52 protein-coding genes and 1 pseudogene (1 of these 53 cut by a window edge) are annotated in these 56,671 nt (G+C 62.3%); 36 read left to right on the plus strand and 17 right to left on the minus strand.

Translation table 11 applies throughout. The features are described from left to right. The coding region (locus tag M5G18_RS27410; protein ID WP_273926223.1) for a hypothetical protein at positions 1–268 on the plus strand (268 nt) is incomplete at its 5' end. Between the two features lie 202 nt (positions 269–470). Here M5G18_RS27410 and M5G18_RS27415 read toward each other — a convergent pair. Both M5G18_RS27415 and aptA read right to left on the minus strand, forming a co-directional pair. Then, positions 471–1,964: a CoA-acylating methylmalonate-semialdehyde dehydrogenase gene (locus M5G18_RS27415; RefSeq protein WP_207984944.1), complete on the minus strand. Its 1,494-nt coding sequence runs from the start codon at positions 1,962–1,964 to the stop codon at positions 471–473. A gap of 75 nt (positions 1,965–2,039) precedes the next feature. Further along, positions 2,040–3,389, minus strand: a complete 1,350-nt coding sequence (gene aptA / locus M5G18_RS27420; RefSeq protein ID WP_007958518.1) for an omega-aminotransferase AptA — start codon at positions 3,387–3,389, stop codon at positions 2,040–2,042. A gap of 139 nt (positions 3,390–3,528) precedes the next feature. Between aptA and M5G18_RS27425 the strand changes: the two genes are divergently transcribed. The 6 genes from M5G18_RS27425 (at position 3,529) to M5G18_RS27450 (ending at position 9,919) form a co-directional block, all read left to right on the plus strand. Further along, positions 3,529–4,449, plus strand: coding sequence for a LysR family transcriptional regulator (locus M5G18_RS27425; protein ID WP_007958517.1), 921 nt, complete (start codon positions 3,529–3,531; stop codon positions 4,447–4,449). 95 nt (positions 4,450–4,544) lie between these two features. Further along, positions 4,545–5,195 (plus strand): TetR/AcrR family transcriptional regulator, encoded by a 651-nt coding sequence (locus M5G18_RS27430; RefSeq protein WP_273899083.1) that lies wholly within the window; start codon positions 4,545–4,547, stop codon positions 5,193–5,195. Between the two features lie 8 nt (positions 5,196–5,203). After that, the gene (locus M5G18_RS27435) at positions 5,204–5,785 is read left to right on the plus strand and encodes an IMPACT family protein (RefSeq protein ID WP_273899085.1); all 582 of its coding nucleotides are present in this window, start codon (positions 5,204–5,206) and stop codon (positions 5,783–5,785) included. A 537-nt stretch (positions 5,786–6,322) separates the two neighbouring features. Continuing rightward, the gene (locus M5G18_RS27440) at positions 6,323–7,873 is read left to right on the plus strand and encodes an ABC transporter ATP-binding protein (protein WP_273899086.1); all 1,551 of its coding nucleotides are present in this window, start codon (positions 6,323–6,325) and stop codon (positions 7,871–7,873) included. Between the two features lie 13 nt (positions 7,874–7,886). After that, on the plus strand, positions 7,887–8,993 hold the full coding sequence (locus M5G18_RS27445) for an ABC transporter permease (RefSeq protein WP_273899087.1): 1,107 nt from the start codon (positions 7,887–7,889) through the stop codon (positions 8,991–8,993). Beyond that, the gene (locus tag M5G18_RS27450) at positions 8,993–9,919 is read left to right on the plus strand and encodes an ABC transporter permease (protein ID WP_273899088.1); all 927 of its coding nucleotides are present in this window, start codon (positions 8,993–8,995) and stop codon (positions 9,917–9,919) included. The genes M5G18_RS27445 and M5G18_RS27450 overlap by 1 nt, the downstream gene beginning before the upstream one ends. Here M5G18_RS27450 and M5G18_RS27455 read toward each other — a convergent pair. Then, entirely contained in the window at positions 9,916–10,332 is a 417-nt protein-coding gene (locus tag M5G18_RS27455) for a hypothetical protein (protein WP_273899089.1), read from the minus strand. The two genes, M5G18_RS27450 and M5G18_RS27455, sit on opposite strands and share 4 nt — an antisense overlap. A gap of 83 nt (positions 10,333–10,415) precedes the next feature. On the opposite strand from M5G18_RS27455, the gene M5G18_RS27460 reads away from it, so the two are divergent. The 3 genes from M5G18_RS27460 to M5G18_RS27470 all read left to right on the plus strand — a co-directional run bounded on the left by M5G18_RS27460 (position 10,416) and on the right by M5G18_RS27470 (position 13,031). Continuing rightward, positions 10,416–10,766, plus strand: coding sequence for a MerR family DNA-binding transcriptional regulator (locus M5G18_RS27460; RefSeq protein WP_007958509.1), 351 nt, complete (start codon positions 10,416–10,418; stop codon positions 10,764–10,766). A gap of 36 nt (positions 10,767–10,802) precedes the next feature. Further along, positions 10,803–11,489 (plus strand): SDR family oxidoreductase, encoded by a 687-nt coding sequence (locus M5G18_RS27465; protein ID WP_273899121.1) that lies wholly within the window; start codon positions 10,803–10,805, stop codon positions 11,487–11,489. A gap of 183 nt (positions 11,490–11,672) precedes the next feature. Continuing rightward, on the plus strand, positions 11,673–13,031 hold the full coding sequence (locus tag M5G18_RS27470) for an 8-oxoguanine deaminase (protein ID WP_236191576.1): 1,359 nt from the start codon (positions 11,673–11,675) through the stop codon (positions 13,029–13,031). A gap of 60 nt (positions 13,032–13,091) precedes the next feature. Here the strand turns inward: M5G18_RS27470 and M5G18_RS27475 are convergent, their stop codons facing one another. Beyond that, positions 13,092–14,183: a calcium:cation antiporter gene (locus tag M5G18_RS27475; protein WP_127796829.1), complete on the minus strand. Its 1,092-nt coding sequence runs from the start codon at positions 14,181–14,183 to the stop codon at positions 13,092–13,094. A 287-nt stretch (positions 14,184–14,470) separates the two neighbouring features. Between M5G18_RS27475 and M5G18_RS27480 the strand changes: the two genes are divergently transcribed. The 3 genes from M5G18_RS27480 to M5G18_RS27490 all read left to right on the plus strand — a co-directional run bounded on the left by M5G18_RS27480 (position 14,471) and on the right by M5G18_RS27490 (position 17,702). After that, positions 14,471–15,544, plus strand: a complete 1,074-nt coding sequence (locus M5G18_RS27480) for a BMP family ABC transporter substrate-binding protein (protein ID WP_007958504.1) — start codon at positions 14,471–14,473, stop codon at positions 15,542–15,544. 158 nt (positions 15,545–15,702) lie between these two features. Further along, entirely contained in the window at positions 15,703–16,668 is a 966-nt protein-coding gene (locus M5G18_RS27485) for an isopenicillin N synthase family dioxygenase (RefSeq protein WP_273899092.1), read from the plus strand. Between the two features lie 80 nt (positions 16,669–16,748). Continuing rightward, positions 16,749–17,702, plus strand: coding sequence for an adenosine deaminase (locus M5G18_RS27490; RefSeq protein WP_007958502.1), 954 nt, complete (start codon positions 16,749–16,751; stop codon positions 17,700–17,702). A gap of 48 nt (positions 17,703–17,750) precedes the next feature. Here the strand turns inward: M5G18_RS27490 and M5G18_RS27495 are convergent, their stop codons facing one another. The 3 genes from M5G18_RS27495 to M5G18_RS27505 all read right to left on the minus strand — a co-directional run bounded on the left by M5G18_RS27495 (position 17,751) and on the right by M5G18_RS27505 (position 21,226). After that, the gene (locus M5G18_RS27495) at positions 17,751–19,130 is read right to left on the minus strand and encodes an MFS transporter (RefSeq protein WP_273899093.1); all 1,380 of its coding nucleotides are present in this window, start codon (positions 19,128–19,130) and stop codon (positions 17,751–17,753) included. A 126-nt stretch (positions 19,131–19,256) separates the two neighbouring features. Next, positions 19,257–19,991: an ArsR/SmtB family transcription factor gene (locus tag M5G18_RS27500; RefSeq protein ID WP_007958496.1), complete on the minus strand. Its 735-nt coding sequence runs from the start codon at positions 19,989–19,991 to the stop codon at positions 19,257–19,259. A 305-nt stretch (positions 19,992–20,296) separates the two neighbouring features. Next, complete coding sequence (locus tag M5G18_RS27505) at positions 20,297–21,226, minus strand: LysR family transcriptional regulator (protein WP_273899095.1); 930 nt, start codon at positions 21,224–21,226, stop codon at positions 20,297–20,299. Positions 21,227–21,342: 116 nt separating this feature from the next. Here M5G18_RS27505 and M5G18_RS27510 point away from each other — a divergent pair, with 116 nt between their 5' ends. The 3 genes from M5G18_RS27510 to M5G18_RS27520 all read left to right on the plus strand — a co-directional run bounded on the left by M5G18_RS27510 (position 21,343) and on the right by M5G18_RS27520 (position 23,021). After that, the gene (locus M5G18_RS27510) at positions 21,343–21,636 is read left to right on the plus strand and encodes a putative quinol monooxygenase (protein WP_273899096.1); all 294 of its coding nucleotides are present in this window, start codon (positions 21,343–21,345) and stop codon (positions 21,634–21,636) included. Between the two features lie 31 nt (positions 21,637–21,667). Next, positions 21,668–22,681, plus strand: a complete 1,014-nt coding sequence (locus tag M5G18_RS27515; RefSeq protein ID WP_273899098.1) for a zinc-binding alcohol dehydrogenase family protein — start codon at positions 21,668–21,670, stop codon at positions 22,679–22,681. A 166-nt stretch (positions 22,682–22,847) separates the two neighbouring features. Next, a complete protein-coding gene (locus tag M5G18_RS27520; RefSeq protein WP_170929593.1) occupies positions 22,848–23,021 on the plus strand; it encodes a hypothetical protein in 174 nt (57 codons plus the stop codon). 10 nt (positions 23,022–23,031) lie between these two features. Here the strand turns inward: M5G18_RS27520 and M5G18_RS27525 are convergent, their stop codons facing one another. Then, the gene (locus M5G18_RS27525) at positions 23,032–24,234 is read right to left on the minus strand and encodes a multidrug effflux MFS transporter (RefSeq protein WP_273899123.1); all 1,203 of its coding nucleotides are present in this window, start codon (positions 24,232–24,234) and stop codon (positions 23,032–23,034) included. A gap of 116 nt (positions 24,235–24,350) precedes the next feature. Further along, a complete protein-coding gene (locus M5G18_RS27530; RefSeq protein ID WP_273899100.1) occupies positions 24,351–24,548 on the minus strand; it encodes a heavy-metal-associated domain-containing protein in 198 nt (65 codons plus the stop codon). A gap of 148 nt (positions 24,549–24,696) precedes the next feature. On the opposite strand from M5G18_RS27530, the gene M5G18_RS27535 reads away from it, so the two are divergent. The 3 genes from M5G18_RS27535 (at position 24,697) to cueR (ending at position 27,958) form a co-directional block, all read left to right on the plus strand. Beyond that, positions 24,697–25,080: a hypothetical protein gene (locus tag M5G18_RS27535; RefSeq protein ID WP_273899101.1), complete on the plus strand. Its 384-nt coding sequence runs from the start codon at positions 24,697–24,699 to the stop codon at positions 25,078–25,080. 77 nt (positions 25,081–25,157) lie between these two features. After that, positions 25,158–27,548, plus strand: coding sequence for a heavy metal translocating P-type ATPase (locus M5G18_RS27540; protein ID WP_273899102.1), 2,391 nt, complete (start codon positions 25,158–25,160; stop codon positions 27,546–27,548). Beyond that, the gene (gene cueR, locus M5G18_RS27545; protein WP_273899103.1) at positions 27,545–27,958 is read left to right on the plus strand and encodes a Cu(I)-responsive transcriptional regulator; all 414 of its coding nucleotides are present in this window, start codon (positions 27,545–27,547) and stop codon (positions 27,956–27,958) included. The genes M5G18_RS27540 and cueR overlap by 4 nt, the downstream gene beginning before the upstream one ends. Here the strand turns inward: cueR and M5G18_RS27550 are convergent. Then, positions 27,912–29,129 (minus strand): MFS transporter, encoded by a 1,218-nt coding sequence (locus tag M5G18_RS27550; protein ID WP_273899104.1) that lies wholly within the window; start codon positions 29,127–29,129, stop codon positions 27,912–27,914. The two genes, cueR and M5G18_RS27550, sit on opposite strands and share 47 nt — an antisense overlap. 56 nt (positions 29,130–29,185) lie before the next feature. Next, positions 29,186–30,082, minus strand: a complete 897-nt coding sequence (locus tag M5G18_RS27555) for a PA4780 family RIO1-like protein kinase (RefSeq protein WP_011332300.1) — start codon at positions 30,080–30,082, stop codon at positions 29,186–29,188. 443 nt (positions 30,083–30,525) lie between these two features. Between M5G18_RS27555 and M5G18_RS29075 the strand changes: the two are divergent. Both M5G18_RS29075 and M5G18_RS29080 read left to right on the plus strand, forming a co-directional pair. Next, positions 30,526–31,614: pseudogene (locus tag M5G18_RS29075) on the plus strand (cache domain-containing protein); the annotation flags it as partial. A 129-nt stretch (positions 31,615–31,743) separates the two neighbouring features. Next, complete coding sequence (locus tag M5G18_RS29080) at positions 31,744–32,472, plus strand: methyl-accepting chemotaxis protein (protein WP_371320909.1); 729 nt, start codon at positions 31,744–31,746, stop codon at positions 32,470–32,472. A gap of 217 nt (positions 32,473–32,689) precedes the next feature. Here M5G18_RS29080 and M5G18_RS27565 read toward each other — a convergent pair whose 3' ends face one another. Then, the gene (locus tag M5G18_RS27565) at positions 32,690–33,967 is read right to left on the minus strand and encodes an acetyl-CoA C-acetyltransferase (protein ID WP_134333955.1); all 1,278 of its coding nucleotides are present in this window, start codon (positions 33,965–33,967) and stop codon (positions 32,690–32,692) included. A gap of 177 nt (positions 33,968–34,144) precedes the next feature. Here M5G18_RS27565 and M5G18_RS27570 point away from each other — a divergent pair, with 177 nt between their 5' ends. From M5G18_RS27570 to M5G18_RS27585, 4 genes are all read left to right on the plus strand, one after another. Beyond that, entirely contained in the window at positions 34,145–35,497 is a 1,353-nt protein-coding gene (locus M5G18_RS27570; protein WP_273899107.1) for a 3-oxoacyl-ACP reductase, read from the plus strand. A gap of 2 nt (positions 35,498–35,499) precedes the next feature. Further along, the gene (locus M5G18_RS27575) at positions 35,500–36,354 is read left to right on the plus strand and encodes a MaoC family dehydratase (protein ID WP_262159184.1); all 855 of its coding nucleotides are present in this window, start codon (positions 35,500–35,502) and stop codon (positions 36,352–36,354) included. A 318-nt stretch (positions 36,355–36,672) separates the two neighbouring features. Then, complete coding sequence (locus M5G18_RS27580) at positions 36,673–38,187, plus strand: collagen-like triple helix repeat-containing protein (protein WP_273899124.1); 1,515 nt, start codon at positions 36,673–36,675, stop codon at positions 38,185–38,187. A gap of 135 nt (positions 38,188–38,322) precedes the next feature. Continuing rightward, complete coding sequence (locus M5G18_RS27585) at positions 38,323–39,993, plus strand: ShlB/FhaC/HecB family hemolysin secretion/activation protein (protein ID WP_273899108.1); 1,671 nt, start codon at positions 38,323–38,325, stop codon at positions 39,991–39,993. A 17-nt stretch (positions 39,994–40,010) separates the two neighbouring features. Here M5G18_RS27585 and M5G18_RS27590 read toward each other — a convergent pair whose 3' ends face one another. The 3 genes from M5G18_RS27590 to M5G18_RS27600 all read right to left on the minus strand — a co-directional run bounded on the left by M5G18_RS27590 (position 40,011) and on the right by M5G18_RS27600 (position 43,650). Further along, a complete protein-coding gene (locus M5G18_RS27590) occupies positions 40,011–42,293 on the minus strand; it encodes an autotransporter family protein (protein ID WP_273899109.1) in 2,283 nt (760 codons plus the stop codon). Between the two features lie 662 nt (positions 42,294–42,955). Further along, positions 42,956–43,363 (minus strand): response regulator, encoded by a 408-nt coding sequence (locus M5G18_RS27595; RefSeq protein ID WP_273899110.1) that lies wholly within the window; start codon positions 43,361–43,363, stop codon positions 42,956–42,958. Between the two features lie 86 nt (positions 43,364–43,449). Then, positions 43,450–43,650, minus strand: a complete 201-nt coding sequence (locus M5G18_RS27600) for a Flp family type IVb pilin (RefSeq protein WP_273899111.1) — start codon at positions 43,648–43,650, stop codon at positions 43,450–43,452. A 338-nt stretch (positions 43,651–43,988) separates the two neighbouring features. On the opposite strand from M5G18_RS27600, the gene cpaB reads away from it, so the two are divergent. The 9 genes from cpaB (at position 43,989) to M5G18_RS27645 (ending at position 52,158) form a co-directional block, all read left to right on the plus strand. Then, positions 43,989–44,927 carry a Flp pilus assembly protein CpaB gene (gene cpaB, locus M5G18_RS27605; protein WP_273899112.1) on the plus strand — a complete coding sequence of 313 codons (939 nt, stop codon included), beginning with the start codon at positions 43,989–43,991 and terminating at the stop codon, positions 44,925–44,927. Between the two features lie 21 nt (positions 44,928–44,948). Then, positions 44,949–46,217, plus strand: a complete 1,269-nt coding sequence (locus tag M5G18_RS27610; RefSeq protein WP_273899113.1) for a type II and III secretion system protein family protein — start codon at positions 44,949–44,951, stop codon at positions 46,215–46,217. After that, complete coding sequence (locus M5G18_RS27615) at positions 46,214–47,404, plus strand: CpaE/TadZ family protein (RefSeq protein WP_273899114.1); 1,191 nt, start codon at positions 46,214–46,216, stop codon at positions 47,402–47,404. The genes M5G18_RS27610 and M5G18_RS27615 overlap by 4 nt, the downstream gene beginning before the upstream one ends. Next, on the plus strand, positions 47,401–48,672 hold the full coding sequence (locus tag M5G18_RS27620; protein WP_273899115.1) for a TadA family conjugal transfer-associated ATPase: 1,272 nt from the start codon (positions 47,401–47,403) through the stop codon (positions 48,670–48,672). The genes M5G18_RS27615 and M5G18_RS27620 overlap by 4 nt, the downstream gene beginning before the upstream one ends. A gap of 10 nt (positions 48,673–48,682) precedes the next feature. Continuing rightward, positions 48,683–49,564, plus strand: coding sequence for a type II secretion system F family protein (locus M5G18_RS27625; RefSeq protein ID WP_273899116.1), 882 nt, complete (start codon positions 48,683–48,685; stop codon positions 49,562–49,564). Next, positions 49,561–50,451, plus strand: a complete 891-nt coding sequence (locus M5G18_RS27630; protein ID WP_273899117.1) for a type II secretion system F family protein — start codon at positions 49,561–49,563, stop codon at positions 50,449–50,451. Before M5G18_RS27625 ends, M5G18_RS27630 begins: the two co-directional genes overlap by 4 nt. 10 nt (positions 50,452–50,461) lie before the next feature. Beyond that, positions 50,462–51,151, plus strand: coding sequence for a tetratricopeptide repeat protein (locus M5G18_RS27635; RefSeq protein ID WP_273899118.1), 690 nt, complete (start codon positions 50,462–50,464; stop codon positions 51,149–51,151). An 11-nt stretch (positions 51,152–51,162) separates the two neighbouring features. Next, complete coding sequence (locus tag M5G18_RS27640) at positions 51,163–51,435, plus strand: DUF3613 domain-containing protein (RefSeq protein WP_273899119.1); 273 nt, start codon at positions 51,163–51,165, stop codon at positions 51,433–51,435. A gap of 354 nt (positions 51,436–51,789) precedes the next feature. After that, positions 51,790–52,158 carry a DUF6124 family protein gene (locus tag M5G18_RS27645; RefSeq protein WP_011332283.1) on the plus strand — a complete coding sequence of 123 codons (369 nt, stop codon included), beginning with the start codon at positions 51,790–51,792 and terminating at the stop codon, positions 52,156–52,158. A 618-nt stretch (positions 52,159–52,776) separates the two neighbouring features. Here M5G18_RS27645 and M5G18_RS27650 read toward each other — a convergent pair. Both M5G18_RS27650 and M5G18_RS27655 read right to left on the minus strand, forming a co-directional pair. Next, positions 52,777–53,553, minus strand: a complete 777-nt coding sequence (locus tag M5G18_RS27650) for a response regulator transcription factor (protein WP_273897129.1) — start codon at positions 53,551–53,553, stop codon at positions 52,777–52,779. 124 nt (positions 53,554–53,677) lie between these two features. Next, positions 53,678–54,148, minus strand: coding sequence for an A24 family peptidase (locus tag M5G18_RS27655; protein ID WP_273897128.1), 471 nt, complete (start codon positions 54,146–54,148; stop codon positions 53,678–53,680). Positions 54,149–54,223: 75 nt separating this feature from the next. Here M5G18_RS27655 and M5G18_RS27660 point away from each other — a divergent pair, with 75 nt between their 5' ends. Both M5G18_RS27660 and M5G18_RS27665 read left to right on the plus strand, forming a co-directional pair. Then, positions 54,224–54,664, plus strand: coding sequence for a TadE/TadG family type IV pilus assembly protein (locus tag M5G18_RS27660; RefSeq protein ID WP_064379247.1), 441 nt, complete (start codon positions 54,224–54,226; stop codon positions 54,662–54,664). Continuing rightward, a protein-coding gene (locus M5G18_RS27665) for a PAS domain-containing sensor histidine kinase (protein ID WP_273897127.1) crosses the window boundary here: on the plus strand, positions 54,661–56,671 show its 5' portion. The gene runs 755 nt beyond the window's last position; the window shows 2,011 of its 2,766 coding nt (coding positions 1–2,011); it begins with the start codon at positions 54,661–54,663; the stop codon falls past the right edge of the window. Before M5G18_RS27660 ends, M5G18_RS27665 begins: the two co-directional genes overlap by 4 nt.

Below are 56,671 nucleotides of genomic sequence, written 5' to 3' on the forward strand. Positions count from 1 at the left end.
TTGGTTAAGATCTTTCGTCTCAACCGAGGCGCGCATTCTACAGCAGCCTCATTTGCTGTCAAGTGATTATTTTCAGAAGCTTTCGAAGATTTCTTCAACAACTTCAACCACTTGCGCTTCCGATCTCTCGTTAGCGGGAGGCGAATTCTACAGCGTTACACGCTGCTGTCAACACCTCTTTTTCTCCGCTTTCGACCGAGAAGATCGAATCGTTGAAAGCGCCATACAAACCGGCATTTCCAACTCCTTCCAGGCTTCGATGAGCTGAAGCGACCCGCTTTCGAAACCTACTTAACTCATTGAATCTCAAGGAGTTTTCCGTTTCGACTGCGCCGGAAGTGGGGCGAATTATAGAGACTCAGAATCTGCCGTCAACCCTTATTTTCATAAATCTGTCACATCGGTCAAAAAAGCCCTGAAACGCGAAGGCCGACCTTAAAAGGTCGGCCTTCTTTGCACTGCCCTTCTACTTACAAGCTAGGGAATGCGAATTGCGAAGCTTCATGGCTCGCACGCTGCGGCCAGCGCTGGGTGATCGCCTTGCGGCGGGTGTAGAAGCGCACACCATCCGGACCATAGGCATGCAGGTCGCCGAACAGCGAACGCTTCCAGCCACCGAAGCTGTGGTAAGCCACCGGCACCGGCAATGGAACGTTGACGCCGACCATGCCGACTTCAATCTCGTCGCAGAACAGACGCGCCGCTTCACCGTCACGAGTGAAGATGCAGGTGCCGTTGCCGTATTCGTGATCGTTGATCAGCTGCATCGCCTCTTCAAGGCTGTTCACCCGCACGACGCACAGCACCGGCCCGAAGATCTCTTCTTTATAGATGCGCATCTCAGGAGTGACGTTGTCGAACAGACAGCCCCCCAGGAAGAAGCCTTCTTCATGACCGGCAACGCTCAGACCACGACCATCGACCACCAGGGTCGCGCCCGCCGCCACACCGTCTTCCACATAACCGCTCACTTTGTCGCGCGCCTGACCGGTGACCAGCGGTCCCATGTCCAGACCACACGAAGTACCGGCACCGATTTTCAGCGCCTTGATCTGTGGAACCAGTTTCGCCACCAGTGCGTCCGCCACCTGGTCGCCCACACACACGGCTACCGAAATCGCCATGCAGCGTTCGCCGCAGGAACCGTAAGCCGCGCCCATCAGTGCGCTGACCGCGTTGTCCAGATCCGCATCCGGCATCAGCACCGCATGGTTTTTCGCGCCGCCCAGTGCCTGCACGCGTTTGCCGCGCTTGGTACCTTCGGCATAGATGTATTCGGCAATCGGCGTCGAACCCACGAAGCTCAGCGCTTTGACTTCCGGCGCTTCGATCAGCGCGTCCACCGCAGTCTTGTCACCGTGCACCACGCTCAGCACGCCTTTCGGCAGGCCGGCTTCCAGCAGCAGTTGCGCGATCAGCAGGGTCGAGCTCGGATCACGCTCGGACGGCTTGAGGATGAAGCAGTTGCCGCAGACGATCGCCAGCGGATACATCCACAACGGCACCATCGCCGGGAAGTTGAACGGCGTGATGCCGGCCACCACGCCCAGCGGCTGGAAGTCCGACCACGCATCAATATTCGGGCCGACGTTGCGGCTGTATTCACCCTTGAGGATTTCCGGCGCTGCGCAGGCGAACTCGACGTTCTCGATACCGCGCTTCAGCTCGCCGGCAGCATCTTCCAGAGTCTTGCCATGTTCTTCACTGATCAATTGCGAGATGCGCGCTTCATTCTGCTCCAGCAGTTGCTTGAAACGGAACATCACCTGAGCACGTTTGGCCGGTGGCGTGTTGCGCCAGGCCGGGAATGCAGCCTTGGCGGCATCGATGGCGTGCTGGATGGTTTCGCGGCTGGCCAACGGCAGCTTGTGGATAGCCTGACCGGTGGACGGGTTGAACACATCGACCGCGCGACCGTTCTCGGTCACCAGTTCGCCATTGATCAAATGCGGGATAACGCTCATCGGGGAACTCCTGAATTCTTGTGCGCAGACGCCCGCAAGGGCGCCTGCTATTAGCGTATCTATATAGAAGGAAAATCAGTCGAGCTTGTTCAGCACTTCGCCGACCGCGTCGAACAGACGATCAAGGTCCTGCGGCTTGCTGTTGAAGGTTGGGCCGAACTGCAGGGTGTCGCCGCCGAAGCGCACGTAGAACCCGGCTTTCCACAACGCCATACCGGCTTCGAATGGACGCACGATGGCGTCGCCGTCACGGCCCGCAATCTGGATCGCACCGGCCAGGCCGTAGTTACGAATGTCGATGACGTTCTTCGCGCCTTTCAGGCCATGCAGGGCATTTTCGAAATGCGGCGCGACTTCGGCCACGCTCTGTACCAGGTTTTCCTTTTGCAGCAGATCGAGTGCCGCAAGGCCTGCGGCGCAAGCCACCGGGTGCGCGGAATAGGTGTAGCCGTGCGGGAATTCCACGGCGTATTCCGGGGTCGGCTGGTTCATGAAGGTCTGGTAGATCTCGGAGCTGGCAATCACCGCGCCCATCGGGATCGCGCCGTTGGTGACTTGCTTGGCGATGCACATCAGGTCCGGGGTCACGCCGAAGGTGGTGGCGCCGAACATGGTGCCGGTCCGGCCGAAACCGGTGATCACTTCGTCGAACACCAGCAGGATATTGTGCTGATCGCAGATTTCACGCAGGCGCTTCAGGTAACCCTGTGGCGGAACCAGCACGCCAGCGGAACCGGCCAGAGGCTCAACGAACACCGCAGCGATGTTCGAAGCATCGTGCAGTTCGATCAGCTTCAGCAGCTCATCGGCCAGTGCGATACCGCCCTGCTCCGGCATGCCACGGGAGAAGGCATTGCTCGCCAGCAAAGTGTGCGGCAGGTGATCGACGTCCATCATCGCCTGACCGAACAGCTTGCGGTTGCCGTTGACGCCACCGAGGCTGGTGCCGGCGATGTTCACGCCGTGGTAGCCACGGGCGCGGCCGATCATTTTGGTCTTGGTCGACTGGCCTTTCAGGCGCCAGTAAGCGCGGACCATTTTCACCGCGGTATCGGCGCACTCGGAACCGGAGTCAGTGAAGAACACGTGATTCAGGTTGCCCGGCGTCAGATCGGTGATTTTCTCCGCCAGCTGGAACGACAGCGGGTGGCCGTACTGGAAGCCCGGCGAGTAATCGAGAGTGCCCAACTGCTTGGCCACCGCTTCCTGGATTTCCTTGCGGGTATGCCCGGCGCCGCAGGTCCACAGACCGGACAGCGAGTCGTACACCTTGCGGCCCTTGTCGTCGATCAGCCAGCTGCCTTCGGCACCGACGATCAGGCGCGGGTCGCGCTGGAAGTTGCGGTTGGCGGTGTACGGCATCCAGTGCGCGTCCAGCTTCAGTTGGCTGGCCAGTGGCGACGACGCGTTTTCAGGCATGTTCATCGGGCAAAACCTCGCAGGGCAATAAGCTTCAGAGAGATAGAAAGCGTTGTTGCAGCTAAATTGCCACGCGGATAAAGTCGGTGAAATTCAACTCTTCTAACCTTCAGTTAGAACTCTGCTAAACAATGAGAACAACAGCATGAGCAGCCGTCGCCCCGATCCATTGGCCCAGGTCAGTGACTTTGATATTCGCCTGCTGCGGATTTTTCGCAGCGTGGTGGAGTGCGGTGGCTTCTCGGCGGCGGAAACCGTGCTCGGCATCGGTCGCTCGGCGATCAGCCAACAGATGAGCGACCTGGAACAACGCCTCGGTCTGCGTCTGTGCCAACGCGGGCGCGCCGGTTTCTCCCTGACCGAAGAAGGTCGCGAGGTCTATCAATCGGCGCTGCAGCTATTGAGTGCACTGGAAAGTTTCCGTACCGAGGTCAATGGCCTGCACCAGCACTTGCGCGGCGAGCTGATCATCGGCCTGACCGATAACCTCGTCACCCTGCCCCACATGCGCATCACCCACGCGCTCGCGCAATTGAAAGAACGCGGGCCGGACGTGCAGATCCAGATCCGCATGATCGCCCCCAACGAAGTCGAACAGGGCGTGCTCGACGGGCGCCTGCACGTCGGCGTGGTACCGCAGGCCAGCGCGTTGTCGGGGCTGGAATATCAGCCGCTGTACAGCGAACGTTCACTTCTCTACTGCGCAGTTGGTCATCCGCTATTTTACGTCGACGATAAACAGCTGGATGACGAACGCCTGAACAGTCAGGACGCTATCGCCCCGACCTTCCGTTTGCCGGCGGAGATCCAGGCGCACTATCAGGCCCTCAATTGCACCGCCAGCGCTTCCGACCGTGAAGGCATGGCGTTCCTGATTCTGACCGGACGTTACATCGGCTATTTGCCCGATCACTACGCCAGTCTCTGGGTACAACAAGGTCGCTTGCGCGCACTCAAGGCCAGCACCCGTTTCTATGATTTGAGCCTGGCCTCGGTCACCCGCAAGGGCCGCCGCCCTCATCTGGTACTGGAAAGCTTTCTCGAAAGCCTGGCCGCCACCCGCTGACGGCCGGGGTTTTATTCGCCCGGGGCTTGTCCCGCGCCGGTGGTTGCGCTATCAACGCAACTGGTTGCACCCCACAGACAAACCCGGAAGTGCCTATGACCTTTGAAGTCCCCGCTCACGGCGGCAAACCTGCCAGCCGCATTCGTCAGAAGAACGAAGAGACCATCATCAAAGCCGCCGAAGACGAGTTCGCCCGTCACGGGTACAAAGGCACAAGCATGAACACCATCGCCACCAAGGCCGGGCTGCCCAAGGCGAACCTGCATTACTACTTCACCAACAAGCTCGGGTTGTACGTAGCGGTGCTGAGCAACATCCTTCAATTGTGGGACAGCACCTTCAACACCCTGACGGCCGACGACGATCCGGCCGAAGCGCTGACCCGCTACATCCGCGCGAAAATGGAATTCTCTCGTCGCCAGCCGCAAGCGTCGCGAATTTTCGCGATGGAAGTGATCAGCGGCGGCGAATGCCTGACCGAATATTTCAACCAGGATTACCGCGCCTGGTTCCAGGGCCGCGCCGGCGTGTTCCAGGCCTGGATCGACGCGGGCAAAATGGACCCGGTCGACCCGGTGCACCTGATCTTCCTGTTGTGGGGCAGCACCCAGCATTACGCCGACTTCGCCACCCAGATCTGCCGCGTGACCGGTCGCAGCAAGTTGACCAAACAGGATATGGAAGACGCCGGCAACAATCTGATCCGCATCATCCTCAAAGGCTGCGGCCTCTCTTCTTCTATATAAGTCGTTTTATGCCATTCACCCTCAGCGGCTTTTGCGAATTCCGCGAAGAGATTCGCAAAAGCCGTTTCATCACCTTCGCCGCGCCGATCGGCAGCCCCGCCGAGGCGCAAGCCTTCATCGAGCAGCACAGCGACTTGAACGCCTCGCACAATTGCTGGGCGTGGAAACTCGGCGATCAGTACCGCAGCAACGACGACGGCGAACCCGGCGGCACTGCCGGTCGGCCGATTCTCGCGGCCATCGAAGCGCAGGACTGCGATCAGGTCGCGGTGCTGGTGATCCGCTGGTACGGCGGCATTCAACTGGGCACTGGCGGTCTGGCTCGGGCCTATGGCGGCGGCGCCAACAAATGCCTGCAGGCCGCGCCGAAGATCGAGTTGATCAGTCGCGTGCCCGTGCATTGCGCCTGCGCCTTTGGCGAACTGGCGCTGGTGAAAGTGCGGGTCGCGGATCTGGGCGGATTGGTGGTCGAGGAAAACTTCACCGCCAATGGTGTCGAGCTGCAACTGGCCGTGGGCGAAGCGCACATCGAGCTGTTGCAGAATCAGTTGGCCGACCTGAGCCGTGGGCGAATCCTGCTGCAGCGTTGAAGCCCCGCCATGTTTTGGGGCACCAGCCCGTTTGCTTATGCCCGAGACTTGCCCACATCCGCTGTGCACCCGGCTGTGGATAACCTGAGCACAGGATGCTGTAACCCTTCTGTCACGTGGCTTTGCGGGATTTGTTCACTTTTCGTCCAATCGCCCATCACAACAAACAATTTCACGTAAAAACAATCGCTTAGCGTTGTTTATCGCCTTTAGAAGAAAGCCCGGCAGTGCTTATGCCCGGGATTTGGTCTTGCGCACAAATACTGTGGAGCAACCTGTGGATAAGCCGTTCATGGCTGGCGCAGTCGCAGGTTCTGCATGGCTTCGACGGGGTTGCTCGTTTTTTGATCAACCAGGTACGGGCAAAACTGGAGCCTGATCAAAGGCTTTGCCCTCAAGTGGTGCCGTGCAGGCAACCGAATTCGATTCACAGGCTCTGCGCCACAGGCTGGCAAACAGCGGTCGCCTACGTTCCTGACTCAATGGCCAGGAAATTGCTTTATCCACAGGCACAACTCCAAGCGACCCGAGCCTGTCATGCCAAACCCCACGTCCACACCGCGCTTGCAACTGCGCCACATCAGCAAACGTTATCCCGGTTGCCTCGCCAATGACGCCATCGACCTGAGCATCGCCCCCGGTGAAATCCACGCACTGCTCGGTGAAAACGGTGCAGGTAAAAGCACCTTGATGAAGATCATCTACGGCGTCACCCAGGCCGATTCGGGCGAGATGCTGTGGCAGGGTCAACCGGTGAGCATGCGCAACCCGGCCCAGGCGCGGCAGTTGGGCATCGGCATGGTGTTCCAGCATTTCTCGCTGTTCGAGACCCTGAGCGTGGCGCAGAACATTGCATTGGCGATGGGTGCAGCGTCCGGTTCGCCGAAACAGCTTGAGGCGAAAATACGTGAAGTGTCGCGCCGATATGGCATGGCGCTGGAACCCCAGCGACTTGTCCATAGCCTGTCGATCGGCGAGCGGCAACGGGTCGAGATCGTTCGTTGCCTGATGCAGGACATTCGCCTGCTGATTCTCGATGAGCCGACCTCGGTGCTCACGCCGCAGGAAGCCGACGAGTTGTTCATCACCCTGCGCAGGCTCGCGGCCGAGGGCTGCAGCATTCTGTTCATCAGCCACAAACTCGGCGAGGTGCGCGCCTTATGCCACAGCGCCACCGTGTTGCGTGGAGGTCGGGTGGCCGGGCATTGCGTGCCGGCCGACTGCACTGATCGGCAACTGGCGCAATTGATGGTGGGCGACGCCGCGACATTGATCGGCGAGTTCACGAAGGTCACCGGTGGCGCGACGTTTTTGCACGTCAGTGGATTGAACTGGTACAACCCGGATCCCTTCGGCTGCTCCCTGAGCAACATCGACCTGCAGGTGCGCAGCGGTGAAATCGTCGGCATCGCTGGCGTGGCAGGCAACGGACAGGACGAGTTACTGGCCTTGCTCAGCGGCGAACAAACGTTGCCCCGCGAATCAGCGGCAACCATCCGTTTCCGAGAACGCGCCGTCGCCGATCAGCGCCCGGATGCTCGACGTAAACTCGGCCTGGCGTTCGTCCCCGCCGAACGCCTCGGGCATGGCGCGGTGCCGGACATGAGCCTGGCGGACAACACCCTGCTCACCGCTTTTCAACAAGGCCTGGTCAGTCACGGCTTGATCGAACGCGGCAAGGTCGAAGCCCTGGCACAAACGATCATCCAGCGCTTTGGCGTGAAAACCCCGGACACCCAGACCGCCGCCCGCAGCCTGTCGGGCGGCAACCTGCAGAAATTCATCCTCGGCCGGGAAATCCTCCAGCAACCGAAACTGCTGATCGCCGCGCACCCGACCTGGGGCGTGGATGTCGGCGCGGCGGCCACCATCCACCGTGCGCTGATTGCCCTGCGCGATGCCGGGGCGGCGATTCTGGTGATCTCCGAAGACCTCGACGAACTGTTCCAGATCAGCGACCGCCTCGGCGCGCTGTGCGGCGGGCGCCTGTCGGCATTGCAGGACACGGCGCAAACCCGACTCAGCGACGTCGGCGGCTGGATGGCCGGCCAGTTCGACACCCCTCAACCACAACCGGCCACGGTTTAACGGAGTTTTCCCCATGTTGCTTTCCCTCGAACCCCGTGGCCGGCAGTCGCGCCTGATGCTGTGGTGCTCGCCGGTGCTGGCGGCGGCGCTGACGCTGGTGTGCGGATCGTTGCTGTTCGTCGCCCTTGGCCATGATCCGCTGAAGACTTTGCACACGTTGTTGATCGCCCCGATCAGCGACCTGTACGGCGTTTCCGAACTACTGGTCAAAACCCTGCCGATCCTGTTGTGTGCACTGGGCCTTGCAGTGGCTTATCAGGCGCGGATCTGGAACATCGGCGCCGAAGGCCAGTTGCTGCTCGGTGCGTTGGCCGGCAGTGCGCTGGCGGTGAACATAATCGATATGCAAAGTCGCTGGGCGCTGGTGCTGATCCTGCTCACCGGCACCCTCGCCGGCGCCGCGTGGGCCGGGCTCACCGCCTGGTTGCGCACGCGGTTCAACGCCAACGAAATCCTCACCAGCATCATGCTCAATTACATCGCCCTGAACCTTTTGCTGTTCTGCGTACACGGGCCGCTGAAAGATCCGGCCGGGTTCAACTTTCCCGAGTCGGCGATGTTCAGCGATGCCAGCCGCCTGCCGCTGTTGATGGAGGACGGGCGGGCGCATATCGGCGTGTATTTCGCCTTGCTCGCGCTGGTCGCGGTGTGGGTGTTGCTGCAGAAAAGCTTCGTCGGTTTCCAGATCAAGGTACTGGGGCTGGACAAGCGTGCGGCAGGATTCGTCGGGTTTCGCGAGAAGCGTCTGATCTGGCTCGCACTGCTGATCAGCGGTGGATTGGCCGGGCTCGCCGGCGTCTGCGAAGTCACCGGGCCGATCGGCCAACTGGTGCCGCAAGTCTCGCCGGGCTACGGCTATGCGGCGATCACCGTGGCGTTTCTCGGGCGGCTCAATCCCATCGGGATTCTGTTTTCCAGCCTGTTGATGGCGCTGCTGTACATCGGCGGCGAGAGCGCGCAGATGACGCTGAATCTGCCGCAGGCGATCACCCAGTTGTTCCAGGGAATGATGCTGTTTTTCCTGCTGGCCTGTGACGTGCTGATCCTCTATCGGCCACGCCTGAACCTGCGCGGGGTGCGGCGCACGTCTACCACCGCCGTAACCGCCGGAGCGCTGTGATGGATATCGATCTGCTGAGCAATGTTTTCTACGCCATGGTGCGCTGCGGTACGCCATTGCTGTTGGTGGCACTGGGTGAACTGATCTGCGAGAAGAGCGGCGTACTCAACCTCGGTCAGGAAGGCATGATGCTGTTTGGCGCGGTGATCGGTTTCATCGTCGCGTTCAACAGCGGCAACCTTTGGTTGGGCGTTGTGTTGGCGATGCTCGCCGGAATGCTGTTGTCGTCGCTGTTTGCCCTGGTGGCGCTGGTGTTCAACGCCAATCAAGTGGCGACCGGGCTGGCGCTGACGATTTTTGGCGTGGGCCTGTCGACCTTTGTCGGCGCGGCGTGGGTCGGCAAACCGCTGGCGGGATTCGAGCCGATGGCGATTCCATACTTGAGCGAAATCCCGCTGATCGGCCGCATGCTGTTTGCCCAGGATCTGCTGGTGTACCTGTCGTTCGCGCTGTTTGCGCTGGTGGCGTGGGTGATCGTGAAAAGCCGTGTCGGGCTGATCATTCAAGCGGTCGGCGAGAATCCTGATGCGGCCAGTGCCATGGGCTTGCCGGTGCTGACCGTGCGCACACTGGCGGTGCTGTTCGGCGGCGCGATGGCCGGACTGGCCGGGGCTTATCTGTCGCTGGCTTATACGCCGATGTGGGCCGAGAACATGACCGCCGGACGCGGCTGGATCGCCCTGGCGCTGGTGGTGTTCGCCAGTTGGCGGGTGTGGCGGCTTTTGCTCGGCGCGTATCTGTTCGGACTCGCCAGCATCCTGCACCTGGTGGCACAGGGGTTAGGGCTGGCGATTCCTTCGAGCCTGCTGGCGATGCTGCCGTATGTCGCGACCATTCTGGTGCTGGTGTTGTTGTCGCGGGATGCGGTGCGTACGCGGTTGTATGCGCCGGTTTCACTGGGGCAGCCGTGGCAGGCTGGACACTAAGCCGTGACGGCTCGCGACAGCGGCCGAACCGGCAACACCTGAGCAATGCCCCAAGCCAGTTCGAAGACCAGAAAACCCGCCAGCAACGAACTGGCGCCGTGGGCCAGGGCATACGCCTGCCACGCGGCGAACAGAAACCGCGCCACCGCGTCATAGCGCCCATAAACCGGCTGCGGATCACGAATCCGCAGCACGGCCCAAACACAAACCACCGAACCCAACAGATTCGCCATCAACATGTGCACAGGTTCGAACGCCGGCAGCTCACCGGGCAGATCCAGCGCCTGGCTCAACGCCGTCAACACCCCATGCAACGCGGCAAAGCTCCACGGCGTGACAAACGCCGCCGTCACGATCAAGTCATACCAGGCGCTGCCGCGTACCAACCGCCGATACTGCGTTGAAGTCCACATCGTCCTTGCTCCGAAAATTCAGGGAGCAACCACGGTAAAGCCTGGAGTATGCTCCAGGGTCAAACACTTTCGAGATCTCCGGGATGCGCATTGGTGAGTTGGCCCAGGCCTGCGATGTCAGCCGTGACACGCTGCGCTTCTACGAGGAACGCGGATTGATCGCGGCGCAACGCAGCGCCAATGGTTATCGCGACTATCCACCGGAGATGGCGCAACTGGTGCTCTACATCAAGACTGCGCAGCGTCTGGGTTTTACTCTCGGCGAGATCGGCAGCAGCGTGGGCGCATTGTGGCAATCGCCCAACCCCGACACGGCCGTCACGCAACTGCTGCAAGACAAACTCAAACTGATCGAAACCCGCATGGCCGAACTCGGCGAGCTGCGTCACGAATTGCAGCAACGGCTCGGTCAACGCTGTCCATTGAACCCGTGATCTTTCAACTTTCAAGGAAAGCCCATCATGTCCGCACTGAATCCTGCCAAGCACGCACTGATCATCGGCGCCTCCCGGGGCCTGGGCCTGGGACTGGTGAAAACCCTGCTGGCCGACGGCTGGCAAGTCACCGCCACGGTTCGCAACCCTGCGAACGCCGAGGCGCTGAAAGCGCTGGGCGACGTGCAAGTCGAAAAACTCGACATGGACGACCAGCAAGCGGTGATCGCCCTGAGCCAGCAGCTCAAGGGCGAGACCTTTGACCTGCTGTTCGTCAACGCAGGGGTCAAAGGTCCCGAAGTGCAGACGCCGGGTGGCGCGACGCTGGCGGAAGTCGGCCAGCTGTTCTTCACCAACGCCGTGGCGCCGATCAATCTGGCCCAGCGCTTCGTCGGGCAGATCCGCGACGGCAGCGGCGTGCTGGCGTTCATGAGTTCGGTGCTCGGCAGCGTGACCATGCCCGACGCGCCGGAACTGGCGCTGTACAAGGCCAGCAAAGCGGCGCTGAACTCGATGACCAACAGCTTCGTCACGCAACTTGGCGATCAGAAACTCACGGTGCTGTCGCTGCATCCAGGCTGGGTGAAAACCGATATGGGCGGCGAAGGCGCCGACATCGACGTGGAGACCAGCACCCGAGGTCTGGTGGATCAGGTCGATGCATTTGCCGGCAAGGGCGGCCATCACTTCGTGAACTACAAAGGTGAAACCATTCCCTGGTAATCGCTGGACCCTGTGGGGGCTCGCTCCCACAGGGTTATCCCGGTGTCTGGTCGGGTTGGGCTTGCCCGTCGCAACATTTTGTTCGAAACTCCGCACCTCGTCCTTCGCGGCGACCCTGGATCAGCAGACAGGGCAACACTGAGCTGGCAACCCTGAACCCAACTTTCAGAGGAGCCGGCCACAATGCCTGCGACCCGTATCTGGTTAAAAAATCCCCTCGCCATTTTCACGGCCAACGGTCTCGATGCCCGTGGCGGTCTGGTGCTGCAAGACGGTGTGATCACCGAAGTGCTTGGCGCCGGCCAGCAGCCATCGACCCCATGCAATGAAGTGTTCGACGCTCGTGAGCACGTGATCCTGCCGGGCCTGATCAACACCCATCACCACTTCTATCAGACCCTGACCCGCGCCTGGGCGCCGGTGGTCAATCAGCCGTTGTTCCCGTGGCTGAAAACCCTGTACCCGGTCTGGGCGCGCCTGACGCCTGAAAAACTCGCCCTCGCCACCAAAGTCGCGCTGGCCGAGTTGCTGCTGTCGGGTTGCACCACCGCTGCCGACCACCACTACCTGTTCCCGGATGGCCTGGAAAACGCCATCGACGTGCAAGTCGAAACCGTGCGCGAACTGGGCATGCGCGCCATGCTCACCCGTGGTTCGATGAGCCTCGGAGAGAAGGACGGCGGCCTGCCTCCGCAGCAGACCGTGCAGGAAGGCCAGGTGATTCTCGACGACAGCCAGCGCCTGATTCACGAGTACCACGAACGTGGCGACGGCGCGCAAATCCAGATCGCTCTGGCGCCGTGCTCGCCGTTCTCGGTGACCCCGGAAATCATGTCCGCCAGCGCCGAACTGGCGAACAAACTCGATGTGCGTCTGCACACTCACCTTGCCGAAACCCTCGACGAAGAAGATTTCTGCCTGCAACGCTTCGGCCTGCGCACCGTGGATTATCTGGACAGCGTCGGCTGGCTCGGCCCGCGCACCTGGCTGGCTCACGGTATCCACTTCAACCCCGACGAAATCGCCCGCCTCGGCGCGGCCGGCACCGGTATCTGCCACTGCCCGAGCTCGAACATGCGCCTGGCGTCGGGCATCTGCCCGAGTATCGATCTGACCGACGCCGGCGCATTGTTCGGTATCGGTGTAGATGGTTCGGCGTCCAACGATGCATCGAACATGATCCTCGAAGCGCGTCAGGCCCTGTACATCCAGCGCCTGCGTTATGGCGCCGAGAAGATCACCCCGGAGCGTGTGCTGGGTTGGGCGACCAAGGGTTCGGCGAGCCTGCTGGGTCGCACCGATATCGGTGAACTGGCGGTGGGCAAGCAGGCGGATCTGGCGTTGTTCAAGCTCGATGAGCTGCGCTTCTCCGGCAGCCACGACCCGATCTCGGCGCTGCTGTTGTGCGGCGCGGACCGCGCGGATCGCGTGATGGTCGGCGGCAAGTGGCGTGTGGTTGACGGGCAGGTTGAAGGGTTGGATCTCAAAGGCCTGATTGCCGATCACAGCCAGGCGGCTCGGCAGTTGATCGCCGGCACCTGATCCAAGCGGACGTCTGAATGTGGGAGCGGGCTTGCTCCCACATTTGATTTTGTGATCGGCTCAAAGGCCCAGCAGCGACAACATGATGAACGTCGCAAACAGCACAAAGTGCGTCATGCCCTCAATCGCATTGGTCTCCCCGTCATTGAGGTTGATCGCGCTGACGATCAGCGTGATGAAGATCATCACCGTCTGCACCGGCGTCATCGCCATCTGAAATGGCTGGCCCGTATAGAGCGCCATCGCTTCCATCACCGGCACCGTCAAAATCACCGTCGATAACGACGCACCCATCGCAATGTTGACCACCGACTGCATGCGGTTGGCCAACGCCGCGCGCAGCGCAGTCAGAATCTCCGGCGCCGCCGAAATCGCCGCCACCAGAATCGCCGTGATCACCGGCGGTGCGCCCGTCCCTTCCAGGCCCAGATCGAGGGTCTTGGACATCACCTCGGCCAATGCGCCGATTACCACCACACCGAACACCAGAATGCCGATCGACAGCGCCAGGCTGACCGGTTTCGGCTCCTCTTCCACGGGCTCTTTCTTGCGGCGTTTGTCCGGGTAGCTGTAGCTGAAAAAATAGCTGTGCGGCCCGACCTGCATGCGCAGGAACAACGCATAAAGCACCACCATCGCGCCAATGGTGAACGCCGAATAGATTTTCCAGTTGGCCTCGGGAATGAACTCCGGCACCACCATCGACACGCCCATGGCGGTGAGGATCATCACGCTGTAACTGCGGGCCGAATCGTCGTTGTAGGACTGCTCGCCATGCTTGATCCCGCCCATCAGCGCGGCGAGGCCGAGTATCCCGTTAATGTCGAGCATCACCGCCGAATAGATCGTGTCGCGCACCAGCGTCGGCGAGGCTTCGTTGCTCATCATGATCGCCAGGATCACCACTTCCACCAGCACGGCGGCGAGGGTCAGGATCATCGTGCCGTACGGGTCGCCGACTTTTTCCGCGAGCAGTTCGGCCTGATGGGCGACGCGCATCGAGGCGGCGACGATGAACGCGATCAACACCAGCCCGGCCGTCAGCGCGACGAGCTGGCCGCTGTGCAGCAACCAGTGCTCCAGCGGATACGCGACAAAAGCCGCGATCAGGGCCAGCAGCAGAAAGCTTTCTTGCTTGAGGATCGTGAGCATGGCGAGCCTTTTGGCGCAGGGGTTCGAATGAGCTACTGACTGCGGGGCGGCGCTAATGGTTCGTTACACCTTAGCGCACCAGTGGATGGCGTCCGTGTACGGGCATGCACTTTTTTCGGCCCGGCCGGCCTCATCGCGAGCAAGCTCGCTCTCACAGGGATCGCGGTGCTTTTGTGGGAGCGCGCTTGCTCGCGAGGGCCTCGCCGCGATTTCGACTCGATTTGTTGTCCGCTTGGTCAGCCTTTTGCATTGCCCTCCCCACACACAACAAAAGGGAGTTCGCGTTCATGCAAAAACGTCCACTGCAAACACTGCTGTGCATCGCCATGGGCCTTGGCCTCAGCCTGAGCGCCAGTGCCGCCGACCCACTGAAAGTCGGCTTCGTCTACATCGGTCCCATCGGCGACCACGGCTGGACGTATCAGCATGAACAGGGGCGCAAGGCGCTGGCGGAAAAACTCGGTTCGCAGATCACCACCAACTACGTGGAGAACGTCGCCGAAGGCGCCGATGCCGAGCGGGTGATCCGCAACATGGCCAAGGACAACTACGACCTGATCTTCACCACCTCTTTCGGCTACATGAACCCGACGGTGAAAGTCGCCAAACAGTTTCCCAAGGTGACCTTCGAACACGCCACCGGCTACAAGCAGGACAAGAACCTCGGCACCTATCTCGCGCGCACCTACGAGGGTCGTTACGTCGGCGGTTTCCTCGCGGCGAAGATGACCAAAACCAAAAAGATCGGCTACGTCGCCTCGTTCCCGATCCCCGAAGTAATCCGCGATATCAACGCCATCCAGCTGGCCCTGAACAAGTACAACCCTGGCACCGAGATCAAAGTGGTGTGGGTCAACTCGTGGTTCGACCCGGGCAAGGAAGCCGACGCCGCCAACGCGCTGATCGATCAGGGCGTGGACGTGGTGTTCCAGCACACCGACAGCCCGGCGCCGATCCAGGCCGCCGAACGACGTGGTGTCTATGCCGTGGGCTACGCTTCGGACATGGCGCACTTCGGGCCGAAAGCGGTACTGACCTCGATCGTCAACGACTGGGCGCCGCACTACATTCAGGCGACCCAGAGCGTGATCGACCACAACTGGAAATCCCAGGACTACTGGGGCGGGTTGAAGGAAGGCACGGTCGAATTGCCGATCAGCGATCTGGTGCCGGCACCGGTGAAGGCAGAAGCCGAGCAGATCATCGCCGACATCAAGAGCGGCGCCCTGCAACCGTTCACCGGGCCGATCAAGGATCAGGCCGGGGCCGAGAAAATCCCGGCGGGGGTCAGTGCCACCAACGCCGAACTGGCGTCGATGAATTACTACGTCGAAGGCATGAAGGCCGAGATGCCGAAGTAATTTTTTGTCAACCACCCAAAACCCTGTGGGAGCGGGCTTGCTCCGGGCGGCGTTCCGACGAAAGCGGTGTGTCAGGCAACTCATGTATCAACTGATACGACGCCTTCGCGAGCAAGCCCGCTCCCACAGTTGGATCTCTGCGTATTCAAGGATTGTGTATGGATCAGCTTCCAATCATCGACATCAGCCCGCTCTACTCCGCCGACCAGAACGCCTGGCCCGCCGTCGCCGAACAGATCGACCACGCCTGCCGCGAATGGGGCTTTTTCTACATCAAGGGCCACCCGATTTCTGCGCAGCGCATCGAATCCCTGCTCGATCACGCACAGCGCTTCTTTGCGCAACCGGCAGAAGAAAAACTCAAGATCGACATCACCCAGACCGTCCATCACCGAGGCTACGGCGCCATCGCCACCGAACAGCTCGACCCGGACAAACCCAGCGATCTCAAGGAAACCTTCGACATGGGCCTGCACCTGCCGGCCGATCATCCCGAGGTGCTGGCAGCAAAACCCTTGCGTGGCCCCAACCGTCATCCGGCGATTCCAGGTTGGGAAACACTGATGGAGCAGCACTACCTCGACATGCAGGCCCTCGCGCAAACCCTGTTGCGGGCCATGACGTTAGCGCTGGGCATCGAGCGAGACTTCTTCGATACACGCTTCAACGAACCGGTCAGCGTATTGCGAATGATCCACTACCCGCCGCGCCACACCGCCAGTTCCGCCGAGCAGCAAGGGGCCGGCGCGCACACCGATTACGGCTGCATCACTTTGTTGTATCAGGACGCAGCCGGCGGCTTGCAGGTGAAAAACGTCAAAGGCCAGTGGATCGACGCGCCGCCCATCAACGGCACATTCGTGGTCAACCTCGGCGACATGATGGCGCGCTGGAGCAACGACCGTTATCGCTCGACCCCGCACCGGGTGATCAGCCCGCTCGGCGTGGATCGCTACTCGATGCCGTTCTTCGCCGAGCCGCACCCGGACACCCGTATCGAATGCCTGCCCGGTTGCCAGGACGCACAGCATCCGGCGAAATATCCGACCACCACCTGCGCCGAATTCCTGCTGTCGCGCTTCGCCGATACATACGCCTATCGACGGGAGCAGGAAGCGGTGTGATGGATCGGTTGGTCAGGTTTTGCCAATTGTTTCGGCAGGCATCTGTAGAATGCCGTCATTGCACCTGATGAGAAAAGAATATGTACGACTGGCTCAACGCCCTGCCCAAGGCCGAACTGCACCTGCACCTCGAAGGCTCGCTGGAGCCCGAGCTGCTGTTCGCCCTGGCCGAACGCAACAAGATCGCCCTGCCGTGGAGCGACGTCGAAACCCTGCGCAAGGCTTACGCCTTCAACAACCTGCAGGAATTCCTCGACCTGTATTACCAGGGCGCCGACGTGCTGCGCACCTCCCAGGATTTCTACGACCTGACCTGGGCCTACCTGCTGCGCTGCAAAGAACAGAACGTGATTCACACCGAGCCGTTCTTCGATCCGCAGACCCACACCGACCGTGGCATCCCGTTCGAAGTGGTGCTCAACGGCATCGCCGCCGCGCTGAAGGATGGCGAGCAGCAACTGGGCATCACCAGCGGTTTGATCCTGAGTTTCCTGCGCCACCTGAGCGAAGACGAAGCGCAAAAAACCCTCGACCAGGCGCTGCCGTTTCGTGATGCGTTTGTCGCTGTAGGTCTGGACAGCTCCGAGATGGGTCACCCGCCAAGCAAGTTCCAGCGCGTGTTCGATCGTGCCCGTCACGAAGGTTTCCTGACCGTCGCCCACGCTGGCGAAGAAGGCCCGCCGGAATACATCTGGGAAGCCATCGACCTGCTGAAAATCCAGCGTATCGACCATGGCGTGCGCGCCATCGAAGACGAGCGCCTGATGCAGCGGATCATCGACGAGCAGATCCCGCTGACGGTATGCCCGCTATCGAACACCAAGCTCTGCGTGTTCGATCACATGTCGCAGCACAACATCCTCGACATGCTCGAGCGCGGCGTGAAGGTCACGGTGAACTCCGATGACCCGGCGTACTTCGGTGGTTACGTGACCGAGAACTTCCACGCGCTGCACACTCACCTGGGCATGACCCAGGATCAGGCCAAGCGCCTGGCGCAGAACAGCCTGGATGCGCGGTTGGTGAAACCGTAACAGCACAAAGCCGTTCGAACACGCGCGTGTTCGAACGGCTTTCAGGTCTCAGCGCACAACTGCTTCCGTCAGCTCTTCGAGCGTCTTGCCCCGGGTCTCCATCCCGAACAGCCACACCACCCCCGCCGCAATCGCAAAACACAGCGCCCCCAGCGCAAACACCCCGCCCTGCCCGGTGATCGGGAACACCAACCCGGTGACCAACGGCCCGAGCAGCGAACCTACGCGGCCGATGGCCGAGGCGAACCCCGAGCCCGTCGCCCGCGCCGAGGTTGGATACAGTTCCGGCGTGTAGGTGTAGAGCACCGCCCACATGCCGAACAGGAAAAACTGCATCAACAGGCCCGTGCCGATCAGCAGCGCCACGTTGCCGCCAAACACTGCGCTTTGTCCGTACAGAAACGCCATCACCCCGCCGCCGAGCAACGTGACGATGCACACCGGCTTGCGTCCCCAACGCTCCACCAGCCAGGCCGCCATCAGGAAGCCGGGAATCCCGCCGAGGGAAATCAGCACCGTGTAATACACCGACTGAGTTACGGCGAAACCCGATTGTTGCAACAACGCACTGAGCCACGAGGTCAGGCCGTAGAAGCCGAGCAACGCGAAGAACCACAGGCTCCAGATCATCGTCGTGCGCTGGCGATACAGCGGTGACCAGATCTGTTTGAGCGCCGAAAGGAAATGGCCCGGTGGAGTCACGCTTCGTGGCAGACGAACCGGCTCCGGCAATGCCGCACCGCCGAGGGATGCCTGAACCCGCGCCTCGATCCCGCGCAAAACCTTGTCCGCCGCGTCATGCTTGCCGGCCTGCTCCAGCCAGCGCGGCGACTCGGGAATGAAAAAGCGGATCGCCAGCACGAACACCGCCGGCACCGCCAACACCAGAAAGATGTCGCGCCAGCCAATCAACGGCAGCAGGAAATACGACAGCACCCCGGCAGCCACGAAACCCAGCGGCCAGAAACCGTCCATCAATGCGATGTAGCGACCCCGGCGCTGGGCAGGAATCAACTCCGACAACATCGACTGGGCAATCGGAAACTCCATGCCCATGCCGATGCCCAGCAGGATGCGAAACAGCGTCAGGCTCTCGACCGTCTGCGCCGTGGAACACAGGTAACTGGCCACGCCCCACAGGACGATGCTCCACTGGAACACCGGTTTGCGACCGAACCGATCAGCCAACAGACCGGATAGCGACGCCCCCAGCACCATGCCGAAAAAACTCGAACTGGCCAGCAGGCCAGCCTGCGCACTGCTCAGGCCGAACTCGGCTTTGATCGAGCCGAGCAGGAAGGTCATCATCGCCAGATCCATGGAGTCGAAGAAAAACGCCAGGGCGATGATGATGAAGATGATCCGGTGATAACCGCTGACTGGCAGGCGCTCCAGTCGATCTGCCGCGCTGAAGTTTCCCGTGTCCATGCCACCTCCTCAATCCGAAAAGTCCCCGGATCGAGTGTGCGCGATAGCGGTTGCGCGCCTGTGCCAGATGCGACGTGTTCGCAGCCGTTGACGACGTTCAGTTGCTGTTCCGTGGAAGAAAGCGCTCTACAACGCCATTTCCAGCTCGGTTTCACAGGCGAATCGATGAATTTCCCGCTGGCCCGCCGCCGTCAGTTGCAGGGCTCTGGAATCGTTGGGCAGCACCAGCCAGCCCGACTGCATGAACAGCTGCAGCAACGCCGCCCCCAACGAGCCTCCCATGTGCGGGCGACGCTCGCTCCAGTCCGGACAGGCGCACGCCACCTGGGCGTTGCGGTGGGCCAGCGCCTGGATGTACACCCCGCGCCCGGCCAGTTGAGTCGAGCCTTTGTGCGTGACCACCACTCTATGCTCGAGCTGCTCGATCCAGCCGGCGTCGAGCAGGCGCTGGTACAGGTCGGCGGCCAGCGTTCCGCCCAGATGGTCGTCGCAAAACCGCGCGCGCAGCAGTGACGAAGGCGCGGCCTGGGGTCTGACGACCGGCGAGGCACGCTTGAACACGTCGGGGATTTCTCGCGGAGCGCTGGCCAACGTGGCGCTGGCCAGGGCTTCGATGGCCGCGCCGATTTCGGGAGCCGCCAGGCGGAAGAAGCGTTTGCGACCGCGCGCCTCGACCTTCAACAGACCGCCAGCGGACAAACGCCCCAGATGCGCACTGGCCGATGACGGCGAAAGCCCCGCCAGCAACGCCAGTTCCTCGGTCTGCCGCGCCGAGCCATCCATCAGCGCCCACATCATTGCGCTGCGTTTGGGATCGGCCAGCAACGTGGCGATCTGGCTGATGCAAGGTGCATGTTCCATCTATTCACTCCCTGTTGAATCATATCGTCTACAGCTCATAGACATCTTGACCAGTAATCAGTCGTCGGCCAAGGCGCGTAAAATGCCTTCAGCCAAGGCGAGGCAACGCGCCGCAGCAAGGAAACCGCAGTACTGTCGCGACCCTCGTTCCTCTTCCGCCGGTTCCGGTCTGATCATTCTCGTACCGACCTTTTGGTGCGGGCATCAGGCGGTCGCTAGTATAAGCGGGTTGCTCGCTGCGTCCTGCGCCGGAGCTGACACGGCTGGTGATTGTTCCTGAGAGAAATTTCGCTATTTACCTGCGACTAATGATCAATCTTTGTGAAAACGGGAAATCGGCTACTCAGTTCGGCGCAACGGCTGGCGAGCATTTCCCTCAGAAGGTTCACCGGCTTACTCAATTGTGCGCGATGGGCGCACAGCAAATTCAGCGGAGCGCGTTCGCAGAGCAGCTCCGGCAACAGCACTTTCAGCCGCCCCGCCAGCACATCACCGGCCACATCGAGCCACGATTTGTAGGCGATGCCGGCTCCCGCCACCGCCCACAGACGCACCACATCGGCGTCGTCACTGAAGCGGTCGCCACTGACGGTCAGGCCGACCTCGCGCTTGCCGTCGCGGAAACTCCAATGGTCGTGCACCCGGCCACCGAGCATATAAAGCAGGCAGTTGTGCTGGGCGAGCTGTTCCAGATGCAGCGGCTCGCCGTGCCGGGCCAGGTAGGCGGGTGATGCACACAGCACCCGTCGGTTGTGCGGGGCAATCGGCAAAGCCACCAGACTGGAATCCTCCGGCTCGCCATAGCGCAAGGCGATGTCTACCGGCTGGCGAAACAGATCGGCGATGCGGTCACCCAGCAGCAGGCGAACCGTCAGTTTCGGGTGTTCGCGCTGAAAATCGTCGAGCCACGGCAGCAGCAGGTTGCGACCGAAGTCCGAAGGCGCCGACAGCTGCAGAATCCCGCTGACCTGATCCTGCCCGCTGGCCAGCAGACGCCGCCCCTCATCGAGGTTGCTCAGCGCCGCCCGGGCGTACTCGAGAAACCCTTCACCTTCGGCCGTCAGCCGCAGGCTGCGAGTGGAGCGCGCCAACAACCGTGCGCCCAGTTGCTGCTCGATCCGCTTGAGCGCGGCGCTGGCCACGGCGGCGGACATGTCCATCACCCGCGCCGCCGCCGACAGACTGCCCAGATCCGCCGCACGGACAAACAACTGCAAGTCATCGAAACGCAGCATCTCAGCCCCGATTATCAAAAAAATATTGAAAGAGACTGCTCTTTTAGCCGGTTTTATCTCCGGCAGAAATAGCCAATCATGCCATCCATCGAATTCATCCCGTCCCGGAGTCGAACATGTCCCAGCCCTTCACCGCCATCGCCACCCTGATTGCCCGACCTGGCCAGCAGGACGCCCTCGAACAGCACCTGCGCGCCCTGATCGAACCGACCCGCGCCGAAGCCGATTGCGGTCAGTACGAACTGCATCAGGACCTGGCCAACCCGCTGGCCTTCTACATGATCGAGCAGTGGGCCAGCGACGAAGCCCTGCAAGCCCACGATGCCAGCGCCCATATCCAGCATTTCCGCAGCCAGGCCGAGGCGTTCCTCGAACACTTCGAACTCAAGCGTCTGCGCGTCATCGCCTGAAGCCTTCCTTTATTCACTTTCGGAGTTCCCCATGAAAGCCATCGCCTATTACGCCTCGCTCCCGATCAGCGACGAAAAATCCCTGCAAGACATCGAACTGCCGGAACCGGTAGCCGGCCCGCGCGACCTGCTGGTGGAAGTCAAAGCGATTTCGGTCAACCCGGTCGACACCAAGGTTCGCCAGAACGTCGCGCCGGAAGGCGGTGCCGCCAAGGTGCTGGGCTGGGACGTGGCCGGTGTGGTCAAGTCGGTCGGCAGTGAAGTGACATTGTTCAAGGCCGGCGACAAGGTGTTCTACGCCGGCTCCATCGCCCGGGCCGGTGGCAACAGCGAACTGCACGTGGTGGATGAGCGGATCGTCGGCCATATGCCGAAAACCCTCGGTTTCGCCGAAGCCGCCGCCCTGCCGCTGACTGCCATTACCGCTTGGGAATTGTTGTTCGAACGCCTGCAGATCCGCGAAGGCAACACCGATGAAGGCCAGAGCCTGTTGATCGTCGGCGCGGCCGGCGGCGTCGGCTCGATCCTGACCCAACTGGCCAGCCAGTTGACCGGGCTCAAGGTGATCGGCACCGCCTCCCGCCCGGAGACCCGCGACTGGGTGACCGAGCTGGGCGCAAACCTGGTGATTGATCACAGCCAGCCGTTGAGCGAGGAACTGAAACGCGCCGGTGTCACCCACGTGACCCACGTCGCCAGCCTGACCCAGACCGACCAGCACCTGGACCAACTGGTCGAGGCCCTGGCGCCGCAAGGCAAACTGGCGCTGATCGACGACCCGAAAGCGCTGGACGTGACCAAACTCAAGCGCAAGAGCCTGTCGCTGCACTGGGAGTTCATGTACACCCGCTCGCTGTTCGAAACGCCGGACATGATCGAACAGCACAAACTGCTCAACCGGGTGGCCGGGCTGATCGACAGCGGGACCTTGAAAACCACGGTTGGCGAGCACTTCGGCACGATCAACGCGAGCAACCTGCGCCGCGCCCATGAACTGCTGGAAAGCGGCAAGGCCAAAGGGAAAATTGTTTTAGAAGGTTTCTAAAATTCAGAAGACCGCAGCCTTCTCCAGCCTCCGATGTGGCTGGCTCGGGGGCTGCGGTGTTTTTTTGCCGTCAGTCAGATGCTTGACCCTTGTCACAATTGCGATCGTATTCAGGACTACAATCGAGTCCTCTGCGATGCAATCTTTTACGTACGGGAGGTCAGCAATGAAGATCCTGATAAAAGAAGTGGCAAAGTCCCAGTGGCAAGTTCGTCTCGACCAGCACGCCGTGACCTTCCGCAGTGAGGCCGAAGCTCGCGCCTTCACTCGCACCCTCGAAGCGCGTATCTACGCGCCCCACCAGATTCCCGACCTCGGCCAGCAACGCGCTGTCGGCTGAGTTCTTCCGTTCAGGCTTCGGCCTGCGCCTTTGCGAGCGCCCGGGCATTCTGCATGCGCCGGGTGAGCATTGCTGCGCACACCACAAGCAAACCACACAGGCTGATGACGATTGCCATCGGCACGGCGGTGCCATCGTGCAGGATCCCCACCAGCGCCGAAGCCCCGGCGGCGACGCTGAATTGCATGCTGCCGAGCAACGCTGAAGCACTGCCGGCGCGACCGCCCTGCCCGTTCATCGCACACGCTGCCGCATTGGGGCTGATGCAGCCAAGGCTGGCCACGCAGATGAACAATGGAATCAGCAGTGGCCACAGCGCCTCGGTGTGCAAGGCGCTGACCGCGAGCAGCGCCAGCCCGGCGCTCAGATAAACCCAGACTGCCCGCGACAGCAGGAAGGCCGGACCACGCTTGGCCAGCAATCGCGCATTGACCTGTGCCACCAGAATGAACCCGGCCGCGTTGGTGCCGAACAGCCAGCCAAAGTGCTCGGCCGGTACGCCATACAACTTGATGAAAATGAACGGCGAACCGGCGATGTAGGCAAACATCCCGGCGATGGCGATGCCGCCGGTCAGGGCATGGCCCATGTAGACCGGATCCGCCAGAAGCCGACCGTACTGACGCAAAGCGCCGGACAACGGCTGACGCGGAACATGCGCCGGCAGACTTTCCGGCAGGCCGAGGGCCACCGCCAGTCCGGCCAAGGCACTGAAACCGGTCAACACCAGGAAGATCGACTGCCATCCCGACGTGTTCACCAGCAGCCCGCCGAGCATCGGCGCCAGAATCGGGGCCAGCCCCATCACCAGCATCAGTTGCGAGAAGACTTTCGCCGAACCCACCGCATCGCATTTGTCGCTGACCACCGCCCGGGCAATCACCATCCCCGCACAACCGCCCAGCGCCTGCACGAGCCGCGCGCCGATCAGCCATTCCAGATTCGGCGCATAGGCGCAGGCCACTGACGCCAGCGTGAACAGCGTCAGACCAATGAGCAGCGGAATCCGCCGGCCGAAGCGATCCGCCACCGGCCCGTAAGCCAGTTGGCCGATGGACAGGCCGAAGAAGTAAGCCGACAGCGTCAGCTGGACGTGTTTCTCATCGGTGCCGAACGCCAGCGCCATGGTGGGAAATGCGGGTAGATAGAAGTCGATCGCCAGCGGACCAAAAGCGGTCAGGGCACCGAGAATCAGAAGGGTACGGAAGTTCATCAGGCGTCCACGTTCGGCAGGCATTGGGAGGGCACTTTAGTAGAGAGTGCAGCCCGACAGTCTAGCCGCGCGAAGACGCCTTGAACATTCCGGTAGCTCGCTAACTATTAAAAAGATCAGGCGAGTTTGATCGCATAACCTTCTTCGCTGATCGCTGCGATGACCTGCTCGGCGCTCAACGCACTTTCGACGCCGACTTCCTTCGCCGCCAGATCGACCCGCACACTGGCGGCCGGATCCTTGCTCTGCACCGCCTGGGTGACGGCTTTGACACAGTGACCGCAGGACATGCCTTCAACAGTGAACACTTGCATGGAATGACTCCTTTGAGTGAGGTTGCCGGCAGTTTCGGGCTTGCCACGATGGCAAGGTCAAGTTCTGCAAAAAACTGCCGGGCTGGCAATCGTCGCCGCGCTCGGCCAAGCTGCATGCATCAATGACATGAATTCAGGAGATTCAGCCATGCGCTGGTCAGCTTTCAGCCTGTTTGGCTTTCTCAGCCTCTTTGCCGCGATCCCTTCGGTGCATGCCGCCGGGGAAGATTACGGGGTGCTGATCATTTCCCGCGAGCGACTGGAAGTTGCGACCTCGTGCGAAATCGGCGTGTACATCCAGGATCAACTGTCGGCGCGCCTGTTCCAGGAGCAAAGCACTTCGTTCAACCTGCCGCCGGGCAATGTCTCGCTGCGCCTGAAACTGCTGCCGGGACAAATGCCGGGCTGCAACCCGGGCATGCTCGCACCGGGTTCGCAGGAGATCAGACTGCATGCCGGCGACATCCTGAAATTCCGCATCGCGATGAATGCGGAAGGCATGTACCTCAAGCCGACCGGCCTCGGTTACTGACGCTTTCGGATTGGCGCTTGACCTTGCCAGCATGGCAAGGTTGATCCTGTAGGCATCCACTACAGGGAGTACGACCGATGTCCGATTCCATCACGTTCGATCTGCCCATCAGCGGCATGACCTGCGCCAGTTGCGCCGGCCGTGTCGAGCGGGCGCTGAGCAAAGTCAGCGGCGCCAGTGCTGTCAGCGTCAACCTCGCCACCGAACAGGCCCGGGTGCAGGCCCCTGGCGACAGCCTGCCGGCACTGATGGAAGCGGTTGAGCGCGCCGGTTACAGCGTGCCGCAGCAAACCATGGAATTGAACATCGACGGCATGACCTGCGCGTCCTGCGTCGGACGCGTCGAACGCGCCCTGAGCAAAGTGCCGGGGGTGAAAAGCGTCAGCGTCAACCTCGCCAATGAACGCGCCCACCTCGAATTGCTCGGCGCGGTCGACCCGCAAACCCTGATCGCCGCCGTGAGCAAGGCCGGTTATTCGGCCAGTCTCTTCGAACTTGAACACCAGACAGACAATCGCCAAAAACGCCTGAACCATGAACGCTGGGCGCTGATCTGCGCCATCGCCCTCGCCTTGCCGCTGGTGCTGCCGATGCTGCTGCAACCGTTCGGCATTCACTGGATGCTCCCGGCCTGGGCGCAGTTCGCCCTCGCGACCCCGGTGCAATTCATCTTCGGCGCGCGTTTTTATGTGGCCGCGTGGAAAGCCGTGCGCGCCGGCGCCGGCAACATGGACTTGCTGGTGGCGTTGGGCACCAGCGCCGGTTATGGCCTGAGTCTCTATGAATGGGCGACCGCTGCCGGGCGCATGCCGCACCTGTATTTCGAGGCCTCGGCGGTGGTCATCGCGCTGGTGCTGCTCGGCAAATACCTGGAAAGCCGCGCCAAACGCCAGACCGCCAGCGCCATCCGCGCACTGGAAGCCTTGCGACCGGAGCGGGCGATTCAAGTCATCGATGGCCGCGAACAGGACGTCGCCATCAGCGCCCTGCGCCTCGGTGACCTCGTATTGGTCAAACCCGGCGAACGCTTCCCGGTGGACGGCGAAGTGCTGGAGGGCCACAGCCACGCCGATGAAGCGCTGATCAGCGGCGAAAGCCTGCCAGTGCCCAAACAACCGGGCGACAAGGTCACCGGCGGTGCGATCAACGGCGAAGGCCGCTTGCTGGTAAGCACCACGGCGCTTGGCGCGGAAAGCGTGCTGGCGCGGATCATCCGTCTGGTGGAGGACGCTCAGGCAGCGAAGGCACCGATCCAGAAACTGGTGGATAAAGTCAGTCAGGTGTTCGTGCCGACCGTGTTGCTGCTGGCCCTTGCCACGCTGATCGGCTGGTGGCTGTACGGCGCACCGCTGGAAACCGCGTTGATCAATGCCGTCGCGGTGCTGGTGATCGCCTGCCCGTGTGCCCTCGGTCTGGCGACACCGACCGCGATCATGGCCGGCACCGGCGTCGCCGCCCGTCACGGGATTCTGATCAAGGACGCCGAGGCACTGGAACGTGCCCATGAAGTCAGCGCCGTGGTATTCGACAAGACCGGCACCCTGACTTCTGGCACGCCGCGCATTGCGCATTTCAGCGCAATCGACGGTGACGAAAGCGCCCTGCTGACAGCGGCCGGCGCGCTGCAACGCGGTAGCGAACATCCACTGGCCAAAGCCGTGCTGGATGCCTGTGCCGAACGGAGCCTGAACGTACCGGATGTGGGCGACAGCCAGTCCCTGACCGGGCGCGGCATCGCCGGCAGCCTCGACGGCCGGCGCCTGGCGCTGGGCAACCGGCGCTTGCTGGAAGAAAGCGGTCTGAACGCCGGAAACCTGAGCGAATCCGCCAAGGCCTGGGAAACCGAAGGTCGCACGCTGTCGTGGTTGATCGAGCAAAGTCCGCAGCCCCGCGTACTCGGGCTGTTCGCCTTCGGCGACACCCTCAAGCCCGGCGCGCTGCACGCGGTGCAACAACTGGCGGCGCAGCACATCCACAGCCACCTGCTGACCGGCGACAACCGCGGCAGCGCCCGGGTGGTTGCCGAAGCGCTGGGCATCGAAAACGTCCACGCCGAAGTGTTGCCGGCGGAAAAGGCTGCCACTGTCGCCGAGCTGAAGAAAACCGGGGTCGTGGCCATGGTGGGCGACGGCATCAACGACGCACCGGCGCTGGCCGCCGCGGACATCGGCATCGCCATGGGCGGTGGCACCGACGTGGCCATGCACGCCGCCGGCATCACCCTGATGCGCGGCGATCCACGGCTGGTGCCGGCCGCACTGGAAATCAGCCGCAAGACCTACGCGAAGATCCGCCAGAACCTGTTCTGGGCCTTCGTCTACAACCTGATCGGCATTCCGCTGGCGGCGTTCGGCTTCCTCAATCCGGTGCTGGCCGGTGCGGCGATGGCCCTGTCGAGCGTCAGCGTGGTGAGCAATGCGCTACTGTTGAAAACCTGGAAACCCGAGGATCTGGAGGACAACCGATGAACATCGGCCAAGCGGCCCGTCACAGTGGCCTGAGCGCGAAGATGATCCGTTATTACGAGTCGATCGGTCTGCTCAAGGCTGCCCATCGCACCGACAGCGGCTATCGCGTCTACGGCGACGATGACCTGCACACGCTGGCATTCATCAAGCGTTCGCGGGACCTGGGCTTTTCGCTGGAGGAGGTCGGCAAGCTGCTGACCCTCTGGCAGGATCGCCAGCGCGCCAGCGCCGATGTGAAGGCCCTGGCACGCCAGCACATCGACGAGCTGAATCAGAAGATCCGCGAACTCGGCGAACTGCGCGACACCCTGCAGGATCTGGTCGAGCATTGCCACGGCGACCATCGCCCGGACTGCCCGATCCTCAAGGAACTGGCGTCGGGCTGCTGCGCGCAACCCGTTCGCGCCTGAGCAACAGGACTTTCATCGACAGCACTGTGGCGAGGGGAATGCCGTGGAACAGCAACACCACGGCACCCGGCGCCCACCACTCATAGAACGGTGCGGCGATCAGCATGCCGACGCCAAACCCGGTCATCTGCAACAGCGTCAGGAAACTGAAAATCGGCAGGCGCAGCGGCTCCGGTTCCCGTTGCAGCCGTGACATCAGGCCGACTTCCGAGAAACCGTCGCCCAGTCCGGCCGGCAGCGAAAACAGCAACAGACCGACGACGCTGTGCTGCTGGAACATCAGGATGAAACCGCAGGACATCAGCAGCACGCCACCGAAATAGCGGCGCTCCAGATGGATGTTTTCCGAGCCATTGAGGCGACTGGCGATCCGCGCGCCGAGCAGCTTGCCGGCGGCCCAGACCGCGAGCATCAGGCCCAGCGTGGTGCTGGCGGAATCCGGCGTGAGCAGTTTGGAAATGATCGGGAATCCGACGTTATGAGCAGCGCTGCCCAAGGTGTCGGCCATCGTGATAGCCAACATCGCGGCCACCACCGGAGCGCTACGCAGGCCTTGCAACAATGCCGACCATTCACCCTGTTTAGCGCTGGATTCAGCCACTGGCTCCGGCGCGCTGAACCGCAGCGGCGCAATCAACACTGCCGCCAGCAGATAGGTCAGCGCATTCAGCGCAAACACCGTTTCAAAACCAAACCCCGCGACCAGCAACCCGGACACCAGACTGCCGCCGACCATCGCCATGGACGAGGCGGACGTGATCCAGGCATTGGTCTTGAGCAACTGCGCCGGCTCGATCAAGCGCGGCAACTGGCTGTTGAGGCCGATGGCGAACATCGAATTGCCAAAGCCCAGACCGAACGCGATCAGCGGCAGCAACAACGCCTGCTGACTGACCGGCACGATGAGCAACAGCCCGAGCACAGCGGCGCGCAGCAGATCGAACGCAATCAACGGCAGACGGCCACTGCATCGACGATAAAACGCGGTGCCGATCAGGCTGGCGAAAATCCCGCCGCCCACCCGACTGGCGAGAAAAATCCCCACGCTCATCGCGCTGTTGCTCAGCAGATAGACATAAGTGGCCAGCGCAACCATGTTGAGGAACGCGCCGAAATCGGAAATCAGCCGGGCCGTGATGATCAGCCGGGCATTGCGGGAAGTGGTGGTCACAATCAATCCTTGAATGTGTAAAACCCGGCCGAAGCCGGGTTTTCTTTTTCAGATGCTCACTGCATCCACGGTGGCGGAGGCGGTTCGTCGGACTTGCCCTTGGGCTCGTCGTCCGCCGCGCGGATGGCTTGCTTGCGCTCCTCATCCAGACGCGCCGCTTCGATCTCGCGCAGCACCCCGCCGACATCGGCCAGGTCCTCGGGATCGTCGAACTCGCCGGTCAGCACGCTGGCCGGGTGCAACGTACCCGCTTCGTACAACGCCCACATTTCCTTAGCGTATTTGGTCTTCTTCAACTCCGGGGCGAACCGGCCGAAGTACGAAGCCATGTTGCCGACGTCACGCTCGAGCATGCTGAACGCGTGGTTGTTGCCGGCGGCGTCCACCGCTTGCGGCAGGTCGATGATGACCGGCCCGGTCGGCGTCAGCAGCACGTTGAACTCCGAGAGGTCACCGTGCACCAGACCGGTACACAACATCAGCACGATCTGCGAAATCAGGAACGCGTGATATTCGCGGGCCTGATCCGGTTCCAGCACCACGTCGTTCAGACGCGGCGCGGCATCGCCGTATTCGTCGGCCACCAGTTCCATCAGCAGCACGCCTTCGAGGAAGTCGTACGGCTTGGGCACTCGCACCCCGGCGTTGGCCAGGCGGAACAGCGCCGCGACCTCGGCGTTCTGCCAGGCGTCTTCGGCTTCCTTGCGCCCGAACTTGGAACCCTTGGCCATCGCCCGGGCCTGTCGGCTGTTGCGAACCTTGCGGCCTTCCTGATACTCGGCCGCCTGGCGGAAACTGCGTTTGTTCGCCTCCTTGTAGACCTTTGCGCAACGTAACTGATTGCCGCAGCGCACCACATAAACAGCTGCTTCTTTGCCACTCATGAGTGGGCGCAGCACTTCGTCGACCAGACCGTCCTCGATCAGGGGTTCAATGCGTTTTGGAGTCTTCATCAGCTTTTATTGTGGGTCCTTTATTACCAAACACGCGAATGTCATTCGTTATACGGCAATCCTCGCATCACGGGGAGGGGTTGCCGACCTGTGAACCTGTGGATGCACACACTGTGCCGGATAAACCGGGCCGATCCGCCGCTTTATCGACCGCTGCGAATCATAGCCGAGGCTGTCGAAGTTGTTGGCGACAGCACTTGAGGGCATTTGCGACAGAATCTGACATCCCGCTGCACGCAGCTCGTAAGAATTTTCTCTTGCGGCCTCAATTTCCCCCTCCGGCAGCCGAATTCCTCAGAGACAGAGGAATTTGTCCGACAATCGTTCCAAAAAAAAACTTCGATGTCGCACTCAAGGAAACGGGTGGAAAACAACGTTTTTCGGCTGCCAATAACCGCGAGTCATCTGCACTGCGTGGGCCTACAAGAAAATCTGGAGCGCGGATGAACATCAAACAGAAGTTGACCTGGGCGTTTGCAATCATCGCCTGCTTGCCCGTGGTGCTGGTCGCCACGCTGGTGGTACTGAACCTGCGCAGCGATGCCCGGGACGATTTTGTCGACAGCAGCGGGCGCGAGATCCGTCAGGTCAGCAACGCCATGCAGCTTTTCTTTGACGGCATCAGCCAGAACGTTGATTACCTGGCGACGCAACCGCTGATCAAGAACACCGACGACAGCCTCAAGACCTACATGAGCGCCAACGCCGAAAGCATTCCGCAGGGCGAGATGGACAAGAAGGTCTTCGCCTTTCTGCAGGACCTGGGCAACAGTCATCCGGCCTACGCCTACGCGATCGTCGGCACCGCTGCCGGCGGCTACGTTTCCTGGCCCGACGATCCCAAGCTGAGCAACTACGACCCGCGTCAGCGCCCGTGGTACAAGGCCGCCCAGGCCAAGCCCGGCAAGCCGTTCCGCACTGCCGCCTATTACTGGGCGCAGGACGATGCGACCTATGTCAGCACCGTGCGCACCATCGACAACAAGCTCGGCAGCAACGGCGGCGTGGTCAGTATCGACGTGACGCTCAAGCAGCTCACCGAGATCGTCAAACAGATCAAACTGGGTGAAAGCGGTTACCTGATGCTGCTGGAAAACAGCGGCACGGTGCTGGTCGACCCCAAACAGCCGGAGCACAACTTCAAGCCGCTCGACAGCCTAGGCGAGGGCTACGCGCAACTGGCCAAGGCCGGCAAAGGGCTGGTGGAAGTCGAGCTCAACGGCGAACGTTACATGGCCAACGTCTGGCCGTCGGAACAACTGGGCTGGACCTTCATCGGCCTGATCAAACAGAACGACGTGATGAGCTCGGCCACTCAACTGACCTGGCTGATCGCGATCATCGCGGCCGTACTGGCGGTGTTCTTCGCGGTGGTCGGCGCCAGTTTCGCCAGCCTCATAGTGCGGCCGATCCGCAGCGTGGCCAGCGGTCTGGAAGGCATCGCCCAGGGCGAAGGCGACCTGACCAAGAACCTCGACATCCGTGGCAGCGACGAAACCGCGCAACTGGCCAACTGGTTCAACCAGTTCCTCACGGCGATCCGCAGCCTGATCCAGCACATCGGCGGCGCGGCCGGGAAAATCCTCGCCACTTCGCAGAGCTCGACCCGGGTTTCCGGCGACATGGCCGAAGCCGCCGGGCGCCAGCGCGAAGCGGTGGACATGGTCTCGACCGCGTTCCACGAAATGGTCGCCACCGCCAACGAAGTCGCCCGCTCGTGCAGCCAGGCGGCGGAGTCGGCCGACAGCGGCCAGCGTCAGGCCCGCGAAGGTCAGCAGCAAATCGATGCGGCGGTTCACAGCGTCGACCAACTGAGCCAGGAACTGGAGCAGTCGGCGCAGTCGATGCAACAACTGGAACGCGACAGCAACGACATCCAGTCGATCCTCGGCACCATCCGTTCCATCGCCGAACAGACCAACCTGCTGGCACTCAACGCGGCCATCGAAGCGGCGCGGGCCGGTGAGCAGGGGCGTGGTTTTGCGGTGGTGGCCGATGAGGTTCGCGCACTGGCCAAACGCACGGCGGATTCCACGGCGGAAATCGACGGGCTGCTGGGCAACCTGGCCAAACGTACCAGCGCGGTGACCCAGCAGATGCGCGCCAGTCTTGATGTTTCGCAGCAATCGGTGGCACGGATTGGCGAGGCACGGGAGAGCTTTGGTCAGATTCGTGAGTCGGTGGATGTGATTCGTGACATGAACACGCAGATCGCGACGGCGGCGGAAGAGCAGCATCAGGTGGCTGAGGACATCAATCGGCATATCAGCCAGATTCATGGTGATGCGCAGTTGGTGGCGGAGCTGGCGAATTCGGCGCGGCTGGATTCGCAGAGTCTGGCGGGGTTGTCGAATGAGCTGGATGGGTTGGTGCGCAGGTTCCGGACTTGAGATTGGGGGGAGCCCTGAAAAGCCCCCTCACCCTAGCCCTCTCCCGGGGGGAGAGGGGACTGATTGGGGGATGCTTGAGAACTACGCCGACCTGAACGAGCGTTGTTGAATCCATAATCGACTCTAATCTTTCAGGTCGATGTATAACGCCAGACAACTCGGTCGGCTCCCTCTCCCTCCGGGAGAGGGCTGGGGTGAGGGAAAGCTTTTTGCTCCTCTAGCGCTCGACGATGGCAGTCACACCCTGCCCCCCCGCCGCACAAATCGAAATCAACCCCCGCCCCTGCCCCGCCGCATCCAGCAACTTCGCCAAATTCGCCACAATCCGCCCGCCCGTCGCAGCAAACGGATGCCCCGCCGCCAGCGAGCTGCCCTTGACGTTCAGGCGGCTGCGATCAATCGAGCCCAACGGCGCATCCAGCCCCAGCCGGGTCTTGCAGTACTCCGGATCTTCCCAGGCCTTCAACGTGCACAACACTTGCGCGGCAAATGCCTCGTGGATTTCGTAGTAGTCGAAGTCCTGCAAGGTCAGCCCATTGCGCGCCAGCAAGCGTGGCACCGCGTAAACCGGCGCCATCAAAAGTCCTTCGGCACCGTTGACGAAATCCACCGCCGCCGCTTCGCCGTCCCGCAGGTACGCAAGGATTGGCAGACCACGTTCCTTGGCCCACTCCTCACTGCCCAGCAACACCACCGACGCGCCATCGGTCAGTGGCGTGGAGTTGCCGGCGGTCAGCGTGCCCTTGGCGCTTTTCTCGAAGGCCGGTTTCAGGGTCGCGAGCTTTTCCAGGGTCAGGTCGGGGCGCAGGTTGTTGTCGCGGGTCAGGCCGAGGAACGGGGTCATCAGGTCGTTGTGCCAGCCTTCGCTGTAGGACGCCGCCAGTTTGTGGTGGCTTTCAAAGGCCAGTTGATCCTGTTCTTCGCGGGGGATGTTCCAGGTCTGCGCCATCAATTCGCAGTGCTCGCCCATCGACAGGCCAGTGCGCGGTTCACCATTGCGCGGGAATTCGGGGATCAGGTGTTTCGGGCGCAATTGCAGAAAGGTCTTGAGCTTGTCGCCGGTGGTCTTGGCGCGGTTGGCTTGCAGAAGGATCTTACGCAGGCCTTCGCTGACGCTGATCGGCGCATCAGACGTGGTGTCGACGCCGCCGGCGATGCCGCAATCGATCTGGCCGAGGGCGATCTTGTTCGCCACCAGCAACGCCGCTTCCAGGCCGGTGCCGCAGGCCTGCTGAATGTCGTAGGCCGGAGTCGCCGGTGACAGGCGCGAGCCGAGCACGCATTCGCGGGTCAGGTTCATATCCCGTGACAATTTCAGCACCGCCCCTGCGACCACTTCGCCGATGCGCTGGCCGTGCAGGTTGTAGCGTTCGATCAGGCCTTCGAGGGCGGCGGTGAGCATCACCTGATTGCTCGCGGTGGCATACGGCCCGTTGGAACGGGCAAACGGAATGCGGTTGCCACCAATGATCGCGACGCGGCGCAGCTGACTCATGAAATGCTCCTTGTGAAATATCCGGTCTGAAAATCGAGCGCTGAAAACCCGGTCGGGCCACAAAAGCGCCGAGGGCAAACTACTCTGCTGTTCTAGCGTAGGCCTTATTGCGTGGATCGAACGATTGATTGCCCTTCGCAGTCCACACTTTGAACCCCATCTTCTGGAGAGCGTTCCATGTCTGACCGCTATATCGACTTCGCCAACTCGTCCATCGGCCACCGCCTGGTCGGGGCCCTGGGCCTGCCGTCGCCGGTGCGGCTGGAACGCTGGCAGGCCGGGCGCCTGCGGCCGGTAGACGGTGCGCTGCTGATCGGCGGCGGGCCGCTGGCCGAGCGGGTCAGCACCTTCGCCAATCGCCTGACCGACGCGATCTACCGCTACGGCGACCAGCCGGCGAGCGCTACCCAATGGATTCCCGGCCACGGCCCGAAACTCAAGGCCGTGGTGTTCGACGCCAGCGATTTGCAGCACACCGACCAGCTCAAGCAGCTGCGCGAATTCTTCCAGCCGCTGATGAAGAATCTCGACAGCAGCGCGCATCTGGTGATTCTCGGCCGCGCCCCGGAAACCCTGCGCGAACCGTTTGCCGCCAGTGCGCAGCGCGCGCTCGAAGGCTTCTCCCGCTCATTGGCCAAGGAACTGCGCAGCGGCGGCACGCTGCAACTGATCTACGTCGGCGAAGGCGCCGAGGATCAGCTCGAAGGACCGCTGCGGTTTTTCCTCTCGCCGAAAAGCGCCTTCGTCTCCGGACAAGTGATTCGTCTGACGGCTTGCGCCACTCAAGTTACCGACTGGACGCGCCCGCTGGCCGGACGCAAGGCGCTGGTCACCGGCGCGGCGCGGGGCATCGGTGCTTCCATCGCCGAAACCCTGGCCCGTGACGGCGCCGAGGTGATCCTGCTCGACGTGCCGCCCGCGAAAACCGATCTCGAAGCCCTGGCCGCTCGCCTCGGCGGACGCGCCATCACCCTCGACATCTGCGCCGAAGACGCCGCTGCGCAACTGATCGAACAACTGCCGGACGGCCTCGACATTCTGGTGCACAACGCCGGCATCACCCGCGACAAGACCCTGGCCAACATGACGCCCGAGTTCTGGGACGCGGTGTTGGCGGTCAATCTCAACGCACCGCAAGTGCTGACCAAGGCCCTGCTCGACAGCGGCACCTTGCGCGATAACGCCCGGGTGATTCTGCTGGCGTCGATCAGCGGCATCGCCGGCAATCGCGGGCAGACCAATTACGCGGCGAGCAAGGCCGGGCTGATCGGCCTGGCCCAGGCCTGGGCGCCGACGCTGCTGGAACGCGGCATCAGCATCAACGCCGTGGCGCCCGGTTTCATCGAGACCCAGATGACCGCGCACATCCCGTTCGGCCTGCGTGAAGCCGGGCGGCGCATGAGTTCGCTGGGCCAGGGTGGCCTGCCGCAAGACGTCGCCGAAGCCGTGGCCTGGCTGGCCCAGCCGGGCACCGGCGCGTTCACTGGGCAAGCCTTGCGGGTGTGCGGCCAAAGCGTTCTGGGGGCCTGAACATGACCATCGAATGGCAAACGCTGCACCACGAGCCGAGCCTGCCGGGGCTGTATGCCCGGGCGGCGACCCGGCGCAAAATCACCGGCACCACCCTGCCCGACAGCGGTTTGCGTTGCGCCGTCGAGGTGGATGGCAAACGTCTGGCGGCGTATCGCAAGGTCTGCGGTTTCGCCGATGACGGCCTGCTGCCGCCGACCTATCCGCATATCCTGGCGTTCGCCCTGCAGATGCAATTGCTGACGGCCAAGGAGTTTCCGTTCCCGCTGCTGGGGCTGATTCATCTGAGCAACCGCATCCGCGTATTGCGGCCAATGGGCGGGATCAGTCGTGCACAAGTCAGCGTCCGGGTGCATAACCTGCAACCGCATCCGAAGGGCGCGACCTTCGATCTGCTGACCACCCTCGACGATCAACTCGGCCCGTTGTGGGAAGCCGAAAGCCGGATGCTCTGTCGCGGCGTGAAGCTCGAAGGCGAACCGGTCGAACAGACCTGGGAGCCGACGCTGCCCCTCGCACAAGTGGCGCAATGGAAGGCGCCGACGGACATCGGCCGGCAGTACGCCAAAGTCTCCGGCGACTACAACCCGATCCACCTGAGTGCGGCCAGCGCCAAGTTGTTTGGCTTCCCCACCGCTATTGCCCACGGTCTGTGGAACAAGGCCCGCACCCTGGCGGCACTGGCGGATCATCTGCCCAAGGCCAACCTTGAGGTCACCGTGCACTTTCGCAAACCGGTGCGCCTGCCGAGCGAGGTGAGCCTGTTCGCCAGCGCTGCCGGTTCCAGCGGTGAGTTGCGCCTGATCGGCGCCGGGGATCTGGAGCACATGGTGGGCAACTGGCAGCCGGTGGCCTGACATCGAAGCCGGGAAAACCTGATCAATTGTGTATATATCACTTAAGTTTTCCCGCGCCGCGAACATCTTCTTCGCCAAAAACCAGCCTTGATTTTCAAGGCTTTTTTTTGCGCGCCTATATCCTCGGTATTAGTCGTTAGGCGGCACTCGCAGCCACCTGCATAAAGGCGTTAATACCAACTTGAGAATGGCGTGCATCCAGCCTTGCGATTGATATGAACACAACGGACGAAGGCATTGCCGGCAACAGAACCGGCGAGCCGTCGAAGTCAACGAACGTTGTGACAGGTGCAAGGAATAACCCTCATGAAAACCCACATGAAAGCCCAGGCGTGGTGCAAATCGGCAACAGCACTGGCCCTTATTCTCTCCCTCGGTCTGGCCGGTTGCAGCAGTGGCGGCGGCGGTCATCACAGCAGCTCCGGCAGTTCCTCTCCAGACAGCTCCACCGCCGGCACCGGTGGTTCCAGCGGCACCGGCGCCAGTGGTGGAACGGCAGGAACGGGCGGCACTGGCGGCACCACGGATCCGACCAATCCTACCAATCCGACAGACCCTACCGATCCAACCAACCCGACCAATCCGAGTACACCGACGCCTCTGGTCACCACCACACTGGTGCAGGACGTCGGCACTACCGTCAGCGGCGTCGGCGATGGCGTCGGCCAGGTCGGTGACTCCCTGAGCGGCGTGCCGGTCGTTGGCGGCGTGGTGCAAAGCGCGGCCCGGACTGCCGGCAACGTAGTGACTACGCTGGGCGACGGCGTGGCCAACGGCATCGGCAAACTGGCGACCACCGACAATGGCCTGGGCGTCACCGCTTCGGCAGTCGGCGGCGTGGTCCAGGATGTGGGCAACGGCGTGTCCGACCTGAGCGGCAAACTGGCGACTGCCACCGGCAGCGTTCCAGTGGTCGGCGGCGTGGTGACCAAAGTCGCTCCACTGCTCAACGGAGTCGGTGAAAAAGTCACCATGCTCGGCGACACGCTCAGCACCGCTACCACCACCGGCCCGCTCGGCTCGGTTACCAAAGAAGTGGGCAGCAAACTGGTGCCGGTGATTGCCATGGTCGAAAGCACCACGGACAAACTCGGCAGTGCCACGGGCCTGGGTGCTCCCGTGAACGGCCTGCTGCAGAAAGTCGGCAGCACGGTCGACGGTGTGGGTGACAAGGTCACGGATGCCGGCAACGGCAACGCCCTGACCAACACCGTCGGCGGTGCCTTGAGCAATGTCGGCACCGCTGTGGGCAAGGCCGGTGGACTGGTCGCCAACGGCACCGGTTCGGGAACGGGCGTCGGTGGCGGACTGGGCAACAATGGCTTGCTGCAAACCGTCGGCGGCGCAGTCGTGAACGTCGGCGCCGGGTTGAGCAACGGCAATGGCAGCCTCGCCGCACCGGGTGGTGTTCTGGCAGCGGCGGGCAATACCGTGGCCTCGCTCAACACCGTGCTCGGCGGCTCGGGATCACCGATCACCAGCCCGACCACTCCCCTGGCCACCCTGGGCAACAACGTGGGTGCGGGACTTGCACCGGTTACCACTGCGGTCACCAGCCTGACCCAGAATGTCGGCGCCGCCACCGGGCTCGGCTCTCCGGTCGCGGGTCTCACCAGTCAGGTCGGCGGCGCCGTCAGCAATCTGGGCAACACCCTCGCCGGCACCAACAACAACCCGGTCGTGGCGGCGGTCGGCAATACCGTCACCACGGTGGGCAACACGGTCACTGCGGTCGGCGGACTGGTCAACGGTGGCACCACCACCGGGGCTGGCGGCGGACTGGGTGGCGTCCTCGGCGGCCTCACCGGCGCCCTGGGCGGTCGCAATCGCTGATTTGCACCTGGCCGATTCGACGGCCTTACCTACAGCGCCTACGCTTGGTTGAGGGCGGAAGATTCCCACGAGTCTTCCGCTTTTTTCTTAGGAGAAACCCTGCCCCGTGCTGCGGGTTTGAACATGGAGTGTCCTATGCGCGTCATGGCATCCCTGCTGTTGCTCAGTCTCGGTTCCACCGCCCTCGCCGACACCCTGCCCAGCTTTCTCAACAGCAACGAAACCATCCGCAACCTGCCGGTGCCGAACCTGCCCGCCGACGCTTACCGGCCGAACGCCGCGCCGCTGCAAGTGCCGGAGCCCGGCGCCACGGCCGCACAGCCGTTGCTGATGGGCACGAAGATCAACCTGAGGACCGTGCAGATCGAAGGCGGCACGCTCTACCCGCTGAACGAACTGGCCGAAATCTACAAACCCCTGATTGGCCGCGAGAGCAGCCTCGCCGACCTGATCGAAGCCACCCGCACGATCACCCGTCGCTATCAGCAGGACGGTTATCTGCTGTCCTACGCCTTCCTGCCACAGCAGACCTTCGATGACGGTGTGGCGCGCGTGGTGCTGGTGGAAGGTTACGTGCGTGACGTGCAGATCGCCGGCGACGTCGGGCGGGTCAAAGCCCTGCTCGACCGGTTGGCCGCCAAACTCCAGGCGGAACGCCCGCTGACGCGCAAGACGTTCGAGCGCTACACCACGCTGATGACCCGCATTCCCGGCGTGACGATCCAGGCCCAGGTGCCGCCGCCCGGCACCACCGATGGCGCCACGACGCTGGTGGCCCAAGCCAGCCGCAAACCGTTCACCAGCACCCTGAGCACCACCGAAGACAACCGTAACGGCACCCAGGCGTTGCTCGGCGTCAGTAGCAATTCACAAACATCGATGGGCGAACAGTTGAGCCTCAGCGGGCTGTTTCCACCGGGGGATGATCACGAGCATTACTACCGGCTGGACTACAACCAGTTCATCAACGACGAAGGTGCGCAGTTGAATCTGTCGGCCTCACGCTACCGCGCCGACCCCGGCACCAACGTGCTGTTGAACAACGGGCTGGAACTCAAGCCGCACCGCGAAAACGACCGTTATTCGCTCGGTTTCACCCTGCCGCTGATTGCCGCCTCGGATGAGTTGCTGACCGCCGGATCGCGCCTGTACGCCGTCAACGACAAGACCCGCTACAACGTGATCGGCTACCCGCTGAGCGTCGAAGAACGCACCGACATCCGCGCCCTCGCCTTCGAAAGCGACTGGCGCAAGGCCGATGCCCGCCAATTGCGCATTCTCAGTGGCGGCGTGTACCAAGGCTTCGACAGCCTGGGCGCACACACCAACAACAGCGCCATCGACCTCGACTTCTTTCGGGTGCGCCTTTCCGGGGTGCAGAGCGACAAGTTCTTCGACAACTGGCAAGGGGTGCTGTCGGCTGCGTTGTACTGGAGCCGCGACACCCTGCCCGACAGCGAGCGCGCGGTGTTCGGCGGGCAGAATTTCGGTCGCGGTTATCCCGACGATCAGGCATCCGGCGACAAGGGCTGGGGCGTGGCTTACGAGATCAACTACAGCTTCAACCGCGATGGCAACTGGGTGCGCATCCTGCAACCGTACTTCGTGCTCGACCGCTCACGCAGCTGGTTCAATGAATTGCCGGTGCAGGCCAACAACCTGTCATCGGCGGCGTTTGGTCTGAGATTTGGCGATGCGAAGTACTACAACATCGCCCTGGAAGCGGCCAAGGCGATGTCGGATGAAGCGCTGGACACCTTCAATCGTCGGCCGCGCTACAGCATCAGTTTCAGCTATCAGCTGTAGCACGATCGACCGCTGAATCAGAAGGCGTAGCGCACTTTCGCCGTGAAGCCGTCAGCGTCAAATCCGCTGGCGGTCACGTAGTTGTAGGACCCGCCAACGCTCCACGCGCCCATCCGATAGTTGGCGCCCAGACCCAGTTCATAACTGTCACGCACCGGGGTGGTGCCACGGCTGGTGAACGAATCGCCACCCAGCACGAACGACGACGTGGTGCCGGTCTTGTCCCCAATGACGTCATGCCAGGCCATCAACTTGGCTTCCGGTTCCAGGCTGCCGGTGCCCACATCGAACGCAGCGGCCAGACGTGCACCGACACCCATTTCGCCCACTTCATAACGCTGACTGCCGACATTCAGCGAAGCCGAACTGCCCTTCTCGCGATAGCTGTCCATGCCCACATTGGCGTAACGCGCCCCGACCTGCGGCTCCAGCACCACATCCGGCATCAGGTGCACGGTGTAACCGGCCAGCGCGCTGACGCCGAACACGTTGCTGTCGTAATCACCCTTGGCGCGGGTACCGGCGATGTAGCGGCGAGACTCGTTGTCGCTCCAGCCGTACATCAGCGACGAATCGACAAACCAGTTGTCGTGGGTCCAGTTGCCGTACAGGGTCAGCGCATGGCCGGTGACCTGGGTCTTGCTGCCGCGATCGGATTTCACATCGGTGTCGAGGTAGCTGTACGCCAGACCGACCGCCAGATCGGCATTCAACTGACCATCGGCACCCACGGCGATGCCATGGCTGTCGGCATCGTAACCACTGACACCACGACGCTCATCCTGGTTGGCATCGCTGCTCAAGGCTTGCAGCCAGACACCTTTGTCCGTCGACACCCCAGCAGTGCGGGCACGGCTGGAGCGATCATTGATGACACCCGACACCAGCGTCTGACTGTTGGTCGCAGCGTGAATCACCCCACGGCTGACATCCGGGCTGAGGGTTTCGGACAACCGCGCCAGCTGCGCATCGGTGCTGGCGTTGGCGAACGCCTGGAACACCGGATCCTGCTCATCGATCCGCGACATCACCGCCGACAATCGCCCCACTGCCGTCGCCGCATTGCGACTGCCACCGGCCGCGAGGGTGTTTCGCGCCAGCACTTCATCGGACTTGGTCGTCACCACCGTCGCGATGTCAGTGCCATCGACCCCGAAACTCTTCACATCGAGCAGCGCAGAAGTGGACGTCACGGTGAGGTTATTGCCGCCGACAAGACTGCCCGAGCTGATCAGGGTGTACTTCGTACCCCCCGGCGTCACCCGGAAATCACTGGAACGCGCCAACAGACGCAACGTCGCACCCGGCGCGATATCGGTAGTGCCCGTGACCTTCAACACCGGCAACGCCGGATTGGTGTCATTGCCCAGGTACATTTCCAGCACCGAGTCGGACTCTTCCATGTCGAAGTCACCGATGATCGTGGTGTGCGGCCTCACCAGCGTCAGCGTCCCGTCCTCGATGGTCACGTAACCGGATTTGATGGTCGAACCGTCGAAGACCGCGTCGCCGTCGATGATAACGCCGGACAACCCGAGCAGATCGCCTTTGACCTGGCCGCCATTGAAGTGAAAGTAGCTGACCCCGTCATCCACCTGAATCGCCGCCTGACCACCCTCGATCAGACCTTCCAGCTGATAGATCACGAATGGCAGGCCACCGGCCGGCTGATCGCTGACATGCACACCGATGGACTCACCGGAAATCGTGCCCTGGTTGAACAGCGCGAAAGTACCCGTTCCTGCCGGGGCACTGTATTTCACACCCTCCAGCGTCAGGGCCTCGGCGTTTGCCCCGGTTGCGCGAATCGTGCCGTTGTTGTTCAGGGCGCCCTTGAGCGTCGCACCATCCAGAAACAACCCCAGCGCGTCGGTCCCGCTGACACTGATCGTGCCATCGTTGGATACCCCGTTCAGCGTGGTATGCACCAGCGACACGCCGCCAGCCCGCGCCCCGCTGACCTCGATAAGGCCCTCGTTGAGCAACGAGCCACCCAGCGTACTGCCGATATCAGAAATACCGGTGGAACTGCCTGAACCGGCCAGACCGTTGATCTTGATCGAACCCTGGTTTTGAAGGTTGAAACCGATGGTGCTCGGCACAACCCCGGCAGAGCCCAGCAGGATGCCGTAGCCGTGAGTGGCGCCGTCAATCTGGATCACGCCCTTGTTGACCACATCCAGCGACGCCGTCAAACCCGTGATCTGCGCACCGTAAGTCATCCCCGGCGCCGCAACGGGAGCAATCACCCCGGTACCGACAAGGTTGATCTGATCCCAGGTCTGAAGACTGCTCGTCAACGACCCGCCGCTCAAATCGTGATTGAGACTGGCAGCAAAAGCCGTGGGGAGATGCAAAGAAGCCGCAGCCACAGACAGCGCCAGCAACGAACGGCGCAGACAGAAAATATTCAAAACGAGAGTCCCTTCCAAAACGAAAAATGTTCCAGCAGGGCTCAACGCATCAAACAGGCCTCCCTACCGACCCGTCAGCAACACAAGATCGGGCGCGGCGGAATCTACACGAGCCATCATTTCGACACCACTAAAAAGCCAAACAACTGACGCCAAAAAATCAATAAAACACACCAAACCAAACCGAATACACGATGAGCGTTAGCTCGAGCACCGCTTTTGACCCACGGGCGACTTCGGAAGGCTGAGTGGAGGGATTCATTCGGGGGTGGGAGCGCAGCGACCGTTTGGCGAAGCCAAACACATCGAGAGGAGGTGCAGCGAAGCAAACCGTAGGCGATGCCCCCCGGATGAATCCCGGAGCGAAGGAACCCCGAGCCTTAGCGAGCGGGCCGAACGCAGGAGCAAGCCCTTTTGGTTCCTTTTGGGGCGTTTGCCAAAAGGGACTCGCCGTAAGGGCGAAACCACAAGAAGCCGTTACCGCAGCAACGGATATTCACCCAACCCCCAACAGCATGGTCGGCCCAAAGGCCGCCAAGCCCCAACGATCAGGAAACATTAACCCGAGGCTTGGGAAACAAATTATCAAGCGTCTCAAGCAACCGAACGTGATAAATCGGCTTGCGAAACAAATCCAGCACCTGCAACCGCAACATGTCACTCACATCCTCCATGTCCGCATGCCCGGAAGTCACAATCACCGGCAAATGCTGACGCGAAGTATGCTCCCGCAGCCGCTTGATCAACGACATGCCACTCTCCTCCGGCATGCGCAGATCCGTAATCACCAGCGCAATATCCGGATGCCGGGTCAAATGATGCAGGGCCAGCTTCACCGACGTCGCGGTATGACAGACAAAACCCTCTCCCTCCAGCAACTCCGCCAGCTCCAACAACGCGTCCTCCTCGTCATCGACCAGAAGCAACTGTTGGCGGGGCGTTTGGGAGGAAGACATAAGGCATTACCTTGCGAGGGACTGAGCGCTGACGTTAGAACCCCTTGGGCGCATTCGCAAGTTGCCGACCGTAGACATCACAGGTCTCAGAGTGCGGCCAGGATGCCGTTGAACATTGTGGTAATAGCAGTGGAAATGGGGGTCACGAACGCCGCCAGCGCCACCGCCACCATCCCGGCAATGATCGCGTATTCGATACCGGATGCCCCTTCGGTGTCCTTGGCCAGACCTTTGTAGAAAGCGACCTGGGATTTGATTGTCTGCACGGCTTTTTTTGCGAAGGACATGACTGATTCTCCTTGAAGGCATGGGGTGTTGCGGCGTTCGCAACATGATTTCCCCGTGCCAGCATCAGCATTGTCGGCATTACCCGGACCTACAACTGTAAGAACGGATTAACACCAAAGTAGTAGCGACCCAAACAACGGCAAAAAACCATGTTTGGCGCTTTAGCCCCCTACTTTCGGCGGATATTTCGGCCCGCGTAATGGCGTTTTGTTCTGGCTGCGCTACCGTCAAATAGCGAAATAGTTACTGGTTCATAGCTGCCTGTTTGCGAATTTATCTCGTTGGAAGTCACGGGTTGTTGCAGGGGACATAGCGCAGCGGGAAAGGGAGAGCCGTCATGAACAGTCGCGTCACTCTGGGCCTGGCCGGCATCTTGCTGCTGGGTGCCATCATCGCCGGTTACTGGGGGCTCACATTGAGTCGTCAGGCCCCGGCCGCCGAACCCGTGGTTGCCACCCCTGATACCCCCGTCGCCACCCCGGCACCGGTGGAAGATCCGACTCGCCAGCCGGTAGTGGTGCTGGTGCGCGACATCGCTCCGTTCGTGACCATCACCGCCGCCGACGTCGCCGTGGAAAAACTGCGCACCGCCCCCGCCGGCAGCCTGGCGAGCGTCGATCAGGTGATCGGCCGCACGCCATGGCGCGCCCTGAGCGCCGGCACCTGGTTGACCCAGGAAAGCTTTGAGGCCGGCAGCCCGCTGGCGCGGATGATCCGTCCCGGCGAGCGTGCACTCGCGGTGGCGGTGGATGAAGTGATCAATGCCGGCGGCCAACTGGCGCCGGGGGATTACGTCGATGTGCTGCTGTTCTTGCGCAAGGATGAAAACAACCCGCAACCGACCGCCCAACTGGTGGTGCCTGCCGTGCGGGTGCTGGGTGTGGGCAATCAGATGGGCCTGACCAACAGCGGCCAGCCTGCAAGTCCCGCCCACAGCGAAGAAGAAAAACTCAAGCAGGAACAACTGCGTGCCGCCGCCCGCAGCGTGGTGCTCGCGGTGCCTGAACCGTTGCTCAACCGCCTGATGCTGGCCTCCAGCGCCGGCGTGCTGAGGCTGGCCGTGCGCAGTGCCGACGAGCAGCAACTGGCCCGCTACTGGGCCGGTGACAACAACGTTGCAGCCGGCCTCGACAGTCCTCGGCGCGAACTGATCGAGTTCAGCCAGCTGTCGTTGACGCCGCCACCCAAACCCATGGCGGTCGCCAGTCAGACCGCTCCCAGAAAACCGGCCGTGGAAGTGATTCGCGGCACCGAATCCGTCGAACCTACCCCCTGAATCGAGCAAGGACGCACCTCCATGCGCAAACGCTTTACGCCCCTGTTCCACTGGCTGCAGTTTTCCTTGCTGAGCGTGGCTTCGATCGGCAGCGCGGCTGCCGCCACCGGCAATTGCGCCACGCTCGCGCCGTTGCCGGCCGTGCTGGAAATCGGCGAAGGCCTGCAACAGGCCGTGCAGTCACCGGTGGCGATCACCCGGGTGGCAGTGGGCGATCCGAAGATCGCCGACGTGCGCGTGACCGGCGATCAGGGCGTGTTGCTCACCGGCGTCGGCCCCGGTGCCACCACGCTGATGATCTGGACGGCCTGCGCCAGCACGCCGCGTCAGAGCATGGTGTTCGTGCAGGGCAAGGCCAGCGCGGCGATGACCGCGGCGGCGCTGCCGTCCAGCAGCGAACCGGACCTGCCCTCGCAGGTGCAGACCGACATCCGCTTCGTCGAAGTCAGCCGCACCAAACTCAAGGAGGCCGGTACGTCGATCTACGGCAAGGGCTCCAACAACTTTCTGTTCGGCGCACCGGGCACCGTGCCGAACACCGGGGTCACGCCGGGTGTGGTGCCGCTGTTCAACATCGACCCACGCATCGCCTCGCCGAGCATTCCGCTGGCCAACGACATGTTCAACATCGTCTGGGGCGGTGGCAGCAGCAAGTTCCTCGGCATCGTCAACGCGCTGGAAGGAAGCGGTTTTGCCTACACCCTCGCCCGGCCAAGCCTGGTTGCATTGAGCGGTCAGAGTGCGAGCTTCCTCGCCGGTGGCGAGGTGCCGATCCCGGTGCCCAGCGCCAACAGCAACAGCTATTCCATCGAGTACAAGGAATTCGGTATCCGCCTGACTCTGACCCCGACCGTGGTCAGCAATGACCGGATCGCCCTCAAGGTCGCCCCGGAAGTCAGCGAGCTGGACTACAACAACGGCGTGACCATCGGCGGCACCAAAGTGCCGGCGTTCACCATTCGCCGCACCGACACCAGCATCTCCCTGGCCGATGGCGAAAGCTTCGTCATCAGCGGTTTGATCAGCACCCGCAACGCCTCGGAAGTGAACAAGTTTCCTGGGCTGGGCGACATCCCGGTGCTCGGTGCGTTTTTCCGCAACTCGTCGATCAACCGCGAAGAACGCGAACTGCTGATGATCGTCACCCCGCACCTGGTGCAACCGTTGGCCGTCAACGCGCCATTGCCGTCGTTGCCCGGCGAGAAACTGCGCAACTACGACCCGAACTGGTATCGCCTGTACTTCCTGGAAAACGGCAACTTCGATAAACGCAGCGGGTTATCGCAATGAGCCAGAGCCTGAGCCAGACGTTCCTCGCCATCACCCGTAACACCACTGATCTTGAGTGGCTGCAAGGCGCGCTGGCGCCGCTGGGCCAGGTGGTCAGCGCCGGTGGCGGCAGCCTCGACGAACTGCTGGCGCTGGTCGACGTGACTTTCGCCAGCCTGGTGTTCGTCGGCCTCGACCGTGAACATCTGGTGGCCCAGAGTGCGTTGATCGAAGGCGTGCTCGAAGCCAAACCGATGCTGGCGATCGTCGCCCTCGGTGACGGCATGGACAATCAGCTGGTGCTCAACGCGATGCGCGCCGGTGCCCGGGATTTCGTGGCCTACGGCTCGCGCTCCAGCGAAGTCGCCGGGCTGGTGCGTCGCCTGAGCAAACGCCTGCCGGCGGTGACGCCAAACACCCAGCTCGGCGGTTTGACCGTTTTGTACGGCATCCAGAGCAACGCCGACGGTGCGCTGCTGGCCAATCACATGGCGCTGGTGGTGCAGAAGAGCGGCCAGCAGACCTTGCTGCTCGACCTCGGCCTGCCGCGCGGCGACAGCCTCGCCCTGCTGGGGCTGGAGAGTTCGTTTCATTTCGGCGACGCCTTGCGCCACTTGCGCCGCCTCGACGCGACCCTGATCGACAGCGCCTTCACCAGCGCCGAGGCCGGGTTGCGCATTCTCGCCTACGCCCCCGGCGACGAACCGCTGGAGCGCACCAGCGCCGCCGAGCTGTACATGTTGCTCAGCGCCCTGCGCCAGCACTTCCAGCACATCGTGGTGAACCTCACCGGCCAGCCCGACAGCGAAGCGCTGCGCACCTTCGTCAGCCATTGCGACAAGCTGCTGTGGTACACCGACCAGAATGTCCTCGACTGCCGGCGCAACCTTGCGGTGCTCAATCTGTGGCGCGAAAAAGGCATGAAGCTCGATCACGGCCGGCTGCTGGTGGATCGCTACCTGCGCAATGTCGCACCGGACTCCGACACCCTCGGCAGAACCTTCGGCCTGGAAGTCATCGCGGTGCTCGCCTACAGCCCGGAACTGCGCCTCAACGCCAAGAACCAAGGCGTGACCCTGTTCGAACTGGCCCCGCGCGAAGCCATCAGCCAGAGCCTGCGCACCCTCGGCGAACGACTGGCCAAGCGCTCCGAAGGTCTGGCCAAACCCAAAATCACCTGGTTCGACCGCTTGCGAGGCAGCTCATGAGCAGCGAGCAATTGTTCGGCGGGCCACAGCGCAACGCCACCGGCAACACCGACCACGACGGCCTGAAACTGGTGCTGCACCGCTACATCATCGACGCCATCGAGGAGTCGGGAAAAAACCTGCTGGAAGGCTCGCGGCAAGTGCTGTCGCAGTTCGTCATCGACAAGGTCGCCGAATACATCGCCCGTCTGCACCTGGCGATTTCCCGCTATGAGATGGAGCGTCTGGCCGAAGAAATCGTCGACGAACTGACCGGTTTCGGCCCGCTGGAAGTGCTGCTGCGCGACAGCGCCGTGACCGAGATTCTGGTCAACGGCCCGCACCGGGTGTTCATCGAACGCGATGGCGTGCTGCACCTGAGCGACCTGCGTTTCATTGATGCACACCACGTCGAACGGGTGATGCAGCGCATCCTCGCCCCGCTCGGCCGGCGCCTCGACGAGTCGTCGCCGATGGTCGATGCGCGCTTGCCCGATGGCAGCCGGGTCAACGCGATCATCCCGCCAATCGCCCTCGACGGCCCGTGCCTGTCGATCCGCAAATTCCGCAAGGACATGCTCAAAAGCACCGACCTGATGGCGATGCAGACCATCGACCAGGCGATTTTCGACTTCATCGCCGAGGCGGTCGGCAAGCGCTGCAACATCCTCATCAGCGGCGGCACCGGCACCGGCAAGACCACTCTGCTGAACATTCTCAGCCAGCTGATCAACCCCCACGAACGGCTGGTGACCATCGAAGACGTCGCCGAACTGCAACTCGGCCATCCGCACGTGGTGCGCCTGGAAACCCGTCCGCCGAATGCCGAGGGCCACGGCGAAGTGAAGGCCAGCGACCTGATCCGCAACGCCCTGCGGATGCGCCCTGACCGGATCATTCTTGGCGAGATTCGCGGGGTCGAAGTGGTCGACGTGCTGACCGCAATGAACACCGGCCACGACGGCTCGATGAGCACGGTCCACGCCAACAATGCACAGGACGCGTTGCTGCGCCTGGAAACCCTGGTGGGCCTGACCGGACGCACCATTGCCGAACGCACCCTGCGCCAGATGATCTGCGCTGCGCTCGACGTGATCATTCAGCTGACGCGCATGCCCGACGGCCGCCGCTGCGTCAGCGAAGTGGTGGAAGTGGTCGGGGTACGCGATGACGTCTACGTCACCAACACTCTGTTCCGCCTCGACCGCCGCACCGGTTTCGGTTTTCTGCGCGAAGCGGTCAACCCGGCCGGTGACAAATTGCGCCGCGAACCGGCGCTGTCACAGTGAGGGCCACGGCATGCTCAAACCGCTGTTGCTGATCCTGATCTGTCTGGCGCTGCTCGGGCTGTCGCTGCGCCTGTTTTATAACGGCTGGCGCCAGGGCGGCACCGAACGGGTGCTGGACCGGTTGAATCAGGGACAACCGCAGTTGTTGGCGGAAAAACCGCGCTGGGCCGGACTGGAGCGAGCCTTTTTGCGGGCGGGTCTCGGTCGCCCGGATCGCCTCGAACTGTGGTTGCTGCTGTGGGCCTTCGGCAGCGTGATCGGCCTGGCAATCGGTGGCTGGATCGGCTTTGTGTTGCTGCTGGTGTTGCCACCACTGGCGTTGCGCCTCTACGTCAGCTGGCGCTATCAGCGACGGCTGCGGCGGATGATCGAACAACTGCCGCAACTGCTCGATCACACGGTGCGCAGCCTGAAATCCGGACGCACCCTGGCCGACGCGGTACTGGGTGCGATCGACGCCAGCGAAGACCCGCTGAAAAACGCCATGGGCCGTGTGCAACGCAACGTGCAGTTGGGGGTGAGCCTGCCGGAGGCGGTGGGCGATGTGGCCGAGCTGTATGAAAAGGACGAACTGCGCCTGTTCGCCGTCGGCCTGAAGGTCAATCACCGCTACGGCGGCAACGCCAGCGAGCTGCTGGAAAACCTGATCCGGATGATCCGCGAGCGCGATCAGGCATCTCGCCAGTTGCGCGCCATGACCGGCGAAACCCGCATCACCGCCTGGGTCCTCGGCCTGCTGCCGGTAGGGCTGGCCGGCTACTTTCTGCTGTCCAATCCCAAATACCTGATCGCCATGTGGAACGACCATTCCGGCCAGATGATGCTCGCCAGCGCCTTCGGCCTGCAGGTGATCGGCAGCCTGCTGCTCTGGCGGATGTTGCGCAGCCTATGACCATGCCCCTGATGATCAGCGCCCTGTTGATGCTGGGCGCCGCACTGTTGCTGATCAGCGGTCTGCTCGACCGCCGCCGTCGCGCACGGCAGGTCACGCGGCGGCTGGAAGGTGCGCTGCTGCGCGACAATCGTTTCGGCAACCTGCTGCAAGTGCTCGGCGGCAGTTCCCTCGGCCAGCGCGCCGTCAAACTCGACAACGAAACCCAGACCCTGCTCAACCGCCTCGGCTGGCGCAGCGCCCGCCAGCGCTCGCTGTTCGCCGCCTGCCAGATCGGCTCACCGCTGCTGTTGCTGACCGTTGCGGTGCTGCTGCAAGGCGTGCTGTTTCCCCACATCGAAAGACCGTGGATCGCCCCGATGTTCGCCCTGGGCATCGGCTACCTGTTGCCCAAACGCCTGCTGGCGATGGCCGCCGCCCGCCGGCAAAAACAACTGGCCACGGAAATCTCCACCTTCATTCCGCTGCTGCGCATCCTGTTCGAAGCCGGCATGGCCGTGGAGCAGGCGTTGCGCGTGCTCAGCCACGAAGGCCAGACGCTGCTGCCGGTACTGACCCAGGAGTTGCGCCTGGTGCTGGCCCGGGTCGACTCGGGCCTGGAACTGGGCGAGGAACTGAATAAGGCCACGCGACTGCTGGCGGTGGACGAATTCACCGACACCTGCGTGATCCTTCAGCAACTGCTGCAACAGGGCGGCGGCGCGATGAAGTCGCTGCTGGCGCTCAAGCAACTGCTCGATGACCGGCGCCTGACAAGGTTGCAGGAATACATCTCGAAAATGTCCGCCAAAATGTCCGTCGTGATGATGATGTTTCTCTTCCCGGCGCTGTTGATCGTCCTCGCCGGCCCGGGCTTCAGCGCCCTGGCGCGGGCGCTGGGCTCATAAAGGAATCGCCATGAAAGCAATGATTGCCTGTTTGACCCTGCTGATGCTCGGCGGCTGCGCCAGCAACGGCCAGGCGCCCTGGAACGCCCTGACCCCGAACGCCGGTTGCGGCCCGTTGAGCCAGGAGCAACAACTGTCGATGACCCTGGCCGACGACATGGCCAAGGACGGCAAACTGCACGCCAGCCTGGCCAACCTGCAAAGCCTGCCAGACAACCTCGCCGACGTCCGCCTGCGCAAGGCCAAGGTCTATCGCCTGCTGGGGCGCAGCGAAGCCGAACCGTTGTATCGCGGCCTGCTCGGCAGTTGCCTGGCTGCCGAAGCCGAACACGGCCTCGGCCAACTCGCCGCCGCACGCGCCGACTACGGCCAGGCCCAGGCCCACCTGCAACGCGCCGCCCGCCTGGCCCCCACCGACGAAAAAATCCGCAACGACCTGGGCGTGGTGTACCTCAACCAACTGCGCATCGAAGACGCCCGCTTCGAATTCCTCACCGCCATGGAACTCAAGCAAAGCGACTCGCTGGCCGCGCTGAACCTGGTGACGCTGCTGCTCTACCAGGACGACTGGACCCGCGCCGCCGAACTGGTCAGCCGCCTGAACCTCAGCCCCGAACAATTCAGCGAAGCCCAGGCCCGCGCCCAGAAACTCAAGACCCCAAGCCCCGTCACCGCAGCCGCTACCGCGATGCTCAAATAAGGAGCCCCGCCATGAAAGCCACCGCGCTCTGCCTCACCCTCCTCGCCCTGCCCCTGACCACCCACGCCATCGACCCCGGCCCCGCCTCGGCGCAACAACAGGAAACCGAAGGCTGGCTGCTCCTGCAAAGCCGCAACAAAGCCGCCTCCACCAAACCCCAGACCAGCACCCCCACCGAACGCGAACTGAGCATGCAACGCTGGTTGAAGAGCTACACGCACGAAATTCCAGAGTTCTTTGATCAGAAGCAGGGAGGAAGTGTGGACAGTGGGTCGGGGGGATAGACGAGGCAGGAGCACACATTTCCAAACGTGTTTGCCGTCCTACAGATGGCCCGATTCTGGGGGATGTTTCCGACACGTCGCGTCGGTTGTCCCTCGGAAACGGGGTGGATAGGCTTTGAGGGTCGCTGACGCATCAGCGGCCGGGTCTGGAAAACCCGATTTCGACCAACCATGCTCGTGGCATACTGCGGCCCTTTCAGCTCGCAGTGTTATGGCGGCTGTGCGCGGGAGGCCCTTGGGCCTGCCGGGTTGGATGGTTGACCGGTTTTTCCAGTCCGTGCACAGCTGCCACCCTTTCGCCTGGAAAACGAAAGATGGCAGCTTCAACTCAACCAGCCATCGAGTAATGCTTTCATGAAGAAACCAACGCCCAATCCTCCTGAAACTGACGAAACCTCTCCCTACGAATCCGCCGATTCCAGGAAGCTCCACGAAGCCGCCGAACGCGCCCTCGACCACCACTTCAATCCCCTCCCGAAAAAATGCCCCGGCCGTAAACCGAGCCAGATGTTCCAGATCTCACCGGACATGGACGACGAAAGCCTGCTGGCCCACGCCTGCGAATCCCTGGCCTCGGCCAGCGTCATGGCCAGTGACGTGGCGGCCTATGTCGACTCACCGCAACGGCACCGGATTCTGGGCATACAACAAGTCATCATGCTCGCCGAACTGGCGGTGAACCGAGTACTGGATAACGTTGAGGTCAGTCGATATCCGGCATAGATGCTTATGAAATCTCTGCGGGAGAAAGGTTTGTGGTGTGTCAGTCAGGACGCTGCCCTCACCCTAGCCCTCTCCCGGAGGGAGAGGGCTAGGGTGAGGTGTTTGGGAGAGGTACACCGACGTGAGATACCGAGGTGAACTCAGGTTAAAAACACACACAACTCCCCCTGCTTTGGCTCACATCACCTCAGTTCACCTCACCTCAGCTTGGCTTTGGCTTTGGCTTTGGCTCTGGCTCTGGCTCTGGCTCTGGCTTCCACCACTCAACACGATGAGCGTTAGCTCGAGTACCGCTTTTGACGTACCGGCCCCTTCGGCAGGCTGAGTGGAGGGATTCATCCGGGGGTGGGAGCGCAGCGACCGTGCGGCGAAGCCGCATGCATCGAGAGGAGGTGCAGCGAAGCAAACCGTAGGCGATGCCCCCGGATGAATCCCGGAACGAAGGAACACCGAGCCAAAGCGAGGTGCCGAACGCAGGGGCCCAAGACCTTTGGTTACTTTGGGGCGTTTGCCAAAGTGACCCGCCGTAAGGGCGGAACCGCCAGCCGCAACACCCCAAAAAAACGGATATTCACCCAAACCAACCCAAAAACCTGGCCGGCCCAAAGGCCGCCAAGGTCAATGCGCCGTAACCCCCCGCCTAACCGAGGAAGAACTGCCGGGCGCAAGGGCCAGAGCCAACTGCGTCCGATTATGCATATGCGTCAACCGCAAAACCTGCGACACATACAACTTCACCGTGTTCTCGGTAATCCCCAACTCACAGGCAATCTGATAATTGGTCTGCCCCTTGCCCACCAGCCGGGCCACATCGAGCTGACGCGGCGACAACTGCTCGAAAATCGCCGGCATCTCGACGCTGTCACCTTCAGGCAACGACTGGGCCGCCGGCGCAGGCCCGCGCCGAACCTTGTCCAGATCCTGATACAAGTCATCGATGGATGAAGAAAGATCCTGCAGCTTCTGATTCAGGTGCCCCAGTTGCAGCGTCTTCTGCCGCTCCTGCAGCACCGCTTCCTGACGCCGCAGCCCATCCAGCAACTCATCCAGATCCACCGGCTTCTGGTAGTAATCGGCAATCCCCGCGCGCAACGCCTTGATCACATCCTGCTTGTCGGCGCGGCCGGTGAGCATGATCGCTTCGAATGCCCGGGTTTTACCGGACAACCGTTGCAACGCCTGCACCAGCTCGATGCCATCCATGTCCGGCATATGCAGGTCGCACAGCACCAGGCCGATCGCCGGATCTTCACTGAACCGGGTGATCGCCTCCTGACTGGACCCACAGGGAACGCAGCGATAACCGCTGCTCTCGAGAAACTCGCAAAGTTCTTCAACGATCAGCGCCTGATCATCGACCACAAGAACCTTCACCGCCGACGTAAGCTTGTTCACGTGCCACTCCATGCCCGGGCCAAAGCTGACCATTCCTGTACTGCCAGCCTGTGGCTGTATAACCGCTCATTTGAAAGTAGACGCACTTTCCGACTATGTACATAGCAGTAGTGGCGAGTGGCGACTAATGGATCCAATAAAAAGTCAGGATTGCTCCAACCAGCACGAACGGCGCAAATGGCAGCTTTTTTGACATTTCAGGGCTGAAATATCGAAGACGTTCTCTAACCCCTTGACTTGCATGCAGCCAGACTTTTGGCACCAGGAGCACCCAGATCGCACTGCAAAGTGCGGCGCCGATAAACGCCCCCAGCAAGTGCTGACCGTCTGTCGCCAGGGCCATGGCTGTCATTAATTTCACATCGCCGCCGCCCATTCGCCCCAGCAGGTAACCCGGCAACGTGAGCGCCAGCGCCAGCAACACTGCCCAGCCGCCCTGCGCCGCATCGGCCCCGAGCCAGGTGCTGCCGGTGACCAGCAGCCAGACCAGCGCCAGCGCGCCGACGCCGAGGGTCAGGACGTTGCCGATGTGGCGTTCGCGGGCATCCTGCGCGGCGCAGAGTGTCAGCCAGATCAGTAGGACAAAGCTGTGCATCCGGTAAAAATCGTCCGTTTTGGCTGAATGATTCTATGCTGATACTACGTAGTGACTGTCAGGGTAGACGCGCTCATGAAAACCGGCCTCCCCCGCAAGCAAAAAGGCGCCGCCGCCATCGAATTTGCCTTGGTGTTCGTCATCTTCTTTGCCGTGTTTTACGGGATCGTGAGCTACAGCCTGCCGATGCTGCTGATGCAGGCCTTCACCCAGTCGACATCCGAAGCGGTGCGGCGCGGGGTGGCGCTGGATCCGGCGACCGCCAACTACGCCACCGCGATCCAGAACGTCGCTCGCGCCGAACTGGCCCGGCGACTGGCGTGGCTGCCGCCGGCGCTGAACTTCAACGCAGCGACTGACGCGACGGTTACCTACGTGGGCGGTCTGCTGACGGTGCGCATCAACTACCCGACCAACAAGCTCAATCAGGCATTACCGTTTCTGGTCTTGCCGGGTATCGGGGCGGTGCCCAATCTGCCTGCCAACCTGACCGCCAGCTCGAGCCTGCAATTTTGAGTTCCGGTGACAAGCTGTTCGACCGCCTGCTCAATCGTCAAACACCCACACCGTCAGCGGTCGTGGACAACCCCGTGGTGCCCGGCGTCGGCTTGCAGCTGCATCTGGATGGCGAAGGTCAGGTCACCCACCTGACCGGGCCGCTGCGCCATCTGCTGGCGCAACAACTGTCCGCCACCCGCACGCTGCATCTGCTCGATTACCTGCTGCCGCACAGCGCGCTTGCGGTCGAAGGCACGCCCGCCGACTGGCAGGGACAATTGCTCGATCTGGATTTTTTCAGCCTCGCCGGCCCGCCATTGCATTTGCGCGGCTGGGTGCAACCGCAGGGGGATGGCTGGGTTCTGCAACTGCTGGACATCGGCGACCTGTTGGGGGAAAGGCGCCAGGCGCGCAGCCGCGAGCAGTGCCAGTGGCTCGCCGCACACATTCGCGACCACTTGCGGCTCTGCGGCCTGGCGCGTTTGCCACAGGTGCTGGGCGAACAGTTGCAGTGCCTGAGCCAGCGTTTTCAGGTGCCTTGCCTGGCCGTGGCGCTGCTGGATGAAGTGACCGAGGGCTGGCAGATCCATCAGCATTACAGCGCACCCGACGCCCCGCAGTTGTGGGACACCGCGCAGCGCCTGGGCACCGGCCTCGACAGCCTCAACGGCGCCGCGCCGCAACGTGTGCTGCCCGCCGAGCATCCACGCCTGAGCAGCGTGTTCGGCCCCGCCGAAGGGTTTGCCGTGCCTTATCGCGATGCCCATGGCGTGGCCGCGTGGTTGCTCTTCGGCTGCTTCAGCGTGCAGCCACACACCGCTGACTTGAACGATCACGACTGGCTGCAACTGGCCGCCGCCGTGGCCGCGCCGCTGCTGGAACGCCTGCGTGAGCATCGTCACCACTTGCAGCTGGAACGTCTGGAAATCCTGCAAAGCCTGCTCGGCACCGGTTGGTGGGAGGTGTTCAGCGACAGCGCCGAAGTGCTGCTGGCCGATGCACTGGCCACCAGCCTCGGGTTGAGCGCCGGACGCCTGCCGATCCAGGACTGGTTCGCCCGTGTGCACCCGGCCGACCGCGAAGAACTGCGCAGCCGTCTGCAAGCCTTGCAGGACGAAGGTCAACCGCTGGAGCTGTGCGTGCGCCTGCAACCCGACGATCAGGCGCAACCGCAATGGTTCCGCTTGCAGGGCCGGTCGCTGGGCATCGGCGCCGAGCGGCGTCTTGTGGGCTTCATGCTCGACATCAGCGACATCAAGAACCAGCAACAACAGGCCGCCGCCGCCCATGCACGACTGGACAACCTGATCGCCAGCGCGCCAGCGGTGATCTACGTGCAGCGCTATGTCGAAGGCGCGTTGCAGCCGACGTTTTTCAGCGCCAGCCTGCAACCGCTGCTGGGCTGGGGCCTCGCCGACTGCGCCGACGGCGCGTTGGTGAATCAGGTGCATCCCGAGGACCGTGCGGCCTATTTCGAACGCACCCGACAGTTGCTGCGCGAAGGTTCGGTGAGCACGCGCTACCGGATGCTCGACACTCAGGGCAACGTTCACTGGCTGCTCGACGAAGCCAAACTGTTGCGCGACGACCTCGGCCTGCCGGTGGAAGCTGTCGGACTGTGGCTGGATGTCACCGACGCAACCCTCGCCGCCGAGCGGATCAAGACCAGCGAAGAACGCTACCGGATCCTCGTCGAAGATTCGCCGGCGATGATTTGCCGCTATCGCCCGGACCTGACCCTGACCTTCGGCAACCGGCCACTGGCGATGTATCTGGAGTGCGCCCCGGAGCAACTGCCGGGGGTGAATCTGGGCAGCTGGATGTCCGACGAACAGCGCGAGGCTTTCGTCGAGCGTCTGGCGCAACTGACCCCGGACGCGCCGGTGAGCAGCGCCGAAATCAACCTGCGCCTGCCGGGCCGTGAGCATGCGTGGTGGATCTGGTCGGATCGCGGAGTGTTCGATGAACAGGGTCGCCTGCTCGAGGTACAAGCGGTGGGCCGCGACAACACCGAGGTCCGGCGTT

Source organism: Pseudomonas aphyarum (assembly GCF_028657055.1).
Taxonomy (GTDB): Bacteria; Pseudomonadota; Gammaproteobacteria; order Pseudomonadales; family Pseudomonadaceae; genus Aquipseudomonas; species Aquipseudomonas aphyarum.

Bases quoted from the DNA above. Each gene is read 5' to 3' on its own strand.
- M5G18_RS27415 (WP_207984944.1), bottom strand. From the start codon at position 1,964: ATGAGCGTTATCCCGCATTTGATCAATGGCGAACTGGTGACCGAGAAC.
- aptA (WP_007958518.1), bottom strand. From the start codon at position 3,389: ATGAACATGCCTGAAAACGCGTCGTCGCCACTGGCCAGCCAACTGAAG.
- M5G18_RS27425 (WP_007958517.1), top strand. From the start codon at position 3,529: ATGAGCAGCCGTCGCCCCGATCCATTGGCCCAGGTCAGTGACTTTGAT.
- M5G18_RS27430 (WP_273899083.1), top strand. From the start codon at position 4,545: ATGACCTTTGAAGTCCCCGCTCACGGCGGCAAACCTGCCAGCCGCATT.
- M5G18_RS27435 (WP_273899085.1), top strand. From the start codon at position 5,204: ATGCCATTCACCCTCAGCGGCTTTTGCGAATTCCGCGAAGAGATTCGC.
- M5G18_RS27440 (WP_273899086.1), top strand. From the start codon at position 6,323: ATGCCAAACCCCACGTCCACACCGCGCTTGCAACTGCGCCACATCAGC.
- M5G18_RS27445 (WP_273899087.1), top strand. From the start codon at position 7,887: ATGTTGCTTTCCCTCGAACCCCGTGGCCGGCAGTCGCGCCTGATGCTG.
- M5G18_RS27450 (WP_273899088.1), top strand. From the start codon at position 8,993: ATGGATATCGATCTGCTGAGCAATGTTTTCTACGCCATGGTGCGCTGC.
- M5G18_RS27455 (WP_273899089.1), bottom strand. From the start codon at position 10,332: ATGTGGACTTCAACGCAGTATCGGCGGTTGGTACGCGGCAGCGCCTGG.
- M5G18_RS27460 (WP_007958509.1), top strand. From the start codon at position 10,416: ATGCGCATTGGTGAGTTGGCCCAGGCCTGCGATGTCAGCCGTGACACG.
- M5G18_RS27470 (WP_236191576.1), top strand. From the start codon at position 11,673: ATGCCTGCGACCCGTATCTGGTTAAAAAATCCCCTCGCCATTTTCACG.
- M5G18_RS27475 (WP_127796829.1), bottom strand. From the start codon at position 14,183: ATGCTCACGATCCTCAAGCAAGAAAGCTTTCTGCTGCTGGCCCTGATC.
- M5G18_RS27480 (WP_007958504.1), top strand. From the start codon at position 14,471: ATGCAAAAACGTCCACTGCAAACACTGCTGTGCATCGCCATGGGCCTT.
- M5G18_RS27485 (WP_273899092.1), top strand. From the start codon at position 15,703: ATGGATCAGCTTCCAATCATCGACATCAGCCCGCTCTACTCCGCCGAC.
- M5G18_RS27490 (WP_007958502.1), top strand. From the start codon at position 16,749: ATGTACGACTGGCTCAACGCCCTGCCCAAGGCCGAACTGCACCTGCAC.
- M5G18_RS27495 (WP_273899093.1), bottom strand. From the start codon at position 19,130: ATGGACACGGGAAACTTCAGCGCGGCAGATCGACTGGAGCGCCTGCCA.
- M5G18_RS27500 (WP_007958496.1), bottom strand. From the start codon at position 19,991: ATGGAACATGCACCTTGCATCAGCCAGATCGCCACGTTGCTGGCCGAT.
- M5G18_RS27505 (WP_273899095.1), bottom strand. From the start codon at position 21,226: ATGCTGCGTTTCGATGACTTGCAGTTGTTTGTCCGTGCGGCGGATCTG.
- M5G18_RS27510 (WP_273899096.1), top strand. From the start codon at position 21,343: ATGTCCCAGCCCTTCACCGCCATCGCCACCCTGATTGCCCGACCTGGC.
- M5G18_RS27515 (WP_273899098.1), top strand. From the start codon at position 21,668: ATGAAAGCCATCGCCTATTACGCCTCGCTCCCGATCAGCGACGAAAAA.
- M5G18_RS27520 (WP_170929593.1), top strand. From the start codon at position 22,848: ATGAAGATCCTGATAAAAGAAGTGGCAAAGTCCCAGTGGCAAGTTCGT.
- M5G18_RS27525 (WP_273899123.1), bottom strand. From the start codon at position 24,234: ATGAACTTCCGTACCCTTCTGATTCTCGGTGCCCTGACCGCTTTTGGT.
- M5G18_RS27530 (WP_273899100.1), bottom strand. From the start codon at position 24,548: ATGCAAGTGTTCACTGTTGAAGGCATGTCCTGCGGTCACTGTGTCAAA.
- M5G18_RS27535 (WP_273899101.1), top strand. From the start codon at position 24,697: ATGCGCTGGTCAGCTTTCAGCCTGTTTGGCTTTCTCAGCCTCTTTGCC.
- M5G18_RS27540 (WP_273899102.1), top strand. From the start codon at position 25,158: ATGTCCGATTCCATCACGTTCGATCTGCCCATCAGCGGCATGACCTGC.
- cueR (WP_273899103.1), top strand. From the start codon at position 27,545: ATGAACATCGGCCAAGCGGCCCGTCACAGTGGCCTGAGCGCGAAGATG.
- M5G18_RS27555 (WP_011332300.1), bottom strand. From the start codon at position 30,082: ATGAAGACTCCAAAACGCATTGAACCCCTGATCGAGGACGGTCTGGTC.
- M5G18_RS29080 (WP_371320909.1), top strand. From the start codon at position 31,744: ATGGTCTCGACCGCGTTCCACGAAATGGTCGCCACCGCCAACGAAGTC.
- M5G18_RS27565 (WP_134333955.1), bottom strand. From the start codon at position 33,967: ATGAGTCAGCTGCGCCGCGTCGCGATCATTGGTGGCAACCGCATTCCG.
- M5G18_RS27570 (WP_273899107.1), top strand. From the start codon at position 34,145: ATGTCTGACCGCTATATCGACTTCGCCAACTCGTCCATCGGCCACCGC.
- M5G18_RS27575 (WP_262159184.1), top strand. From the start codon at position 35,500: ATGACCATCGAATGGCAAACGCTGCACCACGAGCCGAGCCTGCCGGGG.
- M5G18_RS27580 (WP_273899124.1), top strand. From the start codon at position 36,673: ATGAAAGCCCAGGCGTGGTGCAAATCGGCAACAGCACTGGCCCTTATT.
- M5G18_RS27585 (WP_273899108.1), top strand. From the start codon at position 38,323: ATGCGCGTCATGGCATCCCTGCTGTTGCTCAGTCTCGGTTCCACCGCC.
- M5G18_RS27595 (WP_273899110.1), bottom strand. From the start codon at position 43,363: ATGTCTTCCTCCCAAACGCCCCGCCAACAGTTGCTTCTGGTCGATGAC.
- M5G18_RS27600 (WP_273899111.1), bottom strand. From the start codon at position 43,650: ATGTCCTTCGCAAAAAAAGCCGTGCAGACAATCAAATCCCAGGTCGCT.
- cpaB (WP_273899112.1), top strand. From the start codon at position 43,989: ATGAACAGTCGCGTCACTCTGGGCCTGGCCGGCATCTTGCTGCTGGGT.
- M5G18_RS27610 (WP_273899113.1), top strand. From the start codon at position 44,949: ATGCGCAAACGCTTTACGCCCCTGTTCCACTGGCTGCAGTTTTCCTTG.
- M5G18_RS27615 (WP_273899114.1), top strand. From the start codon at position 46,214: ATGAGCCAGAGCCTGAGCCAGACGTTCCTCGCCATCACCCGTAACACC.
- M5G18_RS27620 (WP_273899115.1), top strand. From the start codon at position 47,401: ATGAGCAGCGAGCAATTGTTCGGCGGGCCACAGCGCAACGCCACCGGC.
- M5G18_RS27625 (WP_273899116.1), top strand. From the start codon at position 48,683: ATGCTCAAACCGCTGTTGCTGATCCTGATCTGTCTGGCGCTGCTCGGG.
- M5G18_RS27630 (WP_273899117.1), top strand. From the start codon at position 49,561: ATGACCATGCCCCTGATGATCAGCGCCCTGTTGATGCTGGGCGCCGCA.
- M5G18_RS27635 (WP_273899118.1), top strand. From the start codon at position 50,462: ATGAAAGCAATGATTGCCTGTTTGACCCTGCTGATGCTCGGCGGCTGC.
- M5G18_RS27640 (WP_273899119.1), top strand. From the start codon at position 51,163: ATGAAAGCCACCGCGCTCTGCCTCACCCTCCTCGCCCTGCCCCTGACC.
- M5G18_RS27645 (WP_011332283.1), top strand. From the start codon at position 51,790: ATGAAGAAACCAACGCCCAATCCTCCTGAAACTGACGAAACCTCTCCC.
- M5G18_RS27655 (WP_273897128.1), bottom strand. From the start codon at position 54,148: ATGCACAGCTTTGTCCTACTGATCTGGCTGACACTCTGCGCCGCGCAG.
- M5G18_RS27660 (WP_064379247.1), top strand. From the start codon at position 54,224: ATGAAAACCGGCCTCCCCCGCAAGCAAAAAGGCGCCGCCGCCATCGAA.